Here is a 57,671-nt window from a genome sequence, read left to right as displayed (position 1 = left end):
GTCGCGAAGCCGGCGGGCGTCACGACGGTTCCCACGTGGACCGGCCAGACTCCGAACACGCTGCTCGCCGATGACATCGCCCTCGCCGGCGGTGCGGCGGCGCACGTGTACGACATCACGGTGACGGTGCGCCTCGATTCCGACGACGCCGAGTTCATCTGCCCGAGTGCCGACGGCCTGAACAACACGGCGACCGTCGTCGCGGGCAACCAGTCGACGGATGCCACGGGCTGCGTCGTCATCAACCCGCCGACGATCACCCACACGAAGTCCGTCGTGCCGGGGTCGGTCTCGCAAGCGGTCGACGGCACCTGGAGCATCGCCTACGACATCGTGGTGACGAACACCGGCGCGGTCGGCGGCGTCTACGACCTCGCCGACACGACGCACTTCGGCACCGGCATCACCGGGGGCACCTACTCGGCGACGAAGAACGGCGCGCCGATCGCCGGGTGGACGAACGGCGGCGTGCTCGCCGACAACGCCTACCTCGCGGCGGGCGACCCCGACCCGAGTGACACGTATCGCATCACCGTGACGGGCATCGCCGTCGCCGGGCCCGAGCTCACGCCGGCCCAGACGGCCTGCCCGACCGGTCCCGGATCGGGTGCCTTCCTCAACACGGCGACCCTCACGGTCGCGGGCGTCGACACCGACAAGTCGGCCTGCGAAACCCCGAGCGCACCGAAGATCGTGAAGTCGGGCGCGACCGCGTCGCAGCAGCCCGACGCCACGTGGAACGTGACCTACACGCTCACGGTGTCCAACACCGACCCGGGCGCCAAGCCGTCCTTCTACACGCTGACGGATGACCCGGCGTTCCCCGCCGGCGTCGACTACCTCAGCTACGCGATCGACGGCGGAGCGCCGGTGAGTCCGTACGACGGCTCGGAGTTCACGGTCGTCGAGGACCAGGCCATCGCGGCAGGTGAGGTCGATGTCTACACCGTCGTCCTCAACGTCGATGCGCCGTCCGGCGCCGTCGCTCCTGAGGAGCTCGAGTGCCAGAGCGAGAACAACCCCGACGGCGTCGGCTTCCTGAACGAGGGCATCCTGACCTCGGGCGAGATCGTGCGCACCGACGAGGACTGCACCGAGATCAGCCGCGGCGGCGAGCCGACGGTCGAGAAGGGCGACCCGACGGTGACGCAGGGCGGCGACGGCGTCTGGACCCTCGTCTACGACGTCACCGTCACGGGCAACGCCGAGTTCGTCTCGCGCTACGTCCTCGACGACACGCTCCGCTTCGGTCCCGAGGTCGACATCCTCTCGGCCGAGTGGGAGAACGCCGACGACCCGACCGAGAACGGCACCTGGACCGACCCCGAGGCCGAGCCGACGACGACCATCGTCGGGACGCCGCGAGTCATCGGCATCGATGCGGTGCACAGCTACACCGTGACGGTCACGGCCGAGGTTGATGAAGCGGCATTCGCGGACCCGGCCACCAACACGTGTTCGCCCTCCGAGGGGGACCCGAACGTCGGCTTCCTCAACGAGGTCGCCCTGACGACGCCCGGCGGCCAGCCGACGTACGACACGGGCTGCGGCCTTCCCGCGAAGCCCGAGGTGACGAAGACCTTCGACGGCCCGGTCACCGGCGACGCGAGCGAGTGGACGGCGAGCTACACCATCACCGTGCACAACACGAGCGATGACCAGGAGCTGGTCTACGACCTCAGCGACACGCCCGACTTCGCCGACGGCGTGGTCATCACCGGCGCATCCGTCACCTCGTCCGACGTCACGGTCAACCCCGGCTGGAACGGCGACGACGACACGACGGTGGTCACCGACGAGCCCCTGGCGGGCGGCGCGACGCACACCTTCACGGTGACGGTCACGTTCACGGTCGATGCGGATGCCCCGGCCGAGGGCCTGGTCTGCGCCGGCGACGGCACCGACGGCCACGGCCTCCTGAACCTCGCCGTGGTCACCTCCGGTGACGACTACGAGGCCGACGACTGCGGCGACGTGCCGGTGACGGTCGAGGTCACGAAGTTCTGGGTGATCAACGGCGGCGCCCCCATCGCCTGGGACAGCGACCAGCTTCCCGCCGGCTTCGGCGCGACGCTGGTGCTCGACGACGTGTCCTCCGACTGGGACACGGTCTACGGACCGTACACGGCCGGCGGCTCGGTGAACATCGACGAGACGGATGTCGCGACGCCCGAGGGCGCCCGATGCTCGCTCGACGCTGACTCGACCACTGGGCTCGGTGACGAGGTGCTGGAAGGCGCGGTCAACGAGTTCGAGGTCGTCAACTACGTCGACTGCACGCAGTCGGTGACCCTCACCAAGGTCGTCGACAACCAGCACGGCGGCGACGCCGTGGCCGAGGACTGGACGCTGAGCGGCGAGAACGTCGGCGACGACACCGACACCTTCAGCGGTGACGGCACGGCGAACGGCACGGTCGAGGTCGGCGTGGGCTACGCGCTCAACGAGGTCTCGACGATCTGGGAGGACGGCGTCGAGTACGAGGTCTCCGCGACCTGGACCTGCGAGTCCGATCTCGGTGAGGATGCCTTCACCCTGGTGGCCGGCGCGACCGACACGAGCGCCACGCTCACGGTGAACGAGTTCGGCGCGAGCGTCGAGTGCGAGATCACGAACACGGACATCGCGCCCGAGCTCACGCTCGTCAAGGTCGTGGAGCCCGAGGACGTCGCCACCGACTTCCCGCCGACGCTCTGGACGCTGACCGCCAGCGACAACGGCACTCCGGTGCTGTCGGGCGACGGCGGAGCCACCGGCGCGGTCGACTCGAACGTGGCGTACGACCTGGCCGAGGCCGCGAGCTTCGACGAGGCCGGCGAGTTCACGGCGAGCGACTGGACCTGCGTGAACGCCGAGGGAGCGCCCATCGCGCTCGACGACTCGGCCGTGACGCTCCAGCCCGGCGACGACGTGACCTGCACGATCACGAACACCGCCCTGCCGGCCACGTACACGTTCGAGAAGACGGTGACGTCGGCCGAGCAGCAGCCCGACGGCACGTGGCTCGTCGAGTACTCGATCGAGGTCGAGAACACGAGCGGCGTCTCGCCGCTCGAGTACGACCTCGTCGACACGCTCGACCAGTTCGGTGAGGGCATCACGGTCGACGAGGCATCGTGGACCAGCTCCGACGGCCGGGACGGCGAGTGGGCGGGCCTGCCCGACGACCTCGACGCCACGCTCGCCGAAGGTCAGGCGCTCGGTGCGGGAGAGACCCACACCTACGACGTGACCGTCGTCGCAACGGTCACCGAGGGCGCCTGGACCGAGGACACCACGCAGTGCTCGAGCGATGAGATGTTCGAGCCCGGCGGCTTCCGCAACGTCGCGACGCTCACGGTCGACGACCTGCCGACCGTGCGCACCGACTGCGACGAGCCCGGCACCTCCTTCGCCGAGAAGCAGGTTGCGGGTGAGCCCGTCTACAACGGCGACGGCACGTTCGATGTCTCGTACGAGATCACGGTGTCCAACGCGAGTGACAAGGACCAGTACTACGACCTGAGCGACACGCCGGCATTCCCGGCGGGCACGACGTTCACGGCCGAGGCCTTCGATCCCGCCGGCGACCCGGTCGTCGGATGGACCGGCGTCGCTCCCGACGCCGTGCTCGCCGATGGTCGACTGCTCCCCGCGGGGACCGAGGGGGGCCCGACCGTCGAGGTCTGGACCATCACCGCAACAGTGAAGGTCGACACGATCACGAACATCGACGATGCGAAGTGCGTCGAGGACACGAGCGGCCACGGCTTCTACAACGGCGGTGAGTTCACCACCGGCACGATCACCACGCCGATCAGCGACTGCGTCGACATCCCGATCGTCGACGTGGGCATCGAGAAGACGGCTCTGCTGCCCGACGGGGTGACCGCGGTGGACGACACCGAGGACAACACCTTCGACTGGGTGCTCACGGTCACGAACAACGGAGTGGACGTGCAGGACCTCGAGGTGACGGACCTCATCGATCCTCAGCTCGAGATCACCGGGCCGGCCACGTTCGAGGCTCCCGAGAACTGGACGGAGTCGACCGTGGGCAACCAGTTCACGGCCAACTACACGGGAACCTTCGTGGAGGGTCAGGTCGCGACGATCACGATCCCGGTGCGGGTGCTTCCCGTCGTGGTCGACGCGCCGCCGGCCGTCGGGCCCGACGATCCCGCTCCGGTCCTGCCGGACTTCCCCGAGAACCAGGTGATTCCGAACCTGGACGCGTGTGTGGCGACCAGCGGTTACGAGCCGCCGGCACCGGGGATCGCGGCTCTGGCGCTCGAAGTCCCCGAGGGCAACGTCGGCGACATCTTCCCCGACAACGACTGCGCCGATGCCGAGGTGCCGGTGAAGAAGGTCGATGCCGGAGCGTACGTGCGATGCGTCGCGGATGTCCCGTGGCTGTACTACGACGTGCGGACGACCGAGAACGTCACCCCCGGCGACATCACGGTGACGTGGACCTCGGCCGACGGCACGCAGACCAAGGTGCAGACGATCCCGTGGGATGACCGTGAGGGCCGGCTCCTGTGGCCGGGCGCCGCGGTCGACGCTGACGGACTGCCGTACCAGTTCCCGGGCTGGCGTCCGATCACCGAGGAGGACCTCACGAACCCGCCGACTCCCGGCACCCGGTTCCTCGACCTCATCCTCGATGACAGCCTGCCCAGCTACGCCTGGCGCGACATGGAGAACCCGGCATCCATCGAGTTCTCGGTGAACCCGAGCCAGACCGTGCTCGCGGTCTACCCGCAGGCGCTCCCGACCTGTGCGGTCGACCGACCGGCCGAACTCGACATCGAGAAGACCGCGAGCGTCGCCAGCACGAAGGCCGACGGCGACTTCAGCTACTCGCTGCAGGTGACGTCGGTCGGCACGGGGGCGACGGATCCGACCGAGGTGTTCGACGAGATCCCGACGCACCTTCGGGTCGACGAGATCACCACGGCACCGGCACCGGCGTTCCCCCGCTGGGAGGACTGCGAGGTGACCGGGCAGGACTCGAGCGGCTACGGCGGCACGCTGCACTGCGACCTGCTCGGCCAGCTCGGGCCGAACTTCACCACAGCGCCGGTCATCGACCTGGCGGTGCACGTGAAGCCCGGCACGACGGTCTCGACGATCGACAACACCGGTGAGGTCTGCTGGCAGACGGCGGACGATCCCGATCCGGTCACGGAGTGCGCCGACGACACCGTCACGGTGACGCTCCTCGGCGGCACGGCGGTCACCGGGTTCTCGACCGGGCCCTGGATCTGGGGAGCGGCCGGCCTGCTGTTCCTCGGCGGACTCGCCGTGGTCTGGGTGATGGTGCGGCGACGCCGGGAGGCGGCCGGCGACTGATCCGCGGCGGCCGGGCGGTGGTTGACCCCGCCGGGCCGCCGTGATCGCCACCCGGGAGCGAGGGGGAACGCGACCGGGGAACGAAGAAGGGCCGATGCGAATCGCATCGGCCCTTCTTCAGCGCGACGAGGTCGCTGCGGCGATCGTCAGGGCTTGCCCCGCATGATGGCCTGCTTGACCTCGGCGATGGCCTTGGTGACCTCGATGCCGCGGGGGCACGCGTCGGTGCAGTTGAAGGTCGTGCGGCAGCGCCACACGCCTTCCTTGTCGTTCAGGATGTCGAGGCGAACGGATGCCGCGTCGTCACGGTCGTCGAAGATGAACCGGTGCGCGTTCACGATGGCCGCGGGGCCGAAGTACTGCCCGTCGGTCCAGAAGACGGGGCACGACGAGGTGCACGCCGCGCAGAGGATGCACTTGGTGGTGTCGTCGAAGATCTCGCGCTTGGCGATCGACTGCACGCGCTCCTTGCCGGCCTCGGGTGTCGAGTTGGCGATGAGGAAGGGCTGCACCTCGCGGTAGCTCGCGAAGAACGGCTCCATGTCGACGATGAGGTCCTTCTCGAGCGGCAGGCCCTTGATGGCCTCCACGTAGATGGGCTTCGAGATGTCGAGGTCCTTGATGAGGGTCTTGCACGCGAGCCGGTTGCGGCCGTTGATGCGCATCGCGTCGGACCCGCAGATGCCGTGCGCACAGGAACGACGGAACGTGAGCGAGCCGTCCTGCTCCCACTTGATCTTGTGGAGGGCGTCGAGCACGCGGTCGGTGGCGTACATCTCGACGTCGAAGTCCTGCCAGCGCGGTTCGGTGTCGACATCGGGGTCGAACCGGCGGATCAGGAACGTGACGGTGAACGACTGGATGGCCGCCTCCGCTGCCGGCGGCTGCTCGAGCGTGGTGGTGCTCACGATCAGTACTTCCTCTCCATCGGCTGGTACCGGGTGATGGTCACGGGCTTCCAGCCGAGCCGGATGTGGTCGGCCGCGTCGGCCGAGTGGGCGTCGCCCGAGAGATAGGCCATGGTGTGCTGCATGAAGTTCTCGTCGTCGCGCTTCGGGAAGTCGTCGCGCATGTGGCCGCCGCGGCTCTCCTGGCGGTTGCGCGCCGAGTAGACGACGACCTCGGCGAGGTCGAGCAGGAAGCCGAGCTCGACGGCCTCGAGCAGGTCGGTGTTGAACCGCTTGCCCTTGTCTTGCACGGCGATGTTCTTGTAGCGCTCGCGGAGGCCTGCGATCACGTTCGTGACGTGGGCGAGGGACTCGTCGGTGCGGAACACCTGCGCGTTCTTGTCCATCTCGTCCTGCAGTTCCTTGCGGATCGCGGCGATGCGCTCGGTGCCGTCGGAGTCGCGGAGCAGCTGCAGCATCTCGCGGATGCCGGCAGCGGGGTCTTCGGGCAGCGGCGTGAACTCCGCGGTCTTGACGTACTCGACCGCGTTGCGGCCGGCGCGCTTGCCGAAGACGTTGATGTCGAGCAGCGAGTTCGTGCCGAGGCGGTTGGAGCCGTGCACCGAGACGCAGGCGCACTCGCCCGCGGCGTAGAGGCCCGGGACGACGGTCTCGTTGTCGCGGAGCACCTCTGCGGCCACGTTCGTCGGGATGCCGCCCATCGCGTAGTGCGCGGTCGGCATGACCGGGACGGGCTCGTACACCGGGTCGACGCCCAGGTAGGTGCGCGCGAACTCGGTGATGTCGGGGAGCTTGGTCTCGAGGACCTCGGCGCCGAGGTGCGTGCAGTCGAGCAGCACGTAGTCCTTGTGGGGGCCGGCGCCGCGTCCTTCGGCGACCTCCTGCACCATGCACCGCGCGACGATGTCGCGGGGGGCCAGGTCCTTGATGGTGGGCGCGTATCGCTCCATGAAGCGCTCGCCGCTCGCGTTGCGCAGGATCGCGCCCTCGCCTCGGGCGCCCTCGGTGAGGAGGATGCCGAGGCCGGCGAGTCCGGTCGGGTGGAACTGGAAGAACTCCATGTCCTCGAGCGGGAGGCCCTTGCGCCAGATGATGCCGACGCCGTCGCCCGTGAGGGTGTGCGCGTTGGAGGTGGTCTTGTAGATCTTGCCGAAGCCGCCGGTGGCGAAGATGATCGCCTTGGCCTGGAAGACGTGCAGCTCGCCGGTGGCGAGCTCGTACGCGACGATGCCCGAGGGCTGCTCGACGCCGTCGACCTCGGTCATGATGAGGTCGAGCGCGTAGTACTCGTTGTAGAACTCGATGCCGAGCCGCACGCAGTTCTGGAACAGCGTCTGCAGGATCATGTGCCCGGTGCGGTCGGCCGCGTAGCAGGCGCGACGCACGGGCGCCTTGCCGTGGTCGCGCGTGTGCCCGCCGAAGCGGCGCTGGTCGATCTTGCCCTCGGGCGTGCGGTTGAACGGCAGACCCATGTTCTCGAGGTCGATGACCGCGTCGATGGCCTCCTTCGCGAGGATCTCGGCCGCGTCCTGGTCGACGAGGTAGTCGCCGCCCTTGACGGTGTCGAAGGTGTGCCACTCCCAGCTGTCCTCCTCGACGTTCGCGAGCGCGGCCGCCATGCCGCCCTGCGCGGCTCCCGTGTGGGAGCGCGTCGGGTAGAGCTTGGAGATGACGGCGGTCCTCGCGCCGGGGCCGGCCTCGATCGCCGCACGCATGCCGGCGCCGCCGGCGCCGACGATGACGATGTCGTACTGGTGGTAGTGGACTCCGTCGACGACCTTCGTCTCGACGTGTGCGCTCTGGGAAGTCACGGTTCTCCTAGACAGCGGGGCAGAACGAGGGAAGCAGGTCTGCGGGGGAGCCGGCGGGGCACGGGTCGAAGGTGAAGACCACGAGGGTGCCGAGCACGATGAGCACGGCCGCGGCGACGAAGAGCGCGCCCTTCAGCACCTTCTGCGTCGCGCCGGGGTTCGTGTAGTCGTTCACGATCGTGCGCATGCCGTTGGCGCCGTGGATGAGTGCGAGCCAGAGCATCAGCACGTCCCACCACTGCCAGAACGGGTCGGCCCACTTGCCGCCGACGAACCCGAAGTCGATGGCCTTGACGCCCTCGCCGACCAGGAGGTTGACGAAGAGGTGGCCGAAGATGAGCACGAGCAGCACGACGCCGCTGGCTCGCATGTAGATCCAGCCCCACTTCTCCAGGTTCACGCCGCGCTTGCGTGCGGGGCGTGCCTGGCTGCGAGGCGCTTCGATGACGGACATGTCTGCGCTCCTAGTGGCTGAAGACGTTCATGAGGTGGCGGGGCGCGAAGCCGAGCATCGTGACGACCCAGAGGGCGATGACGATGTAGAACAGCAGCTTCTGGTGACGCGTCGCCCAGGCCCACAGGTCGACCAGGATGATGCGCACGCCGTTGAAGGCGTGGAACACGATCGCGCCCACGAGGGCGACCTCGCCGAGGCCCATGATGGGCGTCTGGTACGTGCCGATGACGGCGTTGTACGCCTCGGGGCTGACCCGCACGAGTGCGGTGTCGAGGATGTGCACCAGCAGGAAGAAGAAGATGGCGACACCCGTGATGCGGTGCAATACCCACGACCACATTCCCTCGCGGCCGCGGTACAGCGTGCCACCGGGCTTCTGCTTCGCCGGCTTCGGGGGTGCGGTCAGGGTTCCTGCCGAGTTCTCTGGCATGAACAACCCTCCCTGGCTGTGTGATGGCCCTCGATTCAGGGCGCGAACGGGCCGAACGACCCGATGCGATTGTAGTCCCGGGGCTGTCCCGCCGCCGCTAAGGGCTGCCTAACTCTCTCGACATCGAGATATCTCGAATGTTAAATGCGGATGCCGCGTGCGGGCGTTCCCCGCCCGCCGGGGCCTCTGCCCGCTATCCTCGGACTCATGTCTGCGCACTCCGTCCCGTTCGACGGGTTCTACAGCGTCATCCCGGCCGGCGGCGTCGGCTCCCGGCTCTGGCCGCTCTCGCGGGCGGACGCGCCGAAGTTCCTGCACGACCTCACGGGCTCGGGCCAGACCCTGCTGAAGGACACGTGGGATCGCCTCGCGCCGCTCTCGGGCGACCAGCGCATCATGGTGGTCACGGGTCGCGCGCACCGGGCGGCGGTCGAGTCGCAGCTGCCCGACCTGAGCGACGAGAACGTCGTGCTCGAGTCCGAGCCTCGCGACTCGACGGCGGCGATCGGCCTCGCGGCGGCGATCCTCGAACTCCGCGAGCCGGGCGTGATCATCGGGTCGTTCGCGGCCGACCACGTCATCTCGGGCAGCGCACTGTTCCGTTCGGCCGTCGCCGATGCCATCACGGCCGCACGGGCGGGTTACATCGCGACCATCGGCATCACGCCGACGGAGCCGGCGGTCGGCTTCGGGTACATCGAGTGCGGCTCCGAGCTCGCCCTCGAGGGTGCCGCTCGCGTCGAGATGGTGGCCAACTTCGTCGAGAAGCCCGACCTCGCGACCGCACGGCGCTACGTCGACGGCGGCGCGCACCTCTGGAACGCCGGCATGTTCATCGCCAAGGCGTCGACGCTCCTCGAAGAGCTGGCGCGCACGAAGCCCGAGCTGCACGCCGGCCTCATCGAGCTCGCGGCCGCCTGGGACGACCCGGCGACCCGCGGCCCGGCCGTCGACCGCATCTGGCCGACGCTGGAAAAGATCGCGATCGACTACTCGGTCGCCGAGCCGGCCGCCGACGCGGGGCGCCTGGTCGTCGTGCGCGGGCACTTCCAGTGGGACGACGTCGGCGACTTCGCGTCGCTCGCCAAGCTCAACTCCTCGGGCCGATCGGGTGAGCTCGCCATCCTCGGCGAGCATGCGCGCGTGCTCGCCGACGCGTCCAGCGGCATCGTGATCAGCCGCTCGAAGCGCGTGATCAGCCTCATCGGCGTGCAGGACATCGTCGTCGTCGACACGCCCGACGCACTGCTCGTGACCACGAGCGAGCACGCGCAGCGCGTGAAGGCGGTCGTCGACGCGCTCCGCCTCGGTGGCTCGGGCGACGTGCTCTGACGAATTCGGTTCGACCGGGGAGGAACGGATGTCGCGCAAGGGGATCGGGTTCGGGATCGCGCTGGTCGCGGCATCCGTGCTGCTGACGGGCTGCCAGCCGGCACCCGAGGCCGAGCCGACGGCGGATGCCGATGCCGGCTGCGTGCGCATGGTGACCAACTCCGGGGGGCTTGAGGACCGCTCCTTCAACCAGTCGAGCTGGGAGGGGCTGCAGCAGGCCGAGGACGAGCTCGGCGTCGAGGCCGAGGCGATCGTCTCGACCGGCGAGACCGACCTCGCTCCCAACGTCGAGCAGGCCGTCGACTCCGGCTGCGGGCTCATCGTGACGGTCGGCTGGGAGCTCGCAGACCCGACGCTGGCGCAGGCGGAGGCGAACCCCGAGGTCGCGTTCGCGATCGTCGACGAGTCCGTCGACGCGCCGAACGTGAAGCCCGTCGTGTTCGACACGGCGCAGGCCTCCTTCCTCGCGGGCTACCTCGCCGCGGGCGTGACCAAGACGGGCGTCGTGGCGACCTTCGGCGGCGGCAACCAGCCGCCCGTCACGCTGTTCATGGACGGCTTCGTCGACGGGGTCGCGAAGTACAACGCGGTGCACGGTACGGACGTCCTGGCGCTCGGGTGGAACAAGGGGACCCAGGACGGCGCCTTCACCGGCGACTTCGAGGACGTCAACAAGGGCAAGACGCTGACGGCCGGAATCATCGACCAGGGCGCCGACGTGATCCTCCCGGTCGCCGGTCAGGTCGGCGAAGGGGCGGCCGCCGCGGCGCTCGAGCACGGCGACGTCTCGATCGTCTGGGTGGACAGCGACGGCTACGAGACGCTGCCCGCGCAGTACCGCCCCGTGATCCTCACGAGCGTGCTGAAGAACACGCAGGACGCGATGGTGCAGATCGTCGGCGACGTTCAGGACGACGCGTTCACGAACGAGCCGTACGTCGGCACGCTCGAGAACGCGGGCGTCGAGATCGCGCCCTACCACGACCTCGCCTCCCTCGTGTCGCCCGAGCTCGACGGCGAGATCGAGGGCCTGCGACAGGCGATCATCGCCGGCGACGTGGTCGTGGATTCGCCGAGCGCGCCCTGACGCGCTCGCCTGTTCGCGACGCATGCCCCCCGCGCGAGGGGGAGTCGTCCGTGCTCATATGAGCAGAATGTCGCGTCTTCATAACCATTGGATGTCGCGCGCGCAAAGTACCGCGGCTCTGCTCGCAACATTGGGTAACGTGACCACACGGCCCCCCGTTCCGGGTTCAGGGCGCACGATTTGGAGGACACAGTGAAGGTCACGACCAAGAAGGCCGGATTCGCCGGTCTCGCGATGTTCGGTGCAGCCGCGTTGCTCGCCGGTTGCGCTTCCGCCCCCGACGACTCGGGAGACAGCACCGAGGCCGCCGTCGACTTCCTGCCCTGCATGGTCTCCGACGCCGGTGGATTCGACGACAAGTCGTTCAACCAGCTCGGCTTCGAGGGCATCACCAAGGCCGCCGACGAGCTCGGCGTCGAGGCGAAGACCGTCGAGTCCAAGGACGAGACCGAGTACGCCCCCAACCTGACGAGCCTCGTCGACCAGGGCTGCGACCTCATCGTCACCGTCGGCTTCGCGCTCTCGGCCGCCACGGTCGAGTCGGCCCTCGCCAACCCCGACGTCGAGTACGTCATCATCGACGACGCGGCGGACAACGACTTCGACGGCACCGTCGACTCCGAGAACATCAAGCCGATCCTCTTCGACACCGCGCAGGCGGCCTTCCTCGCGGGCTACGCGGCGGCCGACTTCACGACCACGGGCGTCGTCGGCACGTTCGGCGGCATGAACTTCCCGACCGTCTCCATCTTCATGGACGGCTACAAGCAGGGTGTCGACTACTACGTCGCCGAGAAGGGCAAGGACGTCAAGGTCGTCGGCTGGGACGGCACCGACGGCTCGTTCACGGGCGGCTTCGAGGCCAACGACCAGGCGCGCCAGACCGCGCAGGCGCTGATCGACCAGAACGTCGACGTGCTCCTGCCCGTCGGTGGACCGATCTACCAGTCCGCTGCTGCGGCGATCGGCGAGTCCGGCCGTGAGATCGCCCTCATCGGCGTCGACGCCGACGTCTACGAGACCGACCCCAGCGTCGCCGAGCTGCTGCTGACCTCGATCCGCAAGGGCATCGACGTCGGAACCTACGAGGCCGTGCTGGCCGCCGGCAACGGCGAGTTCGACCCGACCCCGTTCATCGGCACGCTCGAGAACGAGGGCGTCGGCCTCGCGCCGTTCCACGACTTCGAGTCGAAGATCTCGGACACGCTCCCCGACGAGCTCGACGCCCTCAAGGCCTCGATCATCTCGGGTGACGTGGTCGTGAACTCCTACCTCGCCGAGTAACACGAGGTGACTGCATCGGGGAGGTCGGTGATGCCGGCCTCCCCGATGCGCGTCCCAGGGCGCACCCCGATGGCGCGTCCGCGCGCATCGGACAACATCTGAGCGGAGCTGCGGCATCCGTCCCAACATCGGCGCAGCACCTGCTGCAGATGCTGCCTCTTCTTCTAGGATCGGTGACATGAAGCTCGAACTTCGCGGAATCACGAAGCGGTTCGGCAGCCTGGTCGCCAACGACCACATCGACCTCACCGTGGAGGCCGGCGAGATCCATTGCCTGCTCGGTGAGAACGGCGCAGGCAAGTCGACGCTGATGAACGTGCTCTACGGCCTGTACCAGGCCGATGAGGGGGAGATCCTCCTCGACGACCGGGTGCAGCAGTACGCGGGCCCCGGCGACGCGATGGCGGCCGGCATCGGCATGGTGCACCAGCACTTCATGCTCATCCCCGTCTTCACGGTCGCCGAGAACGTCATGCTCGGCAACGAGTCCACCAAGGGCGGTGGATTCCTCGACCTCCCGGCGGCCCGCGCGAAGGTGCGCGAGATCTCCGAGCGGTTCGGCTTCCACGTCGACCCCGATGCGCTCGTCGACGACCTCCCGGTGGGGGTGCAGCAGCGGGTCGAGATCATCAAGGCGCTCTCGCGCGACGCGAAGGTGCTCGTGTTCGACGAGCCCACGGCCGTGCTCACGCCGCAGGAGACCGACGAGCTCATGCAGATCATGCGCCAGCTCAAGCAGTCGGGCACCTCGATCGTCTTCATCACCCACAAGCTGCGCGAGGTGCGCGAGGTCGCCGACCGCATCACCGTGATCCGCCTGGGCAAGGTCGTCGGCGAGGCCTCGCCGACCGCCTCGAACACCGAACTCGCCTCGCTCATGGTCGGCCGGGCCGTCGAGCTCACGGTGCACAAGGACCCGCCCACCCTCGGCGAGGCGGCGCTGACCGTGTCGGGACTCACCGTCATCGACCACATCGGCCAGCTCGTCGTCAACGACGTGAGCTTCGAGGTGCGCCGGGGCGAGATCCTCGCGGTCGCCGGCGTGCAGGGCAACGGGCAGACCGAGCTCACCGAGGCCCTCGTGGGCCTGCAGCCGCGGGTTCGCGGCTCCGTCGAGCTCGACGGGGTGCAGCTCACGGGCCGGAGCGTGCGCGACATCCTCAGCGCCGGCGTCGGGTTCGTGCCCGAGGACCGCAACGAAGACGGCCTCGTCGCCGAGTTCACGATCGCCGAGAACCTCATGCTCGACCGATCCGACGGGGCGCCCTTCGTCAAGGCCGCGAACATCCAGCGCGGAGCGCTCGCCGACTTCGCCCGCGAGAAGGTCGCGGAGTTCGACGTCCGCACGCAGGGCATCGACGAGAAGGTGGGCCGGCTCTCCGGCGGCAACGCGCAGAAGGTCGTGCTCGCGCGCGAGCTCAGCCGCGAGCTGCGCCTGCTCGTGGCCGCCCAGCCGACCCGCGGCGTCGACGTCGGCTCCATCGAGTTCATCCACAAGCGCATCGTCGAGGCCCGCGACAGCGGCGTCCCCGTGGTCGTGGTCTCCACCGAGCTCGACGAGGTCGCGGCGCTCGCCGACCGCATCATGGTGATGTACCGCGGCAAGGTGGTCGGCATCGTCCCCGGCGACACCCCGCGCGACGTGCTCGGCCTCATGATGGCCGGCGAACACCCCGAAGAAGGAGCCGCAGCATGAGCGACGCGCAGACCCCGAAGGGGCCGGCCGAGCCCGACGAGCCGGCGACGCCGTCCGCGGATCCCGCAGCCGCGCAGACGCTGACCTCCGCCACGCCCGCCGGCTCCGCCGAGGTGCCTCCGCCGTCGCGGTGGCACACCATGTGGCAGCAGATCGTCACCGGCAACGCGCTGATCTCCGTGCTCTCGGTCGTGCTCGCGCTCATCGTCGGCGCGATCATGATCGCGTTCACCGACGAGAACGTCCAGAAGACCAGCGTCTACTTCTTCGCCCGACCCGGTGACACCTTCGTCGCCATCTGGGAGTCGGTCTCCGGGGCCTACGTCGCCCTCTTCCAGGGCGCGATCTACAACTTCCGTCGCGACAGCTTCGCCGACGGCATCAAGCCGTTGACCGAGACCCTCACCTTCGCGACGCCGCTCATCGCGGGCGGCCTCGGCGTCGGCCTCGCGTTCCGCGTCGGCATGTTCAACATCGGTGGTCGCGGCCAGATGCTCATCGCGGCATCCGTCGCCGGTTGGATCGCCTTCGGCTTCGACCTGCCGGTGGGGCTGCACATGTTCGTCGCCCTCATCGGCGGACTGCTCGGCGGTGCCCTCTGGGGCGGTCTGGCGGGCCTCCTGAAGGCACGCACGGGCGCGCACGAGGTCATCGTGACCATCATGCTCAACTACGTCGCGTTCTACCTCGTGTCGTGGATGCTGCGCACGCCCGGCCTGCTGCAGGCCCCGGGCTCGTCCAACCCGAAGACGCCCGCGATGAAGGACACGGCGGTCTTCTTCGACCTGCTGGGTCCGCAGTACAACCTGCACTTCGGATTCATCCTCGCGGTGGCCGCGACGATCCTGGTCTGGTGGATCCTCAGCCGCTCGAGCCTCGGGTTCCGGTTCCGGGCCGTCGGCGAGAACCCGAACGCCGCCCGCGTGGCCGGCATCAACGTGCCGTCGATGTACGTCTACGCGATGCTCATCTCGGGCGCCCTGCTGGGCCTCGCGGGGGTCAGCCAGGTGCTCGGCACGGTCACCACCGGCTTCACCGCGGGCATCGACGCCGGCATCGGCTTCGACGCGATCACGGTCGCCCTGCTCGGTCGGTCGACGCCATGGGGCATCTTCGCCGCCGGCATCCTGTTCGGCGCGTTCAAGGCCGGCGGATTCTCGATGCAGGCCGCCGAGGGCGTCCCCATCGACATCGTGCTCGTCGTGCAGTCGCTCATCGTGCTCTTCATCGCGGCGCCGCCGCTGGTGCGCACGATCTTCCGCCTCCCCGATCCCTCGAAGACCCCGAAACGACCGACCCCGATCGTCACGAAGGAGGTGGAGGCGAAGTGAGCACCGCAACCGAGTCCGCAGCCCCGGCACCGCAGGTCGTCACGCTCGACACGACCGTCGTCACGAGCTGGAAGGCGCCCATCGCCTTCGGCGTCTTCACGCTCCTCGCCCTCGCGCTCGCGGTCTTCGCGCCGCGGAGCGGAGACACGACCTACAAGCTGAACGCGTCCGAGAAGGACGCGATCATCGTGCCGAACCTCGTCGTCCCGGCGATGCCCGCACTCTGGACCGTCATCGTGCTGCTCGCAGCCGTCACGGCGTACTCGATCTGGCTCGTCACCTCCAAGAAGCGCGTGCCGCTGTGGCTCATCGTCGTCTTCGCGGTGCTCTTCCTGTTCGGCTTCCTCACCTGGGCGGGCGCCGGCTCGACGCTGCCGATGATCGGCCTCCTGTTCGGTTCGCTGAGCCTGGCCGTCCCGCTCATCTTCGGTTCGCTCGCGGGCGTGATCGGCGAACGCGTCGGCGTCATCAACATCGCGATCGAGGGCCAGCTGCTGGCCGGCGCGTTCACCTCGGCGGTCGTGGCATCCGTCGTCGCCTCCTCGACCGGGTCGATCTGGGTCGGGCTCATCTCCGGCGTCGTCGGCGCGATGGTCGCGGGGCTCCTCGTCGGCATGGTGCTCGCGGCGTTCTCGATCAAGTACTTCGTCGACCAGGTGATCGTCGGCGTCGTGCTGAACGTGCTCGTCACCGGCCTCACGAGCTTCTTCTTCTCGCAGGTGCTCGCACCGAACGCCGGAGTGCTCAACTCGCCGCCGCGCTTCCCACGCATGCCGATCCCCCTGCTCAGCGAGATCCCGATCATCGGACCGGTCTTCTTCCGGCAGACCGTGATCGTCTACATCATGTACATCGCTGTCGCGGCGGTCTACGTCGGACTCTTCCACACGCGATGGGGCCTCCGGCTCCGCGCGGTCGGCGAGCACCCGCAGGCGGCCGACACGGTCGGCATCAACGTCAACCGCACGCGCTTCTGGAACGTCGCGCTCGCCGGCGCCATCGCGGGCCTCGGCGGCACCTTCTTCACCATCGGCTCCGGCATCGCCTTCAACAAGGAGATGACCGCGGGCGCGGGCTTCATCGCCCTCGCGGCGGTGATCTTCGGCCAATGGGACCCCATCAAGGCGACCCTGGCGGCGCTGCTCTTCGGCTTCGCCTCGAACCTGCAGAACACGCTGTCGGTGATCGGATCGCCCGTGCCGAGCGAGTTCATGCTCATGCTGCCCTACCTGGTGACGATCATCGCGGTCGCCGGTCTCGTGGGCAAGGTCAGAGGTCCGGCCGCGGCGGGCAAGCCGTACATCAAGGCCTGATGCGCCGCGCCGACGGCGGCGCGACGCGAACGGCGAGAAACCCATCCTGGAACGGGGGAGCATCATGACCGCAACGGATGCGATCGACTGGAACGACCTGCGCGAGCGCGCGCGGGAGGCCATGGCCAAGGCGTACGTGCCGTACTCGGAGTTCCCGGTCGGCGCGGCGGCGATCGTCGACGACGGACGGGTCGTGAGCGGCTGCAACGTCGAGAACGCCTCGTACGGCGTGACGCTCTGCGCCGAGTGCTCGCTCGTGTCGGCGCTCGCCATGTCGGGCGGCGGCAAGCTCGTCGCCTTCACGTGCGTCGACGGCCACGGCAACGTGCTGATGCCCTGCGGCCGCTGCCGGCAACTGCTCTTCGAGCACTCCGCCGAGGGCATGGTGCTCGAGACCGTCTCGGGGTTCAGGACCATCGACGAGGTGCTGCCCGACGCGTTCGGACCGCGACAGCTGGCCGAGTACCGGGGGGCCGACGCATGAGCGCCGTCGAGGCGTTCGACGCGGTCGACCTGATCCGCGCCAAGCGCGACGGGCACGAGCTCGAGACGGCCGAGATCGACTGGCTCATCGACGCCTACACGCGCGGCTACGTCGCCGACGAGCAGATGTCGGCGATGACCATGGCGATCTTCCTGAACGGCATGGCGCGACGCGAGATCCGGGACCTCACGATGGCCATGATCGCCTCGGGCGAGCGCATGGACTTCAGCGGCCTCGGCAAGCCCACCACCGACAAGCACTCCACCGGCGGCGTCGGCGACAAGATCACGCTCCCGCTGATGCCGCTGGTCGCGAGCTTCGGCGTCGCCGTGCCGCAGCTCTCGGGGCGCGGCCTCGGGCACACCGGTGGCACGCTCGACAAGCTCGAGTCCATCCCGGGCTGGCGCGCCGACCTCACCAACGACGAGATGTTCGCACAGCTCCGCGACATGGGCGGCGTGATCTGCGCGGCGGGCAGCGGACTCGCACCCGCCGACAAGAAGCTCTACGCGTTGCGCGACATCACGGGCACGGTCGAGGCGATCCCGCTCATCGCCTCGTCGATCATGTCGAAGAAGATCGCCGAGGGCACGGGCGCGCTCGTGCTCGACGTGAAGTTCGGCTCCGGCGCGTTCCTCCAGGACATCGAGCGCTCGCGCGAGCTCGCCCGCACCATGGTCGAGCTCGGCGAGGACGCCGGGGTCGCGACATCCGCACTGATCACCAACATGAACGTGCCGCTCGGCCTCACGATCGGCAACGCCAACGAGGTGCGCGAGTCCATCGAGGTGCTCGCCGGCGGCGGTCCGGCCGACGTGCGCGAGCTCACGGTCGCGCTCGCCAGGGAGATGCTCGAACTCGCCGGAGTGCGCGACGCCGACGTCGAGGCCGCGCTCGACGACGGCCGTGCGATGGACAGCTGGCGCGCGTTCGTTCTCGCCCAGGGCGGCGACCCCGATGCCGCGATGCCGGTCGCCCGCGAGACGCACACCGTGCTCGCCGACCGCGACGGCGTGCTCGTCGAGCAGCAGGCGCTGCCCTTCGGCATCGCCGCGTGGCGCTTGGGCGCCGGGCGCGCGCGCAAGGAGGATCCCGTGCACCACGCGGCGGGCATCGACCTGCACGCGAAGCCCGGCGACACGGTGCGCGAGGGCGAACCGCTCTTCACGCTCTTCGCCGACGAGCCCGCACGATTCGCCCGCGCACTCGACGCGGTCGAGGGTGCGTACCGCATCGGCGACGCCGGCGAGGCGATCGCCGACGGCGGCCCGCTCATCGCCGATCGCATCGGTCGCTGACCTCGAAACATCGGTGCCGGCGGCGCGCCTCGCCCATTGCTCTGAGATTGCCGAGACTTCGCGGGGGCGTCGCCGGTATCGTTGAGCCGTGAACACGAATGCGACGCAGTACCGGCTCGAGGGCGATGGCGCGAACATCCAGGCCCTCCCGAAGATCTCGCTGCACGATCACCTCGACGGAGGGCTGCGTCCGCAGACCATCATCGAGCTCGCCGAGGCCACCGGCGTCGACGTGCCCAGCCGCGACGCCGAGGAGCTCGGCGCGTGGTTCGCCGAGAAGTCCGACTCGGGCTCGCTCGTCGAGTACCTGAAGACCTTCGACCTGACGACCGCCGTCATGCAGACGCGCGAGGGGCTCACGAGGGTCGCCCGCGAGTTCGTGCAAGACCTCGCGGCCGACGGCGTCATCTACGGCGAGGTCCGCTGGGCGCCCGAGCAGCACCTCGCGGGCGGGCTCGACCTCGACGAGGTCGTCGCCGCCGTGCAGGAGGGCCTCGAGCAGGGCTCCGACGACGCGCGCGACGCCGGCCACGGCATCCGCACCGGGCAGCTGGTGACGGCCATGCGCCACGCCGACCGGGGCCTCGAGATCGCCGAGCTCGCCGTGCGTCACCGCGACCGCGGGGTCGTGGGCTTCGACATCGCCGGAGCCGAGGCCGGGTTCCCGGCCAGCCGCCACCGCACGGCGTTCGACTTCCTCGCCGGGCAGTACCTGCCGGTCACCGTGCACGCCGGTGAGGCCGACGGCCTCGAGTCCATCCGCAGCGCGCTCTTCGACGGCCGCGCCCTTCGGCTCGGCCACGGCGTGCGTCTCGCCGAAGACCTCGTCATCGAGCGCCAGGACGACGAGAACACGTACGTCTCGCTCGGGCCGATCGCCCAGTGGGTGCGCGACCGCGAGATCGCCCTCGAGCTCAGCCCGTCCTCCAACCTGCAGACCGGTGCGATCCAGGCCTGGGGCGACGAACTCGTCGACCACCCGTTCGACCTGCTCTACCAGCTCGGCTTCCGGGTCACGGTCAACCCCGACAACCGGCTCATGAGCTCCACGAGCATCACGCGCGAGCTCGCATTGCTGAGCGACGCGTTCGGCTACGACCTCGACGACCTCGAGACCTTCCAATTGAACGCGGCTGCGGCCACGTTCCTTCCGCTCGACGACCGCGACGAGCTCGCCGAGCTCATCCGCGAGGGGTTCGACGAGGCCTGAGCGGATGCCGCCGGGCGGTCGCCCGGCACACCGCGACGAGGTCGACGCCGATCCTTCCGAACCACCCTGAACACGACCCCGCGCGATCCCCGTGCTGAAACGGATCCATCCATGACGACACCGTCGCTTCCCGACTCGGCCGTGCTCCTCGGCGCGCGAGTCGACGACTGGCGGCAGGCCGTCCGCGAATCCGGCCGGGCGCTCACGCGTGCCGGCGCGACGCGTGACGAGTACACCGAGCGCATGATCGGCGTGATCGAGGAGTTCGGCGCGTACGTCGTCATCGCTCCCGGACTCGCGCTGGCCCATGCACGCCCCGGCCCCGACGTGCTCCACGAGGGACTCTCGGTCGTGACGCTCGCGACGCCGGTCGAATTCGGCCACCCGCACAACGACCCGGTCTGCGTGGTCATCGGCCTCGCCGTCGCGAACGCCGAAGAGCACGTGGCGTCGGTGGCGCGGCTCGCGAACGTGTTCAACGATGAGCAGGTCATCACGCGCATCGCCGCCGCGAGCTCGGCCGACGAGGTGCGCACGCTGCTCGGCCTCGCCGGACCGGGCGGCGAGCTCGGCGACGGACCGACCGCCGAGACCGGCACCGAGGCGAACGCATGAAGATCATCGCGGTCTGCGGCTCCGGCATCGGCACCTCCGCCATCCTCAAGGTGAACGCCGAGCGGGCGCTCGGTCGCCTCGGCCTCTCGGCCGTGGTCGACGCGAGCGACCTCGACTCGGTCGCGGTCGCGGCATCCGACGCCCAGGTCGTGCTCACCTCGACCGAGCTCGCCGGCGCGGTGCGCACGGCCCTCGGCCGCAATCACGCCGAGATCATCGAGGTCGTCAACTACTTCGACGTCGAGGAGATCGGCGGCAAGCTCGAGGCGTCGCTCGGCTGACGGGTCGGGCGGTGGGGCGCTCGCCTCGACCGCCCCAACCGCCTGCCGCCCGCACGACGCCTCCGACGCCGGTGCGGGGCGGCCTCACGCGATGAGGTCGCGCATGCCCGTCTCGAGTCGCTCCAGCGTTGCGGATGCCGCGGCGCGTCGCTCGGCCACCGTGCCGTCGTGCGCGGCGGCGTCGAGGTAGACCTTGAGCTTCGGCTCGGTGCCGCTCGGGCGCACCATGACCCGGGCGCCGCCCTCGATGACGAACCGCAGCACGTCGCTCGGGGCGAGCGCCCCGAACCCGTGCGAGAGGTCCTCGATGCGCTCGACGCGGATGCCGCCGACCGAGGCCGGCGGCTCGGCGCGAAGCCGGGCCATGACGGCGTCGATGCGGGTCAGATCGGTGACCCGGATCGAGATCTGGCTCGAGACGTGGCATCCGAACCGCTCGACGAACTCGTCGAGGTGGTCGGCGAGCGTGCGGCCGTTGGCGCGGAGCTCGGAGGCGAGCGAGAGGAACGCGACCGCGGCCGAGATGCCGTCCTTGTCGCGCACCGTGCCGGGGTTGACCAGGTAGCCGAGGGCCTCCTCGAAGCCGAACACGAGGTTCGACGCGCGCGAGATCCACTTGAAGCCGGTGAGCGTCGCCTCGAAGTCGAGGTCGTACGCGTCGGCGATCTCCTCGAGGCCGGGGGAGGAGACGATCGAGCAGGCGAGCGTGCCGTCGGCTCCGCCGTCGCCGGAGGCACCGGCCGCGTGACGAGCCGCCCGCCAGCCGAGCAGCAGGCCGACCTCGTTGCCGGTGAGCCGGCGGTACCCCGCCTCGGCGGTCGCATCGGGGATGGCGACCGCGAGCCGGTCGGCGTCGGGGTCGTTCGCGACGATGAGGTCGGCGCCGACCTCGCGGGCCTTGGCGAAGGAGAGGTCCATCGCGCCCGGCTCCTCGGGATTCGGGAACGCGACGGTCGGGAAGGCGGCGTCGGGGGCGATCTGCGCGTCGACGAGGGCGGGCGCGTCGAAGCCCGCTTGTGCGAGCACGCGCGCGGCGGTCTCCCAGCCGACGCCGTGCATGGCCGTGTAGACGACCTTCGGCTGGGCCGCGGGCGCGTGCCCGGCCTCGAGCGCGGTCTGGTGCACGTAGGCGTCGATGACGGACTCGTCGGCCGTCTCGAACGCGCCCCGCGGGAGCTCGGGCACGGTCGTGGTGGCCGCGACGCCGGTGATGTGCGCCGCGATCTCGGCGTCGGCCGGCGAGACGATCTGCGATCCGTGGTCGCGGTCGCCGAGGTAGACCTTGTAGCCGTTGTCGTTGGGCGGGTTGTGCGAGGCCGTGACCATGACGCCCGCGGAGGTGTCGAGGTGGCGCACGGCGAACGCGAGCACGGGCGTCGGCAGGAGTCGCGGCAGCAGGATGGCGCGCACGCCCGCCCCGGCGAGGATCTCGGCCGAGTCGCGTGCGAACACCGCCGAGTTGCGTCGCCCGTCGTAGCCGATGACGACCGAGGGCGCCGCGTCGGTGCTGCGCTCGAGCAGGTACGCCGCGAGTCCGGCCGCGGCCTGCGCGACCAGCACGCGGTTCATGCGGTTGGGCCCTGCGGCGATCTCGCCGCGGAGGCCGGCCGTGCCGAACGCGAGGCGCTGGTCGAAGCGGTCCGCGAGATCCGTGGATGCCGCGGCGTCGCCGGACTGCACGCGGGCGAGGATCGCCTCGAGCTCGGCGCGCGTCTCGGGGTCGGGGTCCTGGGCGATCCACGCCTCGGCGAGGGCGATGCGGGTGCGGTCGACGTCGGACGGGACCGGCGTCGAGGCGTCTGGCTGCGACATCCGGTGCCTCCTAGAGCTCTGCGACGATCTTCGCGAGCAGCGAGGAGATCACGGGCTCGGCGAGCCGGCCGGCCTCGATGACCTCTTCGTGGCTCAACGGCGTCTTCTGGATGCCGGCGGCGAGGTTCGTGATGAGCGACATGCCGAGCACCTCCATGCCGGACTGGCGGGCGGCGATCGCCTCGAGCGCGGTCGACATGCCGACGATGTGGCCGCCGATCGCCTTGGCCATCTGCACCTCGGCGGGCGTCTCGTAGTGCGGGCCGCGGAACTGGCAGTAGACGCCCTCGTCGAGCTCGGGCGCGATGGTGTGCGCGAGGTCGCGGAGCCGCTTCGAGTACAGGTCGGTGAGGTCGATGAAGGTCGCGCCCTCGAGGGGCGAGTCGGCCGTGAGGTTGATGTGGTCGCTGATGAGCACGGGCGTGCCGGGAGCCCAGTGCTCTTTGATGCCGCCCGCCCCGTTGGTGAGGATCATCGTCGTGGCGCCGGTCGCGGCGGCCGTGCGCACCGAGTGCACGACGCGGCGCACGCCGTGGTTCTCGTAGTAGTGCGTGCGGGCGCCGATGACGAGGGCGCGCTTGCCGCTCGGCAGCAGCACCGAGCGCAGCGTGCCGACGTGGCCCTCGAGCGCGGGCTTTGAGAAGCCGGGCACCTCGGTGGCCGCGATCGTGTGCGTGGTCTCGCCGATGAGCTCGGCGGCGCGGCCCCAGCCGCTGCCGAGGGTGAGGGCGATGTCGTGGCGCTCCACCCCGGTGAGCTCCGCGATGCGGGCGGCCGCGTCGGCCGCGATGGCGAAGGGATCTGCGGCGGGGTCGTCGAGCACGTTCACGTCGGTCATCCCTCCACTCTAACGAGCGGGCGGATGCCGCGTCAGGGCGCGCTCGTGTGAGGGCGCGGGCGCGCGAACTGGCAGAATATGAGCATGGCTTACGAGTTCGAGCGCACGCAACGGATCGCTGTCCTCGGAGGCGGGCCGGGCGGCTACGAGGCCGCCCTCGCGGGCGCACAGCTCGGCGCGGAGGTCACCCTCATCGAACGCGCCGGCGTCGGCGGCTCGGCCGTGCTCACCGACGTGGTGCCGTCCAAGTCGCTCATCGCCACGGCGGAGGCCTCGAACGCCGTGAAGGAGGCCGCCGACCTCGGCGTGCAGTTCTACGCCAAGGGCGACTCCCAGAAGGCCGTGAAGCCGAACGTCGCGATCAACCTCGCGGCCGTGAACAAGCGCCTGCTCGGCCTGGCGGCGCAGCAGTCCGATGACATGCGCACGAACCTCATCGACGCGGGCGTGCACCTCGTCCAGGGCGAGGGCCGCCTCGACGGGCCGAACGCGATCATCGTCGCGACGGCCAAGGGCGGCACCGACTTCGACCGCATCGAGGCCGACACCATCGTCGTGTCGGTCGGTGCGACGCCGCGCATCCTGTCCTCGGCGGTGCCCGACGGCGAACGCATCCTCACCTGGACCCAGCTCTACACGCTCCAGCACGTGCCCGAGCACCTGATCGTCGTCGGCTCCGGGGTCACCGGGGCCGAGTTCGCGTCGGCGTACCGCGCGCTCGGCGCGAAGGTCACGCTCATCTCGAGCCGCGACCAGGTCCTTCCGGGCGAAGACGCGGATGCGGCATCCGTCATCGAGAAGGTCTTCAAGCGAAACGGCATGAAGGTCATGAACAAGTCCCGTGCGGCCTCGGTCGTGCGCGACGGCGACGAGGTCGTCGCGACCCTCGCCGACGGCCGCGAGGTGCGCGGCTCGCACTGCCTCATGGCCGTCGGCTCCGTGCCGAACACGCGTGACATCGGGCTCGTCGAGGCCGGCGTGCAGCTCACCGAGAGCGACCACATCCGGGTCAACCGCGTGGCCCGCACGTCGATCCCGAACATCTACGCGGCGGGCGACTGCACCACGTTCCCGCCGCTCGCCTCGGTCGCCTCGATGCAGGGGCGCACGGCGATCTTCCACGCCATGGGCGACATCGTGAACCCGCCCGAGGAGCGCAACATCACCTCGAACATCTTCACCCAGCCCGAGATCGCCACGGTCGGCTGGACCGAGAAGGAGATCGAGGACGGCGCGGTCCCGGGCGTCGTCTACAAGCTGCCGCTCTCCTCCAACCCGCGGGCGAAGATGATGGGCATCCGCGACGGGTTCGTGAAGCTCTTCGCCTCGAACGGGTCGGGGGCGATCATCGGAGGCGTGATCGTCGCGCCCAAGGCGTCCGAGCTCATCTTCCCGCTCGCGCTCGCCGTCGAGCACCGCCTCACGGTCGACCAGTTCGCCGAGGCGTTCCCGGTGTATCCGTCGCTCAGCGGTTCGCTGACGGATGCGGCGCGGGCCATGCACGTCGTACGCTGAGACGACGCGGCGTCGCGGGGGCGATCGCCGAATGGTCAGGGGGCCCCATGAACCTGCGTGTGAAGTCCGTCGAATCGTCGATCGCCGACTCCCATGACGAGGAGCGGAGCCTGAAACGCTCGCTCGGAACGTTGGACCTCGCGCTCATGGGCATCGCCGTCGCCGTCGGCGCCGGCATCTTCTCGGTCGGGGCGCAGGCCGCGGCGAACTTCGCCGGGCCGAGCGTCATCATCTCGTTCATCCTCGCGGCCGTCACGTGCGGCCTCGCGATCATGTGCTACGCCGAGTTCGCCTCGACCGTGCCGGTCGCAGGCAGCGCGTACACGTTCACGTACGCGACCATGGGAGAACTTCTCGCGTGGATCATCGGCTGGGACCTCATCCTCGAGCTGTTCACCGCGGCCGCCGTGCTCGCGAAGTACTGGGGCGTCTACCTCGGCGAGGCGCTGCTCGCGTTCGGGCTGCCGTTCCCGGCGACGTTCGACATCGGCGGGCTCGAGGTGAGCTGGCCGGCGTTCCTCATCGTCGCCGTGTTCACCGCGCTGCTCGTCGCCGGCACGAAGCTCACCGCGCGCATCGGGGCGGTGTTCACGCTCATCAAGGTCGCGATCGTGCTCTTCGTCATCGTCGTCGGATTCTTCTTCGTCAAGGCGGCGAACTTCACGCCCTTCATCCCAGAGGCGGTGCCCACGGAGGGCGGCGCGACGGATGTCTGGACGCAGTCGCTCGTCTCCTGGGCGACTGGAGCCGCGCCGGCCCAATACGGCATCTTCGGCATGCTGTCGGCGGCCGCACTCGTCTTCTTCGCGTTCATCGGATTCGACGTCGTCGCGACGAGCGCCGAGGAGGTGCGCGAGCCGCAGAAGCGACTGCCGCGCGGCATCTTCCTCGGCCTCGGCATCGTGACCCTGCTCTACGTGCTCGTCTCGATCGTCATGACCGGCATGGTCTCGTACACCGAGCTCGCCGAGGAGGAGACGCCCTCGCTCGCGACCGCGTTCCGCCTGGTCGGCCAGGACTGGGCGTCGGCCGTGATCTCGCTCGGCGCCCTCGCGGGCCTCACGACGGTCATCATGATCATCCTCCTCGGCCTCTCGCGCATCGTCTTCGCGCTCAGCCGCGACGGTCTGCTCCCGCGCTGGCTCTCGAAGACGACCGAGCACACGAAGACGCCCGCGCGCATCCAGATCATCGCCGGCACGGTCGTGGCCTTCGTCGCGGCCTTCACCGACGTCGGGCTGCTCGAGGAGATGATCAACATCGGCACGCTCTCGGCGTTCGTGCTCGTGAGCATCGGCGTCGTCGTGCTGCGTCGCACGCGCCCCGACCTGTCGCGCGGGTTCCGGGTGCCGTGGTCGCCGGTGCTGCCCATCCTCTCGGCCGTGCTGTGCGTCTGGCTCATGCTGAACCTGACCACCCTCACCTGGGTGCGGTTCCTCGTCTGGCTCGTGATCGGCGTCGTGATCTACCTGCTCTACGGGCGCCGGCACTCGCGGCTCGCGGGCGGCGTCAGCGAGGTCGAGCTGCCGAGCCCGCAGGGCGCGGAGCCACCGACGGCGCGCTGACCGCCTGCGCCGGCCCGTACCTTCCGACGACGGCCGCCGACCGGCGGTGCGATCGATCGCGCCCCACGATCGCGTGGGAGCGCACTGCATGGCGACAACGATGTTGTCAACGCTGTTGCGTTCGCCGTGCCGCGCGCAGTACTGTCCGAGTGCAGCATCCGTTCGTGAGCAGGTCCTCTCGGATCGCGACCTGTTCGACGGCCACCCCAGACGACGACGTTCCAGGAGGCAAGATGTACGACCACGACGACTCGACCCCGAACAACGCGCAGGGACTCGCCCGGCGCACCGTGCTCGGCTTCGCCGCAGCGGGGGCCGCCGGACTGCTCCTCACCGCTGGAGCGCGGCCCGGAGGCGTCATCCCCGGTGCGGTCAACCGCATGTGGGACGCGATCGTGATCGGGGCGGGCGCCTCCGGACTCGGAGCGGCGCGCGTCCTCGCCGATGCCGGCAGACGGGTGCTCGTGCTCGAGGCCCGTGACCGCATCGGCGGCCGGATGTGGACCGATCGCACCTCGATGTCCATCCCCATCGAGCGCGGCGCGGAACTCGTGCACGGCACCACCGTCTCGACCTGGGAGCTCATCGACCGGCTCGGCCTCTCGACGAGGCGGCAGACGACCGTGTTCGGGCGGCTCCGCCCGGACTCGCCCTGGATCGACGGCTCCACCTTCGAATCGCTGCACTTCCCCCTCGGCGCACCGTCGCTTCCGAACGGGCTCCCCGACCCGCTCGACGGCGAGACCGCGCTCACGTGGCTGGAACGCGTCGGCATCGCGCCCGACAATTACCCGATCCTGCTCGCCGCCATCGAGGTCGACACCGAGCAGTTCGACGTGCTGCCGGCAGATCACATCGTCGGAACCGTCGCCGACGCGCTGGCGGTACAGGATCTCTCGGGTCCGTTCCCTCCAGAGGAGTACGGAGACTACCGGGTGATCGGTGGCTACGACCAGGTGCTGCAGCCGCTCTCCACCGGCCTCGCACTGGTGCGCGGCGCCCGGGTGCACACGGTGGAGCATCGCCGCGGCCGCGTCGACGTGCACTCGACCCTCGGCTCGTTCAAGGCGAAATCGCTCGTGGTCGCGCTGCCCGGCGGCGTGCTGAAGAACGGCGACGTCACCTTCGACCCGCCCCTTCCGGCCGATCGGCGTGACGCCTTCCAGGAGATCGAGTACCTGCCGGTCTTCAAGGGGATCCTCGAGTTCGCCCAGCCGGTGCTGCCGGTTGGGCACCCGGTGCCGCGCGCCTGGGACATCATGACGACGTTCTCGAAGAATCCGCCCAGCCTCTGGAACGGCTCCCTCGGAACCCCGGGCTACGCCGGCGAGGTCGTCGTCGCGTGGATGACGGGCGGCCGGGCGCAGGAACTGCTCGACCTGCCCGAGGCCCAGCGATTCCAGGCCGCGCTCGAAAACGTCCGCGCCGCGGCCGGCGATCGGGGCCTGGAGTACGTGCACGCTTCGACGTACGACTGGTCGAAGGACGAGTTCGCACGCGGCGCGTACCCCGGACCGTTCTCGCGACGCAGCGGCCTGAACGGACCGATCGAGGGCACGATCTTCTGGGCCGGCATGGTGACCAGCACCATCCACTCGTCGCGGAACTCGGGCATCGCCGCCGCGAATGCCGTCCTCGCGGAGCTCGCGCTGCGCTGACCGCGGGGTGGGGGAGACCCGGCCCCCACCCGGCCGCCATGTCGAGCCGGCCCTGCACAGGGCGGCGTGGCGGTCGGACGACCGGCGTCCGTGCCGTCAGGCGGCGGGTGCGTCGGCGATCGAGAGCAGCAGGTGTCCGCTCGAGACCGTCGCGCCGGCCTCGGCGTTGACGAGCCCGATGACGCCGTCCTTGTGGGCGACGATCGGCTGCTCCATCTTCATGGCCTCGAGCACGAGCACGAGGTCGCCCTTGACGACCCGGTCGCCCTCGGCCACGGCCACCTTGACGACGGTCGCCTGCATCGGCGCCTTCACGGCGTCGCCGGTGGCGGTGCCGGCCGCATGGGCGGCGGTACGGCGACGAGGCGCTGCACCGGCCGTCTGCGACGAGGCCGCGCCGCCGCCCGCGAGCTTCGCGGGAAGGGTCACCTCGATGCGTCGGCCGCCGACCTCGACCACGAGGTTGGTGCGCGCGGATGCCGGGGTGGGCTCGGCGAGCTCGCCGGTCCAGGGCTCGAGCTGGTTGTCGTACTCGGTCTCGATCCAGCGGGTGTAGATCGAGAACGGCTCGTCGCCCGCGGGCGCGAACGCCGGGTCGCGCACGATGTCGCGGTGGAACGGCAGCACGGTGGGCAGGCCGTTGACCTCGAACTCGTCGAGGGCGCGGCGGGCGCGCTCGAGGGCGTCCTTGCGGGTCGCGCCCGTGACGATGAGCTTCGCGAGCAGCGAGTCGAACGCGCCCGAGATCTGGTCGCCGCTCGTGACGCCGGAGTCGATGCGGATGCCGGGACCGCCCGGGAAGCGCAGCTGGTGCACGGGACCCGGGGCGGGAAGGAAGTTGCGTCCGGGGTCCTCGCCGTTGATGCGGAACTCGATCGAGTGCCCGACGGCCACGGGGTCGGCGTAGTCGAGCACGCCGCCCTCGGCGATGCGGAACTGCTCGCGCACGAGGTCGATGCCCGTGACCTCCTCGGAGACCGGGTGCTCGACCTGGAGGCGCGTGTTGACCTCGAGGAAGGACACGGTGCCGTCCTGGCCGATGAGGAACTCGCAGGTGCCGGCGCCGACGTAGCCGACCTCCTTGAGGATGGCCTTCGAGGAGGCGTACAGGGCATCGGTCTGCGCCTCGGTGAGGAACGGCGCGGGCGCCTCCTCGACGAGCTTCTGGTGGCGGCGCTGCAGCGAGCAGTCGCGCGTGGAGATGACGACGACATTGCCGTGCTGGTCGGCGAGGCACTGGGTCTCGACGTGGCGGGGCTTGTCGAGGTACTTCTCGACGAAGCACTCGCCGCGACCGAAGGCCGCGACGGCCTCACGGGTGGCGGAGTCGAAGAGCTCGGGCACCTCGTCGCGCGTGCGGGCGACCTTGAGGCCGCGGCCGCCGCCGCCGAAGGCCGCCTTGATCGCCACGGGCAGGCCGTGGACGTCGACGAACTCGAGCACCTCCGCGGCATCCGCCACCGGGTTCAGGGTGCCGGGCGCGAGCGGTGCGCCGACCTTCTCGGCCACGTGGCGGGCGGAGACCTTGTCGCCGAGGCGTTCGATGGCCTCGGGCGACGGGCCGATCCAGATGAGGCCCGCGGCGATGACCGCGCGAGCGAAGTCGGGGTTCTCGGCGAGGAAGCCGTAGCCGGGGTGTACCGCGTCGGCGCCGGAGCGGCGTGCGATCGAGAGCAGCTTGTCGATGACGAGGTACGTCTCGGCGCTCGTCGAGCCTTCGAGCGCGTAGGCCTCGTCGGCGAGCTTGGAGTGGCGCGCGTCGCGGTCCTGGTCGGCGTAGACCGCCACGGACGCGATTCCGGCGTCGCGGGCGGCGCGGATGATGCGGACGGCGATCTCCCCGCGGTTGGCGATGAGGACCTTGGTGATACGCGGCATGCCTTTCAGCCTATTCTCGGATCCGCCAATGCCTTTGGGCAGGGTCGACAAGAAAGGCGGCGAGCCCTTGCGGGTGTCGACAATGACTTCGCGGAGTCAGGCCCGATTCCAGAGTGAGGGCCACGCGACGTCGAGCTCGCGGACGAGGTCGCGGAGCGTCGAGAGCGAGAGCCCGACGACCGTCGAGGGGTCGCCCTCGACCCGCCGGATGAAGGGGCCCCCGAGGCTGTCGACGGTGAACGCGCCCGCGACGAGCAGGGGCTCGCCGGAGGCGACGTAGGCGTCGATCTCGGCCTCGTCGAGCGCCGCGAAGCGCACGGTCGCGACATCCGCCCGCCCGACCGCGCCGTTCACGCGCCCGCCGCGGTGGTCGATGAGCCAGTGACCCGACCAGAGGTCGCCGTGCGAGCCGTTCTGCTCGAGCCAGCGCGCCTTCGCGACCTCGGGCCGGTGCGGCTTGCCGTGGATGCGGCCGCCGACCAGGAACGCGGAGTCACCGCCCAGGATGAGCCCGTCGATCGGCTCGCCGTCGACGGTGGCGCCGACCACGGCCTCGGCCTTCGCCTGCGCCAGCAGCTGCACCAGCGCGGATGCCTCGAGCGGGCCGTTCGCGGCCTCATGCGCCTCGACGACCGCCGCCTCGTCGACGCCGGGCGAGATCGCGACGGGCTCGATGCCGGCCGCTCGGAGCGTCGCGAGGCGTGCGGGGGAGGTGGAGGCGAGGTAGAGGCGCATGCCACCATCCTGCCGCTCACAGGCGGGCTGTGGAATGCTCGATGCATGCCCCGACCGCAGCGCTCCGACCGTTCGAACTCCGCCAGACGGGGCGGGCGACCCGCCCAGCGCTCGCCGAAGCAGGCGGGTGCGCAGCCCGCCGAGCGTGCCGGACGCGCCCGGGGCCGCACCCCTGCCCCGATCAGGACCGACGGCCCCGTGCTCGAGCTCGACGTCGAGCGCATCGCGCACGGCGGCATCGCCGTCGCGCATCACGAGGGCCGGGTGGTCTTCGTCGCCGACGCGATCCCGGGCGAGCGCGTCAGGGCCAGGGTCACGGATGCCGCGCACGAGCGCTTCTGGCGCGCCGACACCGTCGAGGTGCTCGAGGCGTCCGCCGACCGCGTCCCGCACGTCTGGGCGGAGGCGTCCGTCGACCGTGCGCCCGAGCGCCGCGCCGGCGGAGCCGAGTTCGGCCACATCGCGCCAGAACGACAGCGCGCGCTGAAGGCCGAGGTCTTGCGCGACGCGCTGGCGCGCTTCGGCGGGGTCGAGCGCGAGGTCGTGGTGCACGCGGTCGATCCGGCGTTCGCGCCCGGCGTGCGCGCCGACGGCACCGGGTGGCGCACGCGCGTGCGCCTGCACGTCGCCGCGGACGGCACCGTCGGGCCCTACGCCGCGCGCAGCCACACCGTCGTGCCCGTGGCATCCGTGCCGCTCGCGGTCGACGAGCTCGCCCGCCTGGCCCCGCTCGCCGACCGCTTCCCGGGTGCCGTCTCCATCGACCTCGTCGCGCCGAGCGGCGCCGACCCGCAGCTGGTCGTCGCCGACGGCGAGCGGATGCCGCGCGGCGAGCGTCCGGTCACGACCGAGATCGTCGGCGACCGTCGCTTCGCCGTCGACCGCGACGGGTTCTGGCAAGTCCACCGGGGCGCCGCGGCGACGCTGACGAAGGCCGTACAGGACGCCGTCGATGCCGATCGCTTCGATCCGCGGGCCGCGAACCTCGACCTCTACGGCGGCGTGGGCCTGCTGGCCGCGGCCATCGGCGACCGGTTCGGCGACACGGTGCGCATCACGAGCGTCGAGTCCGACGAGCGCGCGACCGGTCACGCCGACGCCAACCTCGCCGACTGGATCGGCGCGCGCGCCGTGACCGCGCGCGTCGACCGGTTCCTCGCCGAGCTCGAGGCCGACGCGGGCGCCGGCGAGCGGGCGCGGCTCCGCGAGGCGACCGTCGTGCTCGATCCGCCGCGGTCCGGGGCCGGTCGCGAGGTCGTCGACCGGGTCGCCGCGCTGCGGCCCCGGCAGCTCGTGTACGTCGCGTGCGACCCGGTCGCGCTGGCCCGGGACGTCGGCCTGCTGCGCGCGCACGGCTACGAACTCGAGCACCTCGAGGCGTTCGACCTGTTCCCGAACACGCACCATGTCGAGGCGGTGGCCCGACTGGCCGCTATCGTGTGACTGACGGAAGGGGGTGCCGTGCCGGCCCCAGCAGCAGACTCGGTCGCAACGGTCGCGATCGTCGATGACCATGAAGCGGTGCGACTCGGACTCCGCGCGGCGTGCCGCGACGCCGGGTACGCCGTCGTCGCCGAGACCGCCGACGTGCCCGACCTCCTCGCCGCGCTGGCGACGCTCGAGCGCGGCCGGTGCGACGTGGTCGTCCTCGACCTGTCGCTCGGCGACGGCTCCAGCGTCACCGACAACGTGCGCGCCGTGCTCGCGACCGGCAGCGCCGTGCTCGTGCACAGCATCGCCGATCGGGTCGCCGCGGTGCGCGAGGCGCTCGCCGCCGGCGCGGCCGGCGTGATCCCCAAGGCCTCGCCGATGTCCGCCGTCATCGGCGCCATCGCGACGGTCGCGCGCGGCGACGTGCTGAACAACGTCGAGTGGGCGAGCGCCATCGAGGCCGACCGCGACTTCGCGAAGGCGCAGCTCGGCCGTCGCGAGCACGACGTGCTGCACCTCTACGCCTCCGGGCTGCCGCTGAAGCTCGTCGCGGCCAAGCTCGGCATCGCGCACTCGACGGCGCGCGAGTACCTCGACCGCATCCGGGCGAAGTACGTCGAGGTCGGTCGCCCCGCACCCACCAAGGTCGACCTGCTGCGCCGTGCGGTCGAAGACGGCATCCTTCCCGGCCTCGACGGTGATGGCGGGGATGCCCGCCGCTGAGCCGCGCGTCGCGCGTGCGCCGGTCCGCCGTCGGACGGCGGTGACGCGCGAACAGGTCGAGACCGTCGCCGCCCGCGCACTCGGCATCTTCGGGATCGTGTTCGGCGCGCAGGCGCTTCCGCTGGCGCTCAGCCAGGCCGACGGGCTCAAACCCGGCGCCGGCGTGGCGCTCGTGGCCGTGCTCTACGGTTCGATCCTCGCGGTGGCCCTCGCGGCGGCGACCAAGGTCGCCGTGCGCAGCGCCGCGCTCGTCTTCGCGCTCCTCTACGCCGGCGCGATCGTCGCCTGGCCGATGCTCGTCGTGAACCAGGAGGTCGTGGCCTCGGATCCGCCGTGGCTCTACTACCTGTGCACGGTGGCGACCACGGCGGCCGTGGTCGCGCTGCCGACCCCGTGGGCGATCGCCTACACGGTGCTCGTTCCGGCGATGTACGGCGTCGTGCGACTGACGCCGGGCGGAGGGTCGGCCACGCTCGACCTCGCGATCCTCGATGCGCTCTACGCGCTCATCCTCGGCGCGGTCGTGCTCATCATCGTCACGATGCTCCGGAACGCCGCACGGGCCGTGGACATCGCGCAGGAGGCCGCGCTCGAGCGCTACGAGGCGGCCGTGCGCCTTCACGCCTCCGAACTCGAGCGAGCGAAGGTCGACGCGCTCGTGCACGACAGCGTCCTCACGACGCTCCTGTCCGCTGCCGCCGCCGACACCCCCGACGAGCAGGCGCTCTCGGCACGGATGGCGCGGGACGCCGTGCGCCGCCTCGATGAGGCCGGCGTCGGCTGGCCGCAGGTCGAGGACCGCGTCGGGCTGCCCCACCTCGTGCGCCGCCTCCGCGCCGCGCTCGCGACGTTCGCCGTGGCGTTCACCGTGCGCGTCGTCAACACGGGCGGTGTCGAGATCCCGGTGGAGGCCGCCGACGCGCTCTCGACGGCGGCCGTGCAGGCCATGGTCAACAGCATGCAGCACGCCGAGGGGGCGGGGCACACGGTCCGCCGGGAGGTGCGCGTGCGCGGCATCCGCGCCGGTGGCTGCGTGATCGAGGTGGCCGATACGGGCATCGGGTTCGACCCCGATCGCGTCCCGGCCGAACGGCTCGGCGTCCGCGTCTCGATCATCGAGCGCATGGCGAACGCGGGCGGGTCGGCGCGCATCGAATCCTCCGAGGGACACGGCACGACCGTGACCCTGCTCTGGCCGGCCGGGGTGGAGGTCGGCCGATGATCGCGATCCCGCGGTGGCTCCTCCTCGTGCTCGCCGCCCTGTTCTCGGCCTACCACGTGATGCTCGCCATCACGTCGCTCGACATCCCGAAGTCCCCGTGGCCGACGCTCGTTGCGCTGGTGCTGTACGTGATCGCGACGATCGCGAGCCTGTCGGTGGGTTCGCGGGTGCGCATGCCCGACTGGCTGGCGGCGTTCGACCTCGCGGTGAGCATCGTCATGCCGGTGCTGGTGACGAGCCAGCTCGATCCCGGCGAGACCAACGGGTACGCCACCTGGTATGTCGCCGCCGTGGGCACGCTCATGACGATCGCGGCGGCCCGCCGGCAGATCCTCGCCGCGTGGCTCGGCGTGCTCGCGCTCGCCGTGCAGACGGTCGTCTGGGCGGGGCCGTTCGCGCTCGGCACGCTCGGCGTCATCGGCAGCATCGCCTGGGTCGCGATCGCCCACATGCTCGCCGCGGCGCTCGGCACGGCCGCGCGGGAGACCAGGCGTTACGCGCAGGCCGAGCGGGAGGCCGCCGAGTGGCAGGCCGCACAGGACGCGCACCTGTTCGAGGGCCGGGCGCGGCTCTCGCAGACGAACCGCATCGCGGCGCCCATGCTGCGCCGCATCGCCGACCGCGGCGGCGTGCTCACGAAGGCCCAACGTCGCGAGTGCCGCATCCTCGAGGCCGCGATCCGCGATGAGATCCGCGGGCGGATGCTGCTCACCGACGACGTGCGCGCCGAGGTGCAGCGCGCGCGCGAACGCGGCGCGACGGTGACCCTGCTCGACGAGGGCGGCATCGACGACCTCCCCGAAGACGGGCGTGGGCGCGTGCTCGCCCGGCTGGCCGAGGCGATCGCGGCGTCTCGGGCCGACCGCATCATCGCCAGGACGGCCGCGGAGACCTCGGTCGCCGCGGTCACGGTGGTCGGCCTCATGGAACCAGAACCCGGCGCGCCATTCGTGGACTCCGACGACCTCGACGTGGAGTTCTGGCTCGAGATCCCGAGGGACACCTGATCCGCCGGCGGCACGGGCCGTGACATGAAGGTGGGGGGCCGATCGATGATCGACCCCCCATCAAGCCCGAGTCACGGCGACAACCCGAATATCGCCCTGACTCGCCCCCAACCACTCGCCGGTTACCCGACCGGCGAGGGTGGCAGCTCCCTGAGGGAGCCTGCACAAACAATGCTCATACACGACGGCGGGTCGGCATAGTCAGCATTTCGGGGGACACCTGCTCAGGCGCCGCCGCGATCCCATCGTGCGCCCCTGGGGTCGAAGGAGCTGACGGACCCCGAGCTGCGCACCCACGCGCCACGTCGGGGATCGATCGGCACCGCTTCGTCGGCCTGCGCGGCGAGCGCGGAGACGAGCACCGCGGTGACGGCCGCGGCCTCCTCGTCGCTGACGTCGCGGGTGATGAACCGGATCGCGGCGGCCGTGGCCGCGGCATCCGCTTCGGGGGTGGGTTCGTCTCGTGTACTCATGGCGACCGCCTACAGCGGGATGTTCCCGTGCTTCTTGGGCGGCAGGCTCGCGCGCTTCGTGCGGAGCGAGCGCAGCGCCTTGAGGATCGCGACGCGTGTGGCGGCCGGTTCGATGACCCCGTCGAGCTCGCCGCGCTCGGCCGCGAGGAACGGCGACGCCACGTTGTAGGTGTACTCGTTCGCGAGCTTCGTGCGCACCGCGGCGACGTCTTCGCCGGCGTTCTCTGCCGCCTTGATCTCGGCGCGGTACAGGATGTTGACGGCGCCCTGACCACCCATGACGGCGATCTCGGCGGTGGGCCAGGCGAGGTTGATGTCGGCACCGAGCTGCTTGGAGCCCATGACGATGTAGGCGCCGCCGTAGGCCTTGCGGGTGATGACGGTGATCAGCGGAACGGTCGCCTCGGCGTACGCGTAGAGGAGCTTCGCGCCGCGTCGGATGACACCGGTCCACTCCTGCTCGGTGCCGGGGAGGTATCCGGGAACGTCGACGAGCGTGAGGATGGGGATCGAGAACGCGTCGCAGAACCGCACGAAGCGGCTCGCCTTCTCGCCGGCGGCGATGTTCAGCGTGCCCGCCATCTGGTTCGGCTGGTTCGCGATGATGCCCACGGACCGACCCTCGACACGGGCGAACCCGATGATGATGTTCGGGGCGAACAGCGGCTGCACCTCGAGGAAGTCGCCGTGATCGACGACGCCCTCGATGACCGTGTGCATGTCGTACGGCTGGTTCGGCGAATCGGGGATCACCGTGTTGAGCCGGAGGTCTTCATCGGTGACCTCGAGCTGGGCCTCGGTGTCGTAGACCGGGGCATCCGTCATGTTGTTGTCGGGCAGGAACGAGATGAGCGCGCGTGCGTAGTCGAGCGCGTCGGACTCGTCGCTCGCGAGGTAGTGCGCGACGCCCGAGACCGAGTTGTGGGTGAGCGCGCCGCCGAGCTCCTCCATGCCGACGTCCTCGCCGGTGACGGTCTTGATGACGTCGGGGCCCGTCACGAACATCTGGCTGGTCTTGTCGACCATGATCACGAAGTCGGTGAGGGCGGGGGAGTACACCGCGCCGCCGGCGGCGGGACCGCAGACGATCGAGATCTGCGGGATGACGCCGGATGCGGCGGTGTTGCGACGGAAGATCTCGCCGTACTTGCCGAGTGCGACCACGCCCTCCTGGATGCGCGCGCCGCCCGAGTCGAGGATGCCGATGATGGGCACGCCCGTCTTGATCGCGAGGTCCATGACCTTGATGATCTTCTCGCCGGCGACTTCGCCGAGCGACCCGCCGAAGATGGTGAAGTCCTGCGAGTACACGGCGACCTGGCGCCCGTGGATGGTGCCGGTGCCGGTGACGACCGCGTCGCCGTAGGGCCGCTTGGCCTCCATGCCGAACGCGTGGGTGCGGTGCCGCACGAACTCGTCGAGCTCGACGAACGAGCCGGGGTCGAGCAGCTCAGCGATGCGCTCGCGGGCGGTCATCTTGCCCTTGGCATGCTGCTTCTCGATCGCCGCCTCGCCGCTGGCGGTCACGGCTTCGTGGTAGCGCAGCTTGAGGTCGGCGAGCTTGCCCGCCGTGGTGGTCAGGTCGGGGCCGTCAGTCGCATCGGTCACGCGTTTCACTCTACCGGCGCGCATCCGGCGCAGTTCGTTGACGGATTCCTACAAATCGCGGCCGTGCAATGGTGTCTTCCCCCGGGTGGCCTGCGGGAGACTGTCGGCATGGACCTTCCGAAGTCACGCGCGGTCGCGCCCCGCCTCGAGTTCCTCGACACCGCGACCTCGACGAACGACCTGCTCCGCGAGGCCGCGACCGGGGCGGATGCCGCCGGCTGGACGCACGGGTCGGTGCTCGTGACCGACGACCAGACGCGCGGTCGCGGTCGGCTCGGCCGCACCTGGCTCGCACCGACCGGCAAGACCCTCGCGATCTCGGTGCTGCTTCGACCGGGCGGGGCCGGGGTGCCGGTGCTGCCCGTCGACGCGTACGGGTGGATCCCGCTGATCGCCGGTGCCGCGATGACCGAGGCCGTGACGCGCGCGGTCGAGGCGGCCGTGCCGGCCGAGCCCGATGACCCCGACGACCTCAGCGGCGGCGTCGAGGTGCGGCTGAAGTGGCCGAACGACGTGCTCGTGTCGGGCTTCAAGGTGTGCGGCATCCTCTCGGAACTGCTGCCGGAGAGCGGTGCCGTCATCGTCGGCGCCGGGCTCAACCTGACCCTCGACGAGCATGACCTGCCCACGCTGACCTCGACCTCGCTGCTGCTCGCGACGGGCGTCCAGCCCGACGCCGACGCGGTGCTCGCCGATTACCTCGCGACGTTCGGACGGCTGTTCGACGCGTTCACGGCACATGGCGGCGACCCGGATGCCTCCGGCATCGCCGAGGCCGTCTCCGCGCTCTGCGGCACGCTCGGCTCCGAGGTCCGCGTCGAACTGCCCGGAGATCACGAGCTGATCGGAACCGCCGAGCGCATCGACGCAGACGGGCGGCTCGTGGTCCGAGACCGGGAGAACGGTGAGGAGCAGGCTGTCGCCGCGGGGGATGTCACGCACCTGAGGTATTAATGGGCGTATGACGAGGGGTGCCGAGACGCGAGCGGCGAAGCGGGCCGCGAAGTCGGGGGTTCCCGCGCCCGCTCGCGCGGTGCCGCCGTCGTCGCGGCAGCCGGCCGCCGCGGGCCCGCCCGGCGCGACCTCAGGGCTGCCGGTCGGCGCCGTGATGCCGACCGTCCCCGAGCGCGTCGTCGCCCGCATCCGCCGCCATGCGCGCGTGCTCGTGCTGCCGGCGGTGCTGCTCGTCGTCGTCGCGGGGGCGTGCACGTACGCCGTCGGCGTGCTCGAGGAGGCGTGGCAGGTGACCGCGGCGCTCGCCGCAGCCGCGGTCCTGGTGCTGCTCGGCTGCGTGCTGCCCTACCTCGCCTGGTTGACGCGCCGCACGACCATCACCACGAGGCGCGTGATCCTGCGGCACGGCGTGTTCTCGCGTGTGCGGCGCGAACTGCTGAACAGCCGTGGCACCGATGTCGAGGTGCGCGCCGGGTGGATGCAGGCGATGTTCGGCTCCGGCGACGTCGTCATCCGCACCGGCCACGACCGCGACCTCGTCATCACCGACGCGCCGCGGGCCGAACTCGTGCAGGCGGCGCTCCAGGAGCTCATGGATCCGTCGAGCCCGGCAGCGGTCGAGCACCGACGGGCCTCACGCGCGTCATCCGAGGGCGACACGGTCGCCTGGGGCGGTCGCTGAGCCCGCCGTACGGCCCTCCTGCAGCCGGTTCGCACGCCGCACTCGGTTTCGGGGCGTAACGTAGAACGTCTGACTCGCGCGCCCCCGAGCTCGAGCAGCGCTATGGAGGTCTCCCGTGGACGAATGCAGGCACGGTTTCGAAGCCGGGATGTGCGCGACGTGCTTCCCGCCCCCCGAGCCCGCCCCCAAGCCGGTGGTCGCCACGGTGCGCGCGCCGCGCTCCTCCATCGGCATCGGCGGCACCGTCACCCGCACCCGCCGTGCACCGGCCCGCGTCGCCGGCACACGTGGCGTCCAGGCCGAGCTCGCGCCGGTCGACCCGAAGGCCGTGCGCATCTACCACGTGACGCACGTCGAGAACCTCGCGTCCATCCTCGGCGAGGGCGCGATCCTCGCGGATGCCGCGGGCGCGAACCCCGAGGTCGACGTCGCCGCCCCCGCGGCCCGCGAGTTCCGCCGCGCGGCCCCCGTCGAGGGCACCGACCAGGTCGTCGCCGACTACGTGCCCTTCCTGTTGTCGACCGACGCGCACCTCTGGGAGTCCCTGCGCACCGGCTCGCCCGATCCGCGCCTCGCCGAGACCGCGATCTCGCGCCCGGCATCCGACCACGTGCTCTTCGTCACCGACGTGGCCGCCGCGGTCGGTCCCCGCACCGACGTCGTCGGCACGGTCGCGATCACCGAGACGGATGTCGCCGCCACCGGTTCGGTCTCGGCCTCCGACTGGCCCGACGTGCTGCGCTCGCTCCGCCGCCTGCACCGCGACGACGAGGGCGCCCAGCTGCTCGGCGCCGAGTTCCTCGTGCGCGAATGCCTGCCGATCGAGCGGGTCCGCCTGATCGCCGTCGCGAACGACCGCGTGCGCGACCGGGTCAAGACCGCGCTCGACGCCGTCGGCCTCACGACGCGGGTCGCCGTCTACCCGCCGTGGTTCCAGCCCGCCGGCGGTCAGGCCGCCGAGGTCTGATCCGCGGCGGCGCCCCCGGCGTCGCCGGGCTCCTCGAAGATCGCCCGCTGCGCCTCCTCGACCCGGTCGAGGTTCGAGAGTCCGTCGGCGCGGTGGTGTCCGTAGACCCAGTACCGGTAGAGCAGGAACCGGAAGGCCGTGCCGAGCGCGAGCCCGACCACGTTCGACGCGATGTTGTCGGCCAGGAGGCTGGTGAAGCCGAGCCAGTGGTGGCTGAGCCACAGGCAGCCGAGTGAGATGGCCATGCCGCCGACCGAGACGATGACGTATTCGCCGAACTCGCGCACGTAGTTGCGCCGGCGGTGGTCGCGGAAGGTCCAGTACCGGTTGCCGAGCCAGTTGAAGATGATCGCGACGCTCGTCGAGATCGTCTTGGCGCCGAGCGCCGACTGCGCCCAGTGGTCGTCGCCGAACACGCCGAGGCGCAGCAGGTTGAAGAGCACGACGTCGATCACGAGGCCGATGAGTCCGACGACGCCGAACTTCAGCAGATAGGCGAACAGGCCCTCCCAGGCGCGGGCGAGCAGGCCCGTGGAACGCTCGCTGCTCGTCGTTCGGCTGGACACCGCCACATCCTATGCCGTGGGATCGCGCCTAGACTGAACGGATGACGCCGCGATCGCGGCCCGGCTCGGTTCGCGGGTCGAATCCATCCGAGCAGAAGGAGCAGACCGCGTGCGAGTCGGAGTGATCGGCGGCGGACAGCTCGCCAGGATGATGATCCCCGCGGCCATCGAGCTCGGGGTCGACATCCGCGTGCTGGCCGAGGCCGACGGCATGTCCGCGGCGATCGCCGCCGACCGGGTCGGCGACTACACCGACCTCGACACCGTGCTCGCGTTCGCGCGCGAGGTCGACGTGATCACCTTCGACCACGAGCACGTGCCCCAAGACGTGCTGCGCGGGCTCGTCGACGCCGGCATCGCCGTGCATCCCGGGCCCGACCCGCTGCGCTTCGCTCAAGACAAGCTGCTCATGCGCGAGCGGCTGTCCGAGCTCGGACTCCCCGTTCCCGACTGGGCGCGGGTCGAGACGACCGCCGAGCTCGACGACTTCATCGACGCGCACGGCGGCTCGGCGGTCGTGAAGACGCCCCGCGGCGGCTACGACGGCAAGGGCGTGCGCGTGGTGCGCTCCGCCGCCGAGGTGCACGAGTGGTTCGCCACCGTCGCCGAGGACGGCCGCGGGGGAGCGCTGCTCGTCGAGGAGCTCGTCGACTTCCGACGCGAACTCGCCCAGCTCGTCGCCCGGCGTCCCTCCGGCGAGACCGTCGCGTGGCCGCTCGTCGAGACCGTCCAGGTCGGGGGCGTCTGCAGCGAGGTCATCGCCCCGGCGCCGCATTCGGCGGGGCGCATGTCCGACGTCGCGGCCGAGATCGCCTTCGCCGTCGCCGAAGGACTGGGCGTCACGGGCGTGATGGCGGTCGAGCTCTTCGAGACGACCGACGAGCGCATCCTCGTGAACGAGCTCGCGATGCGCCCGCACAACAGCGGGCACTGGTCGATGGACGGCTCGACCACCGGACAGTTCGAACAGCACCTGCGGGCCGTCCTCGACCTTCCGCTCGGCGGCACCGGCACGCACGGCGACTGGTCCGTCATGGTCAACGTCCTCGGCGGCCCCGTCGAGGGATCGCTCGCCGACCGGTACGAGCGCGCGCTCGCCGAGCACCCCACCGTGAAGCTGCACAACTACGGCAAGTCGCCGCGCCCCGGCCGCAAGGTCGGCCACGTCACGGCCGTCGGAGACGACCTCGACCAGGTCGTCTACGAGGCGCGCGCGGCCGCGGCGGCGTTCCAGGACTGACGCGTCCGCGCCGCGCCGTCGGTGCGGCCACCCCGGCCACCCCGGGCGATCTGCGGCGATCTGCCAGCCCGGCATCCTAAGATCGTCGAGTGACTGCAGCAACCGGCCCGCTCGTGGGCGTCGTGATGGGATCCGACTCCGACTGGAACGTGATGCGCGAGGCATCCGCCGTGCTCGATGAGTTCGGCATCGACCACGAGGTCGAGGTGCTCTCCGCGCACCGCACGCCCGAGAAGATGATCGCCTACGGCAAGGCGGCCGCCGGCCGAGGGCTCAAGGTCATCATCGCCGGAGCCGGCGGCGCCGCGCACCTGCCCGGCATGCTCGCCTCCGTGACCACCCTGCCCGTCATCGGCGTCCCGGTGCCGCTCTCCCGCCTCGACGGGCTCGACTCGCTGCTCTCGATCGTGCAGATGCCCGGCGGCATCCCCGTCGCGACGATGGCCATCGGCGGGGCGAAGAACGCCGGCCTCTACGCGGTCCGAGTGCTCGGGGCATCCGACCCCGCGCTCGCCGACGCCCTCGCGGCCTACGCCGACGCCCTCGCCGTCCTCGTCGAGGAGAAGAACGAACGGTTGAAGTCGACCCGATGACCATCGCCGCAAGCCCGATCCGGTTCCCCGATGCCGCCTCGCGCACGGTCATGACCCGTCGTGCGTGGTGGCTCGTCGCGCTGAACCTCCTCGTCCCCGGTTCCGCGCAGGTGCTCGCGGGCGATCGACGGCTCGGCCGGTTCGGCCTCGGCGCCACCCTGACGCTCTGGACGCTCGCGGTGCTCGCGTTCGTGGTCTGGCTCATCTGGCCGACCGTGCTGTACACCGTGCTCTCCACGAGCATCACGCTCTGGATCATCGCGGCGCTGCTGCTCTTCTACGCCGTGCTCTGGATCGTCCTGACGCTCGACACGCTGCGGCTCGTGCGGCTCGTGAAGACGGCGCCGTCGGCCAGGGCGTGGGTCGCGCTGCTGTCGGTCGCCGTCATGGTCGTGGTCTCGGGCGGCGCCGCGTACGGCGCGTGGTTCGCCACGACGACGAGCGGGTTCCTGTCGTCGGTGTTCGTCGCCGGTCCCAGCGAACCGCCGGTCGACGGCCGATACAACATCCTCCTGCTCGGCGGCGACGCCGGGCCTGATCGCGACGGCATGCGGCCCGACAGCATGAGCGTCGTGAGCATCGACGCCGAGACCGGTCAGGCCGTCACCATCGGACTGCCCCGCGACTTCATCGACGTGCCGTTCCCCGAGGACTCGCCGCTGTACCAGGTCTACCCCGAGGGGTACGGCTCCATCGACGGCTGCGAGGTCGACGTCTGCCAGCTCAACTCGATCTACACCGAGGTCGAGCTGAAGTCGCCCGACATGTACCCGAACGCCGTCGCCGAGGGCAGCGAACCCGGCATCGAGGGCATGCGCGATGCCGCCGAGGGCATCACGGGGCTCACGATCCAGTACTACGTGCTCATCGACATGCAGGGCTTCGAGCAGCTCATCGATGCGCTCGGCGGCGTCGACATCACCGTCGAGACCCGCATCCCGATCGGCGGCGACGAGGACAACAACGGCGTCGACGGCTGGATCGAACCCGGTCAGCAGCACCTCAACGGCTACCACGCGCTCTGGTATGGGCGGGCCCGCTACGGCGTGGCCGGCGGCGATTATGAGCGGATGCTGCGCCAGCACAACCTCGAGACGGCGATCCTCCAGCAGTTCACGCCCGCGAACGTGCTCTCGAAGTTCCAGGGCGTCGCGGCGGCGGGCGCGGACACCGTGAAGACCGACATCCCGCAGTCGATGCTCGGCTACTTCGTGAACCTCGGCCTGAAGACCAAGGAACTGCCGATCACGACGGTCTCGCTGACGCCCGAGAACGGCGTCGACTCGGCCGAGGATCCCGACTACGAGTACGTGCGGCAGCTCATCGACGACGCGCTCACGCCGCCGACGCCCGAACCCGAGACCGACGCCGGCTGATCGCTGCGGGCGCCGCCTGACGGCCCGACTGCGGCGCGCCGAGCGGCTCGCGTGCGGCCACGGCCGACCGGCCGCCCGCCCGACGCTCCGTGTGGGCGGGGCGTCGGCGTCAGAGGTCGGCGTGCAGCTGCCAGACGCGCTCGGCCGAGTCCCGCCAGCTGAATGCGCGGGCGCGATCGGATGACGTGATGGAGAGCCGCTCGGCGAGCGCCGGCTGCTCGACGACGGACGTGACGGCGGCCGCAAGGCGATCGGCGTACCCGCCCGAGCCGATCGTGACGGCGAGCCCGGATTCGGCCGCCACCTCGAGGTGGGTCGGGGTCGTCGAGTGGATGACGGGCACGCCGAGGCTGAACGCCTCGATGAGCCCGGTCGCGGCCCCGTCGTCGTGGCCCGGAGCCACGGCGGCGATCGCGCCCGAGAGCACGACCGCGAGGTCGGCGGGGTCGTCGCACTCGATCGCGCGCACCAGGCGGGGATCGACGCCGGCTTCAGCGGCGACGTTCGCGAGGTGGACCTCGCCCCACGTCGCCGGACCGAGCACGACCAGCGGCACCGCGGGCACACCGGGGCGTCCGAGCGCCTCGAGCAGGTCGACGACGCCCGCGCGGGGTTCGAGCGTGCCGCCGGTCACCAGGTACTCGGACGGCAGGCCGAGCCGGGTCGCGCGGAGCGAGGCCTCGAGCGCGGCCGGGCGGACGAGGCCCGGGCGGGGGGCCGTGCCGATCACGCGCACCCGGTCGCCGAAATCGGCGATCTCGGCCAGGCGCTCGGCCAGCGCGTGCGTGGGCACGACGATCGCGTCGGCGTGGCGGCGGGCCCGCTTCAGTATGGCCTTCGCCCACGCGACGTACGACGGGGTGAGCGCCTCGGGGTGCCGCCACGGGGCGAGGTCGTGCAGTGTCACCACGACCTGGTCGCCGCTCACGGTGCGGTCGTGCCGGCGCAGCGGCGCGAAGAGCCCGGGCGCGTGGATCATGCCGCCGCCGGGGGAGGTCGTGAGTCCGAGCTGCCATGCCGCCGTGAGCTCGCGGCGTGCGAGCGAGGTCTTGTAGAGACGGGCCATGCCGGGGAACATCGCCTCGACCTGCTCGATCTCCGCGACGGAGGACGAGGAGACGATGCCCTCGACCTCGCAGCCGGCCGGCGCGTTCGCGATGAGCGCCGTGGTGAGTGCCTGCGTGTACACGCCGAGCGGCCCGGGCACGGGGGCGATCACCTGATCGACGACCATTCGGAGCGTGGTGGCCATGCGTCTCCCTCATCCGTTCCGTGACAACCCTGCAAATCTACCCGTCGCGCCGCTGCGAATCCGACGGGAAGCCCTCCCCATGGTCGGCACCCGGCGCGCGGGCAGGGCAAGATGGAATGTCACCCGCCCCGATCCCCACGAGAGTCAGATGAGTCCGAACCGGCAGTCAGCGCGCGTCGTCGCGGTCGTCGTTGCCTACAACCGCCGAGACCTGCTCATCGAGGTCCTCGATGCGCTCGCGGCCCAGCGCACGCCCGTCGCCAAGGTCGTCGTGGTCGACAACGCCTCCACCGACGACACCGCAGAGGTGGCACGTGCCGCGGGCGAGCTCGTCGACCTCGTGAGCCTGTCGCGCAACACCGGCGGGGCCGGCGGCTTCGCCGCGGGAATGGCCGTCGCGCTCGAGCGCCACGACGCCGAGTGGCTCTGGCTCATGGACGACGACACCGTGCCCACCGAGGGTGCTCTCGAGGCGCTGCTCGACGCCGTCGCCGGTACCGACGTCGTCGCCGCGGGGTCGCGCGTCGTCTGGACCGACGGTGCCGAGCACCCCATGAACACGCCCCGCGCCAAGCCCTTCGTCGGCAAGGCCGAGCGACTCGACGCGGCGCGCGCCGGCGGCATCCCCGTGCGCAGCACCTCGTTCGTGTCGATGCTCGTACGGGCCGACGTCGTGCGCGAGGTCGGGCTGCCGATCGCCGACTACTTCATCTGGAACGACGACTTCGAGTACTCCACGCGGGTGCTGCGCGGCCGCCGAGGCCTGCACGTGCCGGCCTCCGTCGTCGTGCACAAGACCAAGGTGCTCGGGGCGACCGATGCCGATCCCGGCCCGAGGTTCTACTACGAGGTGCGCAACAAGCTCTGGATGTTCCGCCGCTCGCAGAGCCTCTCGGGCTTCGAGAAAGCGGTCTACGGCGGTTCCAGCGTCCGCCGTTGGATCCGCACGTTCGTCCGGTCCTCCGACCGCGCGGTGCTCCGCGACGGGTGGACCCGCGGCTACCGCGACGGCACCCGCACCCGGCCGCGGCCGAACAGCTCCGCCCTCGCGGGGCTCGGCGACGTCAGCGACGCCGTGCGCGCGGTGGAGGGCTGATGGGCGAGCCCTTCGCGCTGCTCATGCCGGTCTACCGAGGCGATGACGCCGCGCACTTCACGAAGGCGTTCGCCTCGAGCGTGATGCAGCAGACCCGCCGGCCCGACCAGGTCGTCCTCGTCCAGGACGGCCCCGTGGACGACGAGCTCGCCGCGGCGATCGAGGCCGCGATCGCCGGATGCCCCGTGCCGGCCGTGCACCACGTGATCGCCGAGAACGTCGGGCTCACCCGCGCGCTGACCGAGGGGCTCGCGCTCAGCGAGCACGACATCGTCGCACGCATGGACGCCGACGACGTCTCGCTGCCCGAGCGCTTCGCCAGGCAGGTGCCCCTCGTCGAGGGCGGCCTCGACCTGGTGGGCACCGGCATGCTCGAGTTCCTCGACGACGACGGCTCCATCGTCGGCAAGCGCGTGCCGCGAACGGATGCGGCCGACATCGTCGCCTACGCCCGCTTCCACGACCCATTCAGCCATCCGACCGTGGTGTACCGGCGCTCGGCCGTCGACCGCGTCGGGGGCTACCAGGCGATGGGCCTCATGGAGGACTACTGGCTCTTCGCGCGCATGATCGCCGGCGGCGCGAAGGTCGGCAACCTCGCCGAGCCGCTCGTCATGTACCGCGTCGGCGCGGGCGCGTACGCGCGTCGGGGCGGTCGGGCGCAATGGCGGAGCGAGCTCGCGCTGCAGCGCGCGCTCCGCGGCATCCGGTTCACGACCCGGCGCCAGTACGTGCGCAACGTCACGGTGCGCGGCGTCTACCGGTTCGTGCCCGAGCGCGTGCGAACCTCGCTCTACCGCCGCTTCATCGCGAACGGCGGCACGGGCACGACCATCGAGCACTGAGGCCGGCCCGGCGGCCCCGGTCGTTCAGGATGCCGTGGCGATGCCGGATGCGGCCAGTGCGGCCCGCCAGTCGCGCATGGGCTGCAGGCCCGCGGCCTGCCAAGCGTCGTGCCCGAGCACGCTGAACGCCGGTCGCGGCGCCGGTCGCACGAACTCGGCGCTCGTGGTCGGCTGGATGCGCTCGGGGTCGAGGCCCGCCTCCTCGAGCACGGCGCGCGCGAAGCCGAACCAGCTCGTGCGGCCCGAGTTCGTGCCGTGGTAGATACCGGCGGGGGCGTCGGCATCGAGCATCTCGCGGATGCGCGTCGCGAGGTCGAGGGTCCAGGTCGGCTGGCCGACCTGGTCGTCGACGACGGTCCAGTTCTCGCGCTGCGCGGCGATGCGGAGCATGGTCGCGGCGAAGTTCGGCCCGTGCTCGCCGTACAGCCAGGCGGTCCGTACGACGTACGTGCCGTCGGGGTGGGCCGTGAGCGCCAGTTCCTCGCCGGCCGCCTTGGTGCGGCCGTACGCGTTGATCGGATCACGCGGACGGTCCTCGGCGTACGGCTCGGTCGCGAACCCGTCGAAGACGTAGTCCGTCGACACGGTGACGAGCTTCGCGCCGTGTTCGAGGGCGGCTTCCGCGAGGTTCGCGGGTCCCGTCGCGTTGATCGCGTAGGCCTCGGCCTCGTGCGCCTCGGCGTCGTCGACCTTCGTGTACGCGGCGGCGTTCACCACGACGTCGTGGCCGGCGACGGCATCGCGCACCGCCGCGGCATCGGTCACGTCGAGCTCGGCGCGACCGAGCGCCGTGACCTCGCGGTCGCCGAACGCGCGTTGCAGGTCGTGGCCGAGCATGCCCGACGCACCCGTGATGAGCACCCGCACGACTACTGTCCCTGCGCCTGGTAGCGGGCCTCGGTGGCGTCCTTCTGCGGAGCCCACCAGCTCTCGTGGTCGCGGTACCAGGCGATCGTGTCGGCCAGGCCGGCGGCGAAGTCGGAGAACGACGGCGTCCACCCGAGCTCGGTGCGCAGCTTCGTGGAGTCGATCGCGTAGCGGAGGTCGTGTCCGGGACGGTCGGTCACCAGGTCGTAGGCGTCGGCGGGCTGCCCGAGCTCCGTCAGGATCAGCTCGACGACGTCCTTGTTGTTCTTCTCGCCGTCGGCGCCGATCAGGTACGTCTCGCCGATGCGGCCGTGCTCGAGGATCGTCAGCACCGCCGACGAGTGGTCGTTCGCGTGGATCCAGTCGCGGACGTTCTCGCCCGTGCCGTAGAGCTTGGGACGCTCGCCGCGGAGCACGTTGGTGATCTGTCGCGGGATGAACTTCTCGACGTGCTGGTACGGCCCGTAGTTGTTCGAGCAGTTCGAGATCGTCGCCTGGAGTCCGAACGAGCGCACCCAGGCGCGGACCAGCAGGTCGCTGCCGGCCTTCGTCGACGAGTACGGGCTCGACGGGTTGTACGGCGTCTGCTCGGTGAACCTGGCCGGGTCGTCGAGTTCGAGGTCGCCGTAGACCTCATCGGTCGAGATGTGGTGGAAGCGGATGCCGTGCCGGCGTGCCGCCTCGATCAGCGTGTAGGTGCCGATGATGTTGGTGTCGAGGAACGGCCGGGGGTCGTCCAGCGAGTTGTCGTTGTGGCTCTCGGCGGCGTAGTGGACGACCGCGTCGTGGGCCGGCACGAGTTCGCCGACGAGGGCGGCGTCGGCGATGTCGCCCTGCACGAAGGCGAACCGGTCCTCGGGGAGCCCCTCGAGGGAGGCGAGGTTGCCGGCGTAGGTGAGCTTGTCGAGGACGGTCACCGAGTGATCGGTGTTCGCCAGCACGAAGTGCACGAAGTTCGAGCCGATGAACCCGGCGCCTCCGGTGACGAGGATCTTCATGAATGCCTTCCTTGTGGTCGTGCGCTGCCTGCGAGAGTCTACCTTGAGCGCTTCGCGCGAGATCGAGAAGTCGCAGCACCCGAGACCGAGGAGGGCCCCACGTGCGGGAACACCCATGGATCAGCGCCGTGTCGTACTGGGAGCCCGAGCGGTTCGTCGGATCGGCGTGGTTCCAGCATGCGCCGTTCGCCTTCTGGCTCGTCGACGCGCTCGAACCGCGCACGATCGTCGAGCTCGGCACGCATCGCGGATTCTCGTTCTTCGCATTCTGCGAGGCCGTCAAGCGGCTGGGGCTCGACACCGTGGTGACGGCGACCGACGGCTGGATGGGGGACGAGCACGCCGGATTCTACGGTCAGGCGGTCTACGACTCGGTCGCCGCGACGACCGCCGAGCTGTACGCCGGCATCGGCGAGCTGCACCGCGGGTACTTCGACGACTTCGCCGGCCCGACGCCCGACGGCAGCGTCGACCTGCTCCACATCGACGGTCGGCACCGATACGAGGACGTCTGGCACGACTTCGAGTCCTGGTTGCCGAACGTGTCGGATCGCGGTGTCGTCATCTGCCACGACACGACCGAGCACAAGGCCGACTTCGGCGTCTGGAAGTTCTGGGAGGAGGTGCGCGACCGGTATCCGTCGTTCGGATTCGAGCACGGGCACGGCCTCGGCGTCCTCGCAGTCGGCCCCGACGTGCCCGAGCGCATGAGCCGCTTCATCGAGGCCGGAATGGTCGAGGGCGACGCGATCCGCGAGTTCTACCACGAGCGCGGGCAGCGCATCAGCGCGTCCGCGCTCGCCCGGGCGGATGCCGACCGCTACGCGGCGGCGGTGCCCGAGTTGGGCATCGCGCAGAAGCAGCTGAGGGCCGCCGAGCAGCGCATCGACGACCTCGAGTCCAGCACCAGCTGGCGCCTCACCGCGCCGGTGCGTCGAGTCGGTGCCGCGCTGCGACCGCGCAACCGCGGCTGAGCGCATGCCCGCTTGGTAGACTCCTGCGGTGCAGATCCGCGAACTGAAGATCCCCGACAGCTACGAGATCACCCCGAGGCAATTCGGCGACGATCGGGGCGTGTTCCTCGAGTGGTTCCGGGCTGATCACCTCGAGCAGGCGATCGGACGACGGTTCCCGATCCTCCAGTCGAACACGTCGGTGTCCAAGCGCGGCGTGGTCCGCGGCATCCACTTCGCCGACATCGCCCCGAGCCAGGCGAAGTACGTCACGGCCACGCACGGCGCCGTGCTCGACTTCGTGATCGACATCCGCGTCGGTTCCCCGACGTTCGGCCAGTGGGACTCGGTGCTGCTCGACGACGTCGACCGCCGCGCGATCTTCATCTCCGAGGGCCTCGGGCACTGCTTCGTCGCGCTGACCGACGACGCCACCGTGAGCTACCTCGTGAGCGCGCCGTTCAACGCGGAGCGCGAGCACGGCATCAACCCGCTCGACCCCGCGATCGCCCTCGAGTTCCCGGCCGAGGCCGGCACGCCGCTGCTGTCGCCGAAGGACGAGGTGGCTCCCGGGCTCGAGGAGGCCGCGGCATCCGGACTCCTGCCCACCTGGGAGCAGGCGAAGGCGTTCTACGCGAGCCTCGGCGGCCAGAACTGATGCGCGGCATCATCCTCGCCGGCGGATCCGGCACGCGCCTCTGGCCGATCACGAAGGGCATCTCCAAGCAGTTGATGCCGATCTTCGACAAGCCGATGATCTACTACCCGCTGTCGACGCTCATGATGGCCGGCATCGACGAGGTGCTGATCATCACCACGCCCGAGTACTCGGAGCAGTTCAAGGCGCTCCTGGGCGACGGATCGAGCCTGGGCATGCGGCTCGAGTACGCGGTGCAGCCCTCGCCCGACGGACTCGCCCAGGCCTTCATCATCGGCGAGGAGTTCATCGGCGACGAGAGCGTGGCGCTCGTGCTCGGCGACAACATCTTCCACGGGGCGGGCCTCGGCACGGCGCTGCAGGGCAACACCGACATCGATGGCGCGCTCATCTTCGCGTACCACGTGAGCAACCCGCGCGCCTACGGCGTGGTCGAGTTCGACGAGGCGAACCGGGCGGTGTCCATCGAGGAGAAGCCCGAGCACCCGAAGAGCAACTACGCGGTGCCCGGCCTCTACTTCTACGACAACGAGGTCGTCGCCATCGCGAAGAGCGTCGAGCCGAGCCCTCGCGGCGAGCTCGAGATCAGCACCGTCAACGAGCGCTACCTCGAGCGCGGCCGGCTGCAGGTCCAGGTGCTCGACCGGGGCACGGCGTGGCTCGACACGGGCACCTTCGAGTCGATGATGCAGGCGAGCGACTACGTGCGCGTCATCGAGGAGCGACAGGGCTTCAAGATCGGCTGCATCGAGGAGATCGCCTGGCGTGCCGGATGGATCGACGACGCGCAGCTCGAGGCCCTCGCCGCTCCGCTCGTGAAGAGTGGATACGGCACCTACCTCATGCGCCTGCTCGCCGAGCGCTGATCGCCGGACGGCGCGCCGGGTACAATCGAAGGTCGGCCGCGCCTGCGCGGCCGACGCCAACGAATGGGAGAAACCGTGACGACTGACGTCGATCTCGTAGTGGTCGGGTCGGGATTCTTCGGCCTGACGATCGCCGAGCGATGCGCGGCCGAGCTGGGCAAGCGCGTGCTGGTCATCGATCGCCGCGATCACATCGGCGGCAACGCGTACAGCGAAGCCGACCCCGAGACCGGCATCGAGGTGCACGTCTACGGGGCGCACCTCTTCCACACGTCGAACCCGAGCGTGTGGGAGTACGTCAACCGGTTCACCGCGTTCACCGACTACGTGCACAAGGTCTACACGACCCACGGCGGCGAGGTGTTCCCGCTGCCGATCAACCTCGGCACGATCAACCAGTTCTTCCGCTCGGCGCACGGTCCTGCCGCGGCCCGCGAGCTCGTGGCCACGCAGGCGGCCGAGGTCGACTCCTCCGACGTCGCGAACCTCGAGGAGAAGGCGATCTCGCTCATCGGGCGACCGCTCTACGAGGCCTTCATCCGCGACTACACCGCCAAGCAGTGGCAGACCTCGCCGAGCGAGCTGCCCGCCGAGATCATCTCGCGCCTGCCCGTGCGCTACACGTACGACAATCGCTACTTCAACGACGCGCACGAGGGGCTCCCGGTCGACGGGTACACCGCGTGGATCGAGCGCATGGCCGATCATCCGCTCATCGAGGTGCGGCTCTCGACGGACTTCTTCGACGAGTCGCAGCCGATCAACAAGCGCGCGCTCGTCGGCAAGGTGCCGATCGTCTACACCGGACCGGTCGACCGCTACTTCGACTACGCCGAGGGCGAGCTCGCCTGGCGCACGCTCGACTTCGAGCGCGAGGTGCTCCCGATCGGCGACTACCAGGGCACGTCGGTCATGAACTACGCCGACGAGGAGACGCCGTACACGCGCATCCACGAGTTCCGGCACTTCCACCCAGAGCGGGAGTACCCCGTCGACAAGACCATCATCATGCGCGAGTACTCGCGGTTCGCCGAACGCGACGACGAGCCCTACTACCCGGTGAACACCCCGGCCGACCGAGAGAAGCTGCTCGCCTACCGCGAACTGGCGAAGGCGGAGTCGGGCGTCCACTTCGGCGGGCGCCTCGGCACCTACCAGTACCTCGACATGCACATGGCCATCGGGTCCGCGCTGTCGATGTACGAGAACAAGCTGAAGCCGGCGTTCGGCTGATCGCTCCGGCGTCGCCGACCACGTGCGCAGAATCTCGAGATCGAAGGAACCCATGACGACCGATCCCCTCGTGCTGCAGCGCGTGATCTTCCCCGAGCACGGCGACCCGCAGGCGCTGCCGCTCTACCTCGACGCCGAGACGTGGTCGTGGTCCTACTCGGGCGACACCGACGACAACCTGCTCGCGAAGGCCCGCGGCCTCTTCCTCGAGGGCCACGACCGCCGTCCGTCGAGGGTCACCAGCCGCAACGGGCTGAGCTGGTTGACTGGACGCCGAGGACTCCGGCTCCCGGCATCCGAGACGGTCTCGCTCGCGGCGTACTTCAACGCCTTCCCGGCGAGCTACTGGAACGCGTGGACCGCGCTGACCGGCACCCGCCTCCGCGTGCAGACCGAGGGACCCGGGCGCGTCGTGGTCTTCCGCTCGAACGCGCGCGGCGTGATCCAGCGGGTCGATGGGGTCGAGGTCTCGGGCACAGCCACCAGCGAGTTCGTCCTGCCGTTCAATTCCTTCCTCGACGGCGGATGGCTGTGGTTCGACCTCATCGCCGGCGACGAGCCGCTCTCGCTCGTGCAGGCCGACTGGCTCGCGCTCGACGGCGAGGGCCCCGTCGTCGACGGCACCGCGACCGTCTCGATCACCACGCTGAACCGCGGCGCGTACTGCACGAAGCTGCTCGCCGAGATCGGCGACGACGACGACGCCATGGCGTTCATCGATCGCGTGCTGGTCGTCGACCAGGGCAGTGAGCGCATCCTCGAGAACGACGGCTTCCCCCTGGCCTCCGAGCGCCTCGGCGACCGGTTGCGCGTGATCGAGCAGGCCAACGTGGGAGGGTCCGGCGGATTCTCGCGCGGCATGCTCGAGACGAGCGAGGCCGGCGATTCCGACTACGTCATCCTCCTCGACGACGACGTCGAGATCGAGCCCGAGAGCCTGCGTCGGGCGATCGTGTTCGCGAACCACTGCACGAAGCCCACCATCGTGGGCGGCCACATGTTCGACATGTACGACAAGTCGAAGCTGCACGCCTTCGCCGAGGGCATCCACTGGCAGCCCTTCATGTGGGGACCGTTCACGCCGGCGCGGCACGACCTCGCCGAATCGAACCTGCGGCAGACCAATTGGCTGCACCGCCGGTTCGACGTCGACTACAACGGCTGGTGGATGTCGCTCATCCCGATCTCGATCGTGAAGGAGATCGGGCTCTCGCTCCCCGTCTTCATCAAGTGGGATGACGCGGAGTACGCCCTGCGGGCGCGCTCGCACGGCCACCCGACCGTGAGCCTTCCCGGCGCCGCCGTCTGGCACGTCTCGTGGGTCGACAAGGACGACTCGCACGACTGGCAGGCGTTCTTCCACGCCCGCAACCGGCTCGTCGCCGCGCTCCTGCACTCGCCCGTCCCCAAGGGCGGCAAGCTGTGGCGGGCGAACCTCGCGATCGACGTCAAGAACCTGTTCACGATGGACTACTACACGGTCGCGATGCGGCACGAGGCCATCCGCAACGTGTTCGAGGGGCCGACGCAATTGCACGCCGACATGCTCGACCGGCTTCCGCGCGTCCGCGCGCTGGGGGCGCAGTACCGGGAGTCCAAGCTCCTCCGCGACCCTCGCGAGATGCCGAAGTTCGCCGCCCGCAACATCCCCGAGGTCGCGACCGGACGACCCGATCCCGGGCCCCGCGGGCTCCGGCTGCTCTCGTGGCTGCTCGAGACGTCGTGGCGTCACGCCGTGCGGCGTCCGACCGCGGATGCGGCAGAACGGCCGTCCGCCCACCTGCCGTACCAGGACGCCCGCTGGTTCGAGGTGAGCCGGTACGACAGCGTGCTCATCAGCAACGCCGAGGGGTCCGGGGCCACGTGGCACGTCCGCGACACCCGCACGTTCCGCAAGCAGCTCGTCGACGCGGTGCGCCTCAACCTGCGCACCCGCAAGCAGTGGGACGCACTGTCGAAGCAGTACCGCGACGCGTTGCCGTCGATCACCTCGGCCGACACCTGGGACCGCTCGCTCCGCGGCACCGCCGACTGACCCGAGCCGCCTGCGCCGGCTCAGTCGGCGCAGGCGGGACCGAACGTGTGCCTGGTGAGGCTGCGGAACCCCTTCGCATCGCGGGCGAGCACGGCCTTCGGCAGGTCGGCCGCCGCGTGCAGGCGCGAGGTCAGGTGCAGGCGCGCAGCGCGTGCGGCGCGCTTCCAGCCGAGCGCCGACAGGTCGCGCGCGGCCTCGCCGAAGACGACGCGCTCCTGGGCGAACTTCGACCCGTCGGGCGCGGTCACGGCCGAGACGCTGCCGGCGTGCCGGCGGTACTGGAACACGACCTCGTCGTCGACCACGAGGGAGCCGCCGTCCTTCGCGAGCTCGAGGAGCATCGCGAGGTCCTGCACGACGTCGAGGTCGGTGCGGAACTCGTTCCGGCGCAGGCGCTCGACATTCCAGGCGAGCGACGGGAAGTAGGTCCAGTTGCCGCGGAGCAGGCTCGTCGCCATGGACTGGCCCTCGAGGATGCGGACGCCGCTGCCGCGTGGTTCGTACAACGCCTTCACCCGGTCGGCGAGCGGCCGATGGAGCACGCCGTCGGAGTCGATCACCTCGACGCCGGGTTGGATCACCGCGGCGTTCGGGAATCGGGCGGCGAGGGCGTTCACGCGCGCGACGTAGCCGGGGAGCATGACGTCGTCGCATCCCATGATCACCGCGAACGGGTTCTCCATGAGGCCGACGCACTTGCGGTAGTTGCGGCTCGGTCGCAGGTTGGTCTCGTTGCGGATGTAGGTCACGCGGGGGTCGTCGATCGCGGAGGCCCACTCGCCGGCACTCAGGTCGGGGTAGACGTCGTCGACGATCACGAGACGCCAGTCGGGGTCGGTCTGGGCGAGCACGCTCTCGACCGCGAGCTTGAAGTGGTCGATGCGACCGTAGAACGGCATCATGATGTCGAGAGTCACCCACCCATCGTCCCATGTCGGCCGTCGCACGCCCGACCGGCGCCGCCCCGACGGCCTCACGGTACGGCGACAGCTCGGGGCTCCACGCTGGCGGTATCCTTGGACACCGACGCCGCCGATCTCCGGAAGCGTGTGAAGGGATGCGACCTGAGATGACGTGGTTCGATCTTGCGTGGGCTGCGACGCTCGCCACGGCGATCATCGTCCTGCCCGGATTGCTCCTCGCGCGTGCGGTCGGCCTTCGCGGCGTCTGGATGTGGGGCCTGTCGGCCCCGTTCTCGGTGACCGCGCTCTCCCTCGCCGCACTCGTCGCCCCGTTCATCGGGCTGACCTGGTCGTGGATCCCCGCGGTGCTGTTCACGCTGGTGCTCGCCGCCGTGCTCTGGGGCGCGCGATGGCTGACCGTCTCGCGCCGGAGCGGTGCCGTGCCGGCATCGGATTCCGCCACGACGTCCCCCGGAGCACCCTCCGCCGTGCGCCGGGCGGGAGCCTGGGCCTTCGGCATCGGTGTGCTGCTCGCGGCCGCCCTGATCGCCGTCAGGTCGGTGCAGATCATCGGCGAGCCCGGCGCGATCTCCCAGACATTCGACAACATCTACCACCTGAACGCGGTGCGCTTCATCCTCGACACCGGCAGCGGCTCCCCGCTCGATGTCGGTGCGATGACCTCCGCCGCCCTCTGGTTCTATCCGGTCGGATGGCACGACGTCGCGACGCTCGTCGTGCAACTGACCGGGGTCACGATCCCGGTCGCCGTGAACACCACGTGGATCGTGTTCTCGGCGGTGGCCTGGCCGCTCGGCATCGTGCTGCTCGCGCGCGTCCTCGGCGGGCCGAAGCCGGCCGTCGCCATCGCCGCCGGTCTCGCCGCCGCGTCGATCCCCGCGTTCCCGTACCTCCTCATCGACTACGGGGTGCTCTACCCGTACCACGCGGCCGTCGCACTGGTGCCCGCCGCGGTCGCGGCCACCGTGGCCCTCTTCCGGCTCGGACGTGAGGCCACCGGACTCGACCCGGTGTGGTCGGTCGTCGTCGTCGCCGGCACGTTGCCGGCGCTCGCGCTCACCCACCCGGGCGCCTTCATGGCGTGGCTCGCCTTCTCACTGCCCATCGTCGTGATCGCCCTGATCCGATACCTGAGGTCGGGCATCGCGGCACGGTCCAGGCTCATCGCCATCGGCGGCTTCGCGGTGTACCTCCTCGTCGGCTTCGTCGCGATCCGCGTGCTGCGACCACCCCTCGAGGCGACGCTCTGGCCGGCGATCGGCCTCGCAGGGCAGGCGCTCGGCGAGGTGATCACCGTGTCGATGTACCACACGCCGATCGCCGAGGTCGTCGCGATCGCGATGATCACGGGCGTCGTGTTCGCCGCGATCCGCCGGCGGGCGGCCGACTGGGTCGCCATGTCGCTCCTCGTCGTGGCGGGATCCCTCTACATCGTCGTCGCCGGCGTCTCGAGCGCGACCGTCCGCAACCTCATCACCGCCTCCTGGTACAACAACACGCCGCGCCTCGCGGCGCTCGTCGTCATCGCGATCGTCCCGCTCGCCGCGATCGGCGTCGCGAGCCTGTGGGAGAAGCTCCTCGAGACCCGCGTGTACGCGCGGGTCGTCGGCAACCGCGGACGCGTGCTGCAGGCATCCGTCGCGGTGCTCGCCGTGGTGCTGCTCGGGCTCTCGATGCAGGGCCGCAGCATCGACGGCGCGATCGACGGAGCCTCGAAGGGCTATCGCTCCTCCGAGAAGGCGCCACTGCTGAGCGACGATGAACTCCAGCTCCTCCAGGAGCTTCCCGAGTTCGTGCCCGCGGATGTCGCGGTCGCCGGCAGCCCGTGGACCGGTGCCGGACTCGCATATGCGATCAGCGACCGGCGAGTGCTCATGCCCCACACGCTCATGGACATCTCCGACGACGTCGTCCTCATCAACGACGAACTCGACGAACCCGATGCGGGGCAGGCGCTCTGCGCCGCACTCGACGCCGAGAACGTCGGCTTCGTGCTCGACTTCGGCCCGCGCGAGGTGCACGGCGGCGAGCACGTCTTCACCGGATTCGACCACCTCGCGGCGTCCGACTCCGTGGAGCTCGTGCGCGAGATCGGCGATGCCCGCCTGTACGAGATCACGGCGTGCGGGGGCCTCGAATGAGCCTCGATGCGCAAGACGAGGCGGGTGCCCTTGGTATGCTCGCCCCCCCCAAGAAATAATCGCTCGGGCGCGTACTGGGTCTCCTCCCCG

The 57,671-nt window shown here is 70.4% G+C and carries 48 protein-coding genes (1 of these 48 running past the window's edge); 33 read left to right on the top strand and 15 right to left on the bottom strand.

Features of this window, described 5'->3' with window-relative positions:
* Positions 1-5,334 carry the 3' portion of a hypothetical protein gene (locus ACR3IO_RS00240; RefSeq protein WP_434069170.1) on the top strand. It extends 3,858 nt beyond the left edge of the window, so only the last 5,334 of its 9,192 coding nucleotides appear in the window; its start codon lies beyond the left edge, outside the window; its stop codon occupies positions 5,332-5,334.
* Positions 5,335-5,480: 146 nt separating this feature from the next.
* Here ACR3IO_RS00240 and ACR3IO_RS00235 read toward each other — a convergent pair whose 3' ends face one another.
* The 4 genes from ACR3IO_RS00235 to sdhC are packed head-to-tail and all read right to left on the bottom strand — an operon-like array spanning position 5,481 to position 8,940.
* The gene (locus tag ACR3IO_RS00235) at positions 5,481-6,242 is read right to left on the bottom strand and encodes a succinate dehydrogenase iron-sulfur subunit (protein WP_434069169.1); all 762 of its coding nucleotides are present in this window, start codon (positions 6,240-6,242) and stop codon (positions 5,481-5,483) included.
* A gap of 2 nt (positions 6,243-6,244) precedes the next feature.
* The gene (sdhA, locus tag ACR3IO_RS00230; RefSeq protein ID WP_434069168.1) at positions 6,245-8,053 is read right to left on the bottom strand and encodes a succinate dehydrogenase flavoprotein subunit; all 1,809 of its coding nucleotides are present in this window, start codon (positions 8,051-8,053) and stop codon (positions 6,245-6,247) included.
* Positions 8,054-8,060: 7 nt separating this feature from the next.
* Positions 8,061-8,507: a succinate dehydrogenase hydrophobic membrane anchor subunit gene (locus ACR3IO_RS00225; RefSeq protein WP_434069167.1), complete on the bottom strand. Its 447-nt coding sequence runs from the start codon at positions 8,505-8,507 to the stop codon at positions 8,061-8,063.
* Positions 8,508-8,517: 10 nt separating this feature from the next.
* Positions 8,518-8,940: a succinate dehydrogenase, cytochrome b556 subunit gene (gene sdhC, locus ACR3IO_RS00220; protein WP_434069166.1), complete on the bottom strand. Its 423-nt coding sequence runs from the start codon at positions 8,938-8,940 to the stop codon at positions 8,518-8,520.
* A 207-nt stretch (positions 8,941-9,147) separates the two neighbouring features.
* Between sdhC and ACR3IO_RS00215 the strand changes: the two genes are divergently transcribed.
* The 11 genes from ACR3IO_RS00215 to ACR3IO_RS00165 all read left to right on the top strand — a co-directional run bounded on the left by ACR3IO_RS00215 (position 9,148) and on the right by ACR3IO_RS00165 (position 20,871).
* Positions 9,148-10,272 (top strand): mannose-1-phosphate guanylyltransferase, encoded by a 1,125-nt coding sequence (locus ACR3IO_RS00215; RefSeq protein WP_434069165.1) that lies wholly within the window; start codon positions 9,148-9,150, stop codon positions 10,270-10,272.
* A 28-nt stretch (positions 10,273-10,300) separates the two neighbouring features.
* Positions 10,301-11,359, top strand: coding sequence for a BMP family lipoprotein (locus ACR3IO_RS00210; RefSeq protein ID WP_434069164.1), 1,059 nt, complete (start codon positions 10,301-10,303; stop codon positions 11,357-11,359).
* A gap of 192 nt (positions 11,360-11,551) precedes the next feature.
* Entirely contained in the window at positions 11,552-12,643 is a 1,092-nt protein-coding gene (locus ACR3IO_RS00205) for a BMP family lipoprotein (RefSeq protein ID WP_434069163.1), read from the top strand.
* A 178-nt stretch (positions 12,644-12,821) separates the two neighbouring features.
* Positions 12,822-14,339 carry an ABC transporter ATP-binding protein gene (locus ACR3IO_RS00200; RefSeq protein WP_434069162.1) on the top strand — a complete coding sequence of 506 codons (1,518 nt, stop codon included), beginning with the start codon at positions 12,822-12,824 and terminating at the stop codon, positions 14,337-14,339.
* Positions 14,336-15,670: an ABC transporter permease gene (locus ACR3IO_RS00195; RefSeq protein ID WP_434069161.1), complete on the top strand. Its 1,335-nt coding sequence runs from the start codon at positions 14,336-14,338 to the stop codon at positions 15,668-15,670. The genes ACR3IO_RS00200 and ACR3IO_RS00195 overlap by 4 nt, the downstream gene beginning before the upstream one ends.
* Complete coding sequence (locus tag ACR3IO_RS00190) at positions 15,667-16,983, top strand: ABC transporter permease (RefSeq protein WP_434069160.1); 1,317 nt, start codon at positions 15,667-15,669, stop codon at positions 16,981-16,983. The genes ACR3IO_RS00195 and ACR3IO_RS00190 overlap by 4 nt, the downstream gene beginning before the upstream one ends.
* A gap of 64 nt (positions 16,984-17,047) precedes the next feature.
* A complete protein-coding gene (locus tag ACR3IO_RS00185) occupies positions 17,048-17,467 on the top strand; it encodes a cytidine deaminase (protein ID WP_434069159.1) in 420 nt (139 codons plus the stop codon).
* Positions 17,464-18,765: a thymidine phosphorylase gene (locus ACR3IO_RS00180; RefSeq protein WP_434069158.1), complete on the top strand. Its 1,302-nt coding sequence runs from the start codon at positions 17,464-17,466 to the stop codon at positions 18,763-18,765. The genes ACR3IO_RS00185 and ACR3IO_RS00180 overlap by 4 nt, the downstream gene beginning before the upstream one ends.
* Positions 18,766-18,853: 88 nt before the next feature.
* Positions 18,854-19,975 (top strand): adenosine deaminase, encoded by a 1,122-nt coding sequence (locus ACR3IO_RS00175; RefSeq protein ID WP_434069157.1) that lies wholly within the window; start codon positions 18,854-18,856, stop codon positions 19,973-19,975.
* Between the two features lie 111 nt (positions 19,976-20,086).
* Complete coding sequence (locus ACR3IO_RS00170; RefSeq protein ID WP_434069156.1) at positions 20,087-20,590, top strand: PTS sugar transporter subunit IIA; 504 nt, start codon at positions 20,087-20,089, stop codon at positions 20,588-20,590.
* Entirely contained in the window at positions 20,587-20,871 is a 285-nt protein-coding gene (locus tag ACR3IO_RS00165; RefSeq protein WP_434069155.1) for a PTS sugar transporter subunit IIB, read from the top strand. The genes ACR3IO_RS00170 and ACR3IO_RS00165 overlap by 4 nt, the downstream gene beginning before the upstream one ends.
* 84 nt (positions 20,872-20,955) lie before the next feature.
* On the opposite strand, the gene ACR3IO_RS00160 is transcribed toward ACR3IO_RS00165, so the two are convergent.
* The gene (locus ACR3IO_RS00160; RefSeq protein ID WP_434069154.1) at positions 20,956-22,683 is read right to left on the bottom strand and encodes a phospho-sugar mutase; all 1,728 of its coding nucleotides are present in this window, start codon (positions 22,681-22,683) and stop codon (positions 20,956-20,958) included.
* Between the two features lie 10 nt (positions 22,684-22,693).
* Positions 22,694-23,521 (bottom strand): purine-nucleoside phosphorylase, encoded by an 828-nt coding sequence (locus ACR3IO_RS00155; protein WP_434069153.1) that lies wholly within the window; start codon positions 23,519-23,521, stop codon positions 22,694-22,696.
* An 84-nt stretch (positions 23,522-23,605) separates the two neighbouring features.
* On the opposite strand from ACR3IO_RS00155, the gene ACR3IO_RS00150 reads away from it, so the two are divergent.
* The 3 genes from ACR3IO_RS00150 to ACR3IO_RS00140 all read left to right on the top strand — a co-directional run bounded on the left by ACR3IO_RS00150 (position 23,606) and on the right by ACR3IO_RS00140 (position 28,259).
* Positions 23,606-25,036 carry an NAD(P)H-quinone dehydrogenase gene (locus ACR3IO_RS00150; RefSeq protein WP_434069152.1) on the top strand — a complete coding sequence of 477 codons (1,431 nt, stop codon included), beginning with the start codon at positions 23,606-23,608 and terminating at the stop codon, positions 25,034-25,036.
* 47 nt (positions 25,037-25,083) lie between these two features.
* On the top strand, positions 25,084-26,601 hold the full coding sequence (locus tag ACR3IO_RS00145; protein ID WP_434069151.1) for an APC family permease: 1,518 nt from the start codon (positions 25,084-25,086) through the stop codon (positions 26,599-26,601).
* A gap of 233 nt (positions 26,602-26,834) precedes the next feature.
* Positions 26,835-28,259, top strand: a complete 1,425-nt coding sequence (locus ACR3IO_RS00140; protein WP_434069150.1) for a flavin monoamine oxidase family protein — start codon at positions 26,835-26,837, stop codon at positions 28,257-28,259.
* A 96-nt stretch (positions 28,260-28,355) separates the two neighbouring features.
* Here ACR3IO_RS00140 and ACR3IO_RS00135 read toward each other — a convergent pair whose 3' ends face one another.
* Together ACR3IO_RS00135 and ACR3IO_RS00130 are read right to left on the bottom strand one after the other, a co-directional pair.
* Positions 28,356-30,137, bottom strand: coding sequence for an acetyl/propionyl/methylcrotonyl-CoA carboxylase subunit alpha (locus ACR3IO_RS00135; RefSeq protein WP_434069149.1), 1,782 nt, complete (start codon positions 30,135-30,137; stop codon positions 28,356-28,358).
* A 96-nt stretch (positions 30,138-30,233) separates the two neighbouring features.
* The gene (locus ACR3IO_RS00130) at positions 30,234-30,872 is read right to left on the bottom strand and encodes a Maf family protein (RefSeq protein ID WP_434069148.1); all 639 of its coding nucleotides are present in this window, start codon (positions 30,870-30,872) and stop codon (positions 30,234-30,236) included.
* A gap of 45 nt (positions 30,873-30,917) precedes the next feature.
* Between ACR3IO_RS00130 and ACR3IO_RS00125 the strand changes: the two genes are divergently transcribed.
* From ACR3IO_RS00125 to ACR3IO_RS00110, 4 genes are read left to right on the top strand one after another with little or no spacing between them, the layout of a single operon-like run.
* Positions 30,918-32,315 carry a class I SAM-dependent RNA methyltransferase gene (locus tag ACR3IO_RS00125; RefSeq protein ID WP_434069147.1) on the top strand — a complete coding sequence of 466 codons (1,398 nt, stop codon included), beginning with the start codon at positions 30,918-30,920 and terminating at the stop codon, positions 32,313-32,315.
* The gene (locus tag ACR3IO_RS00120; RefSeq protein WP_434069819.1) at positions 32,316-33,026 is read left to right on the top strand and encodes a response regulator transcription factor; all 711 of its coding nucleotides are present in this window, start codon (positions 32,316-32,318) and stop codon (positions 33,024-33,026) included.
* 40 nt (positions 33,027-33,066) lie between these two features.
* A complete protein-coding gene (locus tag ACR3IO_RS00115) occupies positions 33,067-34,248 on the top strand; it encodes a sensor histidine kinase (protein WP_434069146.1) in 1,182 nt (393 codons plus the stop codon).
* Entirely contained in the window at positions 34,245-35,255 is a 1,011-nt protein-coding gene (locus ACR3IO_RS00110; RefSeq protein WP_434069145.1) for a hypothetical protein, read from the top strand. Before ACR3IO_RS00115 ends, ACR3IO_RS00110 begins: the two co-directional genes overlap by 4 nt.
* 224 nt (positions 35,256-35,479) lie before the next feature.
* On the opposite strand, the gene ACR3IO_RS00105 is transcribed toward ACR3IO_RS00110, so the two are convergent.
* Positions 35,480-35,728 carry an acyl-CoA carboxylase epsilon subunit gene (locus ACR3IO_RS00105; RefSeq protein WP_434069144.1) on the bottom strand — a complete coding sequence of 83 codons (249 nt, stop codon included), beginning with the start codon at positions 35,726-35,728 and terminating at the stop codon, positions 35,480-35,482.
* Between the two features lie 9 nt (positions 35,729-35,737).
* On the bottom strand, positions 35,738-37,360 hold the full coding sequence (locus ACR3IO_RS00100) for an acyl-CoA carboxylase subunit beta (RefSeq protein ID WP_434069143.1): 1,623 nt from the start codon (positions 37,358-37,360) through the stop codon (positions 35,738-35,740).
* Positions 37,361-37,444: 84 nt separating this feature from the next.
* On the opposite strand from ACR3IO_RS00100, the gene ACR3IO_RS00095 reads away from it, so the two are divergent.
* The 3 genes from ACR3IO_RS00095 (at position 37,445) to ACR3IO_RS00085 (ending at position 39,939) form a co-directional block, all read left to right on the top strand.
* Entirely contained in the window at positions 37,445-38,290 is an 846-nt protein-coding gene (locus ACR3IO_RS00095; RefSeq protein WP_434069142.1) for a biotin--[acetyl-CoA-carboxylase] ligase, read from the top strand.
* A 7-nt stretch (positions 38,291-38,297) separates the two neighbouring features.
* A complete protein-coding gene (locus ACR3IO_RS00090) occupies positions 38,298-38,972 on the top strand; it encodes a PH domain-containing protein (RefSeq protein WP_434069141.1) in 675 nt (224 codons plus the stop codon).
* A 148-nt stretch (positions 38,973-39,120) separates the two neighbouring features.
* A complete protein-coding gene (locus tag ACR3IO_RS00085) occupies positions 39,121-39,939 on the top strand; it encodes a DarT ssDNA thymidine ADP-ribosyltransferase family protein (RefSeq protein WP_434069140.1) in 819 nt (272 codons plus the stop codon).
* Here ACR3IO_RS00085 and ACR3IO_RS00080 read toward each other — a convergent pair.
* Positions 39,921-40,505 (bottom strand): GtrA family protein, encoded by a 585-nt coding sequence (locus tag ACR3IO_RS00080; protein WP_434069139.1) that lies wholly within the window; start codon positions 40,503-40,505, stop codon positions 39,921-39,923. The two genes, ACR3IO_RS00085 and ACR3IO_RS00080, sit on opposite strands and share 19 nt — an antisense overlap.
* Positions 40,506-40,614: 109 nt before the next feature.
* Here ACR3IO_RS00080 and ACR3IO_RS00075 point away from each other — a divergent pair, with 109 nt between their 5' ends.
* The 3 genes from ACR3IO_RS00075 to ACR3IO_RS00065 all read left to right on the top strand — a co-directional run bounded on the left by ACR3IO_RS00075 (position 40,615) and on the right by ACR3IO_RS00065 (position 43,714).
* Positions 40,615-41,745: a 5-(carboxyamino)imidazole ribonucleotide synthase gene (locus ACR3IO_RS00075; protein WP_434069138.1), complete on the top strand. Its 1,131-nt coding sequence runs from the start codon at positions 40,615-40,617 to the stop codon at positions 41,743-41,745.
* Between the two features lie 125 nt (positions 41,746-41,870).
* Positions 41,871-42,338, top strand: a complete 468-nt coding sequence (purE, locus tag ACR3IO_RS00070; protein ID WP_434069818.1) for a 5-(carboxyamino)imidazole ribonucleotide mutase — start codon at positions 41,871-41,873, stop codon at positions 42,336-42,338.
* Positions 42,335-43,714: an LCP family protein gene (locus tag ACR3IO_RS00065; protein WP_434069137.1), complete on the top strand. Its 1,380-nt coding sequence runs from the start codon at positions 42,335-42,337 to the stop codon at positions 43,712-43,714. The genes purE and ACR3IO_RS00065 overlap by 4 nt, the downstream gene beginning before the upstream one ends.
* Before the next feature lie 109 nt (positions 43,715-43,823).
* Here the strand turns inward: ACR3IO_RS00065 and ACR3IO_RS00060 are convergent, their stop codons facing one another.
* A complete protein-coding gene (locus tag ACR3IO_RS00060) occupies positions 43,824-44,966 on the bottom strand; it encodes a glycosyltransferase (protein WP_434069136.1) in 1,143 nt (380 codons plus the stop codon).
* A gap of 148 nt (positions 44,967-45,114) precedes the next feature.
* On the opposite strand from ACR3IO_RS00060, the gene ACR3IO_RS00055 reads away from it, so the two are divergent.
* Both ACR3IO_RS00055 and ACR3IO_RS00050 read left to right on the top strand, forming a co-directional pair.
* Positions 45,115-46,062: a glycosyltransferase gene (locus tag ACR3IO_RS00055; protein WP_434069135.1), complete on the top strand. Its 948-nt coding sequence runs from the start codon at positions 45,115-45,117 to the stop codon at positions 46,060-46,062.
* Positions 46,062-46,907 carry a glycosyltransferase gene (locus tag ACR3IO_RS00050; RefSeq protein WP_434069134.1) on the top strand — a complete coding sequence of 282 codons (846 nt, stop codon included), beginning with the start codon at positions 46,062-46,064 and terminating at the stop codon, positions 46,905-46,907. The genes ACR3IO_RS00055 and ACR3IO_RS00050 overlap by 1 nt, the downstream gene beginning before the upstream one ends.
* 24 nt (positions 46,908-46,931) lie before the next feature.
* Here ACR3IO_RS00050 and rfbD read toward each other — a convergent pair whose 3' ends face one another.
* The gene (rfbD, locus tag ACR3IO_RS00045) at positions 46,932-47,774 is read right to left on the bottom strand and encodes a dTDP-4-dehydrorhamnose reductase (RefSeq protein ID WP_434069133.1); all 843 of its coding nucleotides are present in this window, start codon (positions 47,772-47,774) and stop codon (positions 46,932-46,934) included.
* 2 nt (positions 47,775-47,776) lie between these two features.
* Positions 47,777-48,772: a dTDP-glucose 4,6-dehydratase gene (gene rfbB, locus ACR3IO_RS00040; protein WP_434069132.1), complete on the bottom strand. Its 996-nt coding sequence runs from the start codon at positions 48,770-48,772 to the stop codon at positions 47,777-47,779.
* Between the two features lie 101 nt (positions 48,773-48,873).
* Between rfbB and ACR3IO_RS00035 the strand changes: the two genes are divergently transcribed.
* The 5 genes from ACR3IO_RS00035 to ACR3IO_RS00015 all read left to right on the top strand — a co-directional run bounded on the left by ACR3IO_RS00035 (position 48,874) and on the right by ACR3IO_RS00015 (position 54,517).
* Positions 48,874-49,746: a class I SAM-dependent methyltransferase gene (locus ACR3IO_RS00035; protein WP_434069131.1), complete on the top strand. Its 873-nt coding sequence runs from the start codon at positions 48,874-48,876 to the stop codon at positions 49,744-49,746.
* A gap of 28 nt (positions 49,747-49,774) precedes the next feature.
* Complete coding sequence (locus ACR3IO_RS00030) at positions 49,775-50,383, top strand: dTDP-4-dehydrorhamnose 3,5-epimerase family protein (RefSeq protein ID WP_434069130.1); 609 nt, start codon at positions 49,775-49,777, stop codon at positions 50,381-50,383.
* On the top strand, positions 50,383-51,249 hold the full coding sequence (rfbA, locus tag ACR3IO_RS00025; RefSeq protein WP_434069129.1) for a glucose-1-phosphate thymidylyltransferase RfbA: 867 nt from the start codon (positions 50,383-50,385) through the stop codon (positions 51,247-51,249). Before ACR3IO_RS00030 ends, rfbA begins: the two co-directional genes overlap by 1 nt.
* Before the next feature lie 75 nt (positions 51,250-51,324).
* Positions 51,325-52,482: a UDP-galactopyranose mutase gene (gene glf, locus ACR3IO_RS00020; RefSeq protein WP_434069128.1), complete on the top strand. Its 1,158-nt coding sequence runs from the start codon at positions 51,325-51,327 to the stop codon at positions 52,480-52,482.
* Between the two features lie 52 nt (positions 52,483-52,534).
* On the top strand, positions 52,535-54,517 hold the full coding sequence (locus tag ACR3IO_RS00015) for a glycosyltransferase (RefSeq protein ID WP_434069127.1): 1,983 nt from the start codon (positions 52,535-52,537) through the stop codon (positions 54,515-54,517).
* A gap of 20 nt (positions 54,518-54,537) precedes the next feature.
* Here the strand turns inward: ACR3IO_RS00015 and ACR3IO_RS00010 are convergent, their stop codons facing one another.
* Positions 54,538-55,434, bottom strand: coding sequence for a glycosyltransferase family 2 protein (locus ACR3IO_RS00010; protein WP_434069126.1), 897 nt, complete (start codon positions 55,432-55,434; stop codon positions 54,538-54,540).
* Between the two features lie 152 nt (positions 55,435-55,586).
* On the opposite strand from ACR3IO_RS00010, the gene ACR3IO_RS00005 reads away from it, so the two are divergent.
* Positions 55,587-57,581: a DUF6541 family protein gene (locus tag ACR3IO_RS00005; protein ID WP_434069125.1), complete on the top strand. Its 1,995-nt coding sequence runs from the start codon at positions 55,587-55,589 to the stop codon at positions 57,579-57,581.
* The last annotated feature ends 90 nt before the right edge of the window (positions 57,582-57,671 follow it).

It is taken from the genome of Agromyces sp. Marseille-Q5079, assembly GCF_051016555.1.
In the GTDB taxonomy this organism is placed as follows: Bacteria; Actinomycetota; Actinomycetes; order Actinomycetales; family Microbacteriaceae; genus Agromyces.
Note: the sequence above shows the minus strand (reverse complement) of the source record. Positions and strands in the feature narration are given on the sequence as shown.

Bases quoted from the DNA above. Each gene is read 5' to 3' on its own strand.
- ACR3IO_RS00225 (WP_434069167.1), bottom strand. From the start codon at position 8,507: ATGTCCGTCATCGAAGCGCCTCGCAGCCAGGCACGCCCCGCACGCAAG.
- ACR3IO_RS00165 (WP_434069155.1), top strand. From the start codon at position 20,587: ATGAAGATCATCGCGGTCTGCGGCTCCGGCATCGGCACCTCCGCCATC.
- ACR3IO_RS00195 (WP_434069161.1), top strand. From the start codon at position 14,336: ATGAGCGACGCGCAGACCCCGAAGGGGCCGGCCGAGCCCGACGAGCCG.
- ACR3IO_RS00005 (WP_434069125.1), top strand. From the start codon at position 55,587: ATGACGTGGTTCGATCTTGCGTGGGCTGCGACGCTCGCCACGGCGATC.
- sdhC (WP_434069166.1), bottom strand. From the start codon at position 8,940: ATGCCAGAGAACTCGGCAGGAACCCTGACCGCACCCCCGAAGCCGGCG.
- ACR3IO_RS00090 (WP_434069141.1), top strand. From the start codon at position 38,298: ATGACGAGGGGTGCCGAGACGCGAGCGGCGAAGCGGGCCGCGAAGTCG.
- ACR3IO_RS00015 (WP_434069127.1), top strand. From the start codon at position 52,535: ATGACGACCGATCCCCTCGTGCTGCAGCGCGTGATCTTCCCCGAGCAC.
- ACR3IO_RS00065 (WP_434069137.1), top strand. From the start codon at position 42,335: ATGACCATCGCCGCAAGCCCGATCCGGTTCCCCGATGCCGCCTCGCGC.
- ACR3IO_RS00200 (WP_434069162.1), top strand. From the start codon at position 12,822: ATGAAGCTCGAACTTCGCGGAATCACGAAGCGGTTCGGCAGCCTGGTC.
- ACR3IO_RS00105 (WP_434069144.1), bottom strand. From the start codon at position 35,728: ATGAGTACACGAGACGAACCCACCCCCGAAGCGGATGCCGCGGCCACG.
- rfbA (WP_434069129.1), top strand. From the start codon at position 50,383: ATGCGCGGCATCATCCTCGCCGGCGGATCCGGCACGCGCCTCTGGCCG.
- ACR3IO_RS00100 (WP_434069143.1), bottom strand. From the start codon at position 37,360: ATGCGCGCCGGTAGAGTGAAACGCGTGACCGATGCGACTGACGGCCCC.
- ACR3IO_RS00170 (WP_434069156.1), top strand. From the start codon at position 20,087: ATGACGACACCGTCGCTTCCCGACTCGGCCGTGCTCCTCGGCGCGCGA.
- ACR3IO_RS00210 (WP_434069164.1), top strand. From the start codon at position 10,301: ATGTCGCGCAAGGGGATCGGGTTCGGGATCGCGCTGGTCGCGGCATCC.
- ACR3IO_RS00160 (WP_434069154.1), bottom strand. From the start codon at position 22,683: ATGTCGCAGCCAGACGCCTCGACGCCGGTCCCGTCCGACGTCGACCGC.
- ACR3IO_RS00050 (WP_434069134.1), top strand. From the start codon at position 46,062: ATGGGCGAGCCCTTCGCGCTGCTCATGCCGGTCTACCGAGGCGATGAC.
- rfbB (WP_434069132.1), bottom strand. From the start codon at position 48,772: ATGAAGATCCTCGTCACCGGAGGCGCCGGGTTCATCGGCTCGAACTTC.
- ACR3IO_RS00130 (WP_434069148.1), bottom strand. From the start codon at position 30,872: ATGCGCCTCTACCTCGCCTCCACCTCCCCCGCACGCCTCGCGACGCTC.
- purE (WP_434069818.1), top strand. From the start codon at position 41,871: ATGGGATCCGACTCCGACTGGAACGTGATGCGCGAGGCATCCGCCGTG.
- ACR3IO_RS00180 (WP_434069158.1), top strand. From the start codon at position 17,464: ATGAGCGCCGTCGAGGCGTTCGACGCGGTCGACCTGATCCGCGCCAAG.
- ACR3IO_RS00140 (WP_434069150.1), top strand. From the start codon at position 26,835: ATGTACGACCACGACGACTCGACCCCGAACAACGCGCAGGGACTCGCC.
- ACR3IO_RS00145 (WP_434069151.1), top strand. From the start codon at position 25,084: ATGAACCTGCGTGTGAAGTCCGTCGAATCGTCGATCGCCGACTCCCAT.
- ACR3IO_RS00110 (WP_434069145.1), top strand. From the start codon at position 34,245: ATGATCGCGATCCCGCGGTGGCTCCTCCTCGTGCTCGCCGCCCTGTTC.
- ACR3IO_RS00055 (WP_434069135.1), top strand. From the start codon at position 45,115: ATGAGTCCGAACCGGCAGTCAGCGCGCGTCGTCGCGGTCGTCGTTGCC.
- ACR3IO_RS00155 (WP_434069153.1), bottom strand. From the start codon at position 23,521: ATGACCGACGTGAACGTGCTCGACGACCCCGCCGCAGATCCCTTCGCC.
- ACR3IO_RS00060 (WP_434069136.1), bottom strand. From the start codon at position 44,966: ATGGCCACCACGCTCCGAATGGTCGTCGATCAGGTGATCGCCCCCGTG.
- ACR3IO_RS00185 (WP_434069159.1), top strand. From the start codon at position 17,048: ATGACCGCAACGGATGCGATCGACTGGAACGACCTGCGCGAGCGCGCG.
- ACR3IO_RS00215 (WP_434069165.1), top strand. From the start codon at position 9,148: ATGTCTGCGCACTCCGTCCCGTTCGACGGGTTCTACAGCGTCATCCCG.
- ACR3IO_RS00095 (WP_434069142.1), top strand. From the start codon at position 37,445: ATGGACCTTCCGAAGTCACGCGCGGTCGCGCCCCGCCTCGAGTTCCTC.
- ACR3IO_RS00135 (WP_434069149.1), bottom strand. From the start codon at position 30,137: ATGCCGCGTATCACCAAGGTCCTCATCGCCAACCGCGGGGAGATCGCC.
- ACR3IO_RS00125 (WP_434069147.1), top strand. From the start codon at position 30,918: ATGCCCCGACCGCAGCGCTCCGACCGTTCGAACTCCGCCAGACGGGGC.
- ACR3IO_RS00085 (WP_434069140.1), top strand. From the start codon at position 39,121: ATGTGCGCGACGTGCTTCCCGCCCCCCGAGCCCGCCCCCAAGCCGGTG.
- ACR3IO_RS00150 (WP_434069152.1), top strand. From the start codon at position 23,606: ATGGCTTACGAGTTCGAGCGCACGCAACGGATCGCTGTCCTCGGAGGC.